54 protein-coding genes (2 of these 54 only partly in view) are annotated in these 55206 nt (G+C 68.9%); 22 read left to right on the top strand and 32 right to left on the bottom strand.

Annotated features, from left to right (window positions below; translation table 11 throughout):
- Together ACZ50Q_RS15385 and ACZ50Q_RS15380 are read left to right on the top strand one after the other, a co-directional pair.
- A protein-coding gene (locus tag ACZ50Q_RS15385; RefSeq protein WP_464078874.1) for a PQQ-dependent sugar dehydrogenase crosses the window boundary here: on the top strand, positions 1–520 show its final stretch. The gene continues 644 nt to the left of window position 1, outside the view; the window shows 520 of its 1164 coding nt (coding positions 645–1164); its start codon lies beyond the left edge, outside the window; its stop codon occupies positions 518–520.
- A gap of 5 nt (positions 521–525) precedes the next feature.
- Positions 526–1164 (top strand): glutathione S-transferase family protein, encoded by a 639-nt coding sequence (locus tag ACZ50Q_RS15380; protein ID WP_076522107.1) that lies wholly within the window; start codon positions 526–528, stop codon positions 1162–1164.
- A 22-nt stretch (positions 1165–1186) separates the two neighbouring features.
- Here ACZ50Q_RS15380 and ACZ50Q_RS15375 read toward each other — a convergent pair whose 3' ends face one another.
- Both ACZ50Q_RS15375 and ACZ50Q_RS15370 read right to left on the bottom strand, forming a co-directional pair.
- Entirely contained in the window at positions 1187–2095 is a 909-nt protein-coding gene (locus ACZ50Q_RS15375; protein WP_464078873.1) for a DMT family transporter, read from the bottom strand.
- A gap of 60 nt (positions 2096–2155) precedes the next feature.
- Positions 2156–2533 carry a DUF423 domain-containing protein gene (locus ACZ50Q_RS15370; RefSeq protein ID WP_076520970.1) on the bottom strand — a complete coding sequence of 126 codons (378 nt, stop codon included), beginning with the start codon at positions 2531–2533 and terminating at the stop codon, positions 2156–2158.
- Positions 2534–2801: 268 nt separating this feature from the next.
- Here ACZ50Q_RS15370 and parS point away from each other — a divergent pair, with 268 nt between their 5' ends.
- Together parS and ACZ50Q_RS15360 are read left to right on the top strand one after the other, a co-directional pair.
- On the top strand, positions 2802–3287 hold the full coding sequence (gene parS / locus ACZ50Q_RS15365; RefSeq protein WP_076520969.1) for a type II RES/Xre toxin-antitoxin system antitoxin: 486 nt from the start codon (positions 2802–2804) through the stop codon (positions 3285–3287).
- A complete protein-coding gene (locus ACZ50Q_RS15360) occupies positions 3284–3796 on the top strand; it encodes an RES family NAD+ phosphorylase (RefSeq protein WP_076520968.1) in 513 nt (170 codons plus the stop codon). Before parS ends, ACZ50Q_RS15360 begins: the two co-directional genes overlap by 4 nt.
- 54 nt (positions 3797–3850) lie before the next feature.
- Here the strand turns inward: ACZ50Q_RS15360 and ACZ50Q_RS15355 are convergent, their stop codons facing one another.
- Entirely contained in the window at positions 3851–4912 is a 1062-nt protein-coding gene (locus ACZ50Q_RS15355; RefSeq protein ID WP_464078872.1) for an alcohol dehydrogenase, read from the bottom strand.
- Positions 4913–4977: 65 nt separating this feature from the next.
- Entirely contained in the window at positions 4978–6186 is a 1209-nt protein-coding gene (locus ACZ50Q_RS15350) for an ABC transporter substrate-binding protein (protein ID WP_464078871.1), read from the bottom strand.
- A gap of 265 nt (positions 6187–6451) precedes the next feature.
- Here ACZ50Q_RS15350 and ACZ50Q_RS15345 point away from each other — a divergent pair, with 265 nt between their 5' ends.
- On the top strand, positions 6452–7192 hold the full coding sequence (locus ACZ50Q_RS15345; RefSeq protein ID WP_464078870.1) for an IclR family transcriptional regulator: 741 nt from the start codon (positions 6452–6454) through the stop codon (positions 7190–7192).
- A gap of 30 nt (positions 7193–7222) precedes the next feature.
- Here the strand turns inward: ACZ50Q_RS15345 and rocF are convergent, their stop codons facing one another.
- Complete coding sequence (rocF, locus tag ACZ50Q_RS15340) at positions 7223–8161, bottom strand: arginase (RefSeq protein ID WP_092575784.1); 939 nt, start codon at positions 8159–8161, stop codon at positions 7223–7225.
- A gap of 48 nt (positions 8162–8209) precedes the next feature.
- Positions 8210–9433: an ornithine--oxo-acid transaminase gene (gene rocD / locus ACZ50Q_RS15335; protein ID WP_464078869.1), complete on the bottom strand. Its 1224-nt coding sequence runs from the start codon at positions 9431–9433 to the stop codon at positions 8210–8212.
- Between the two features lie 277 nt (positions 9434–9710).
- On the opposite strand from rocD, the gene ACZ50Q_RS15330 reads away from it, so the two are divergent.
- Together ACZ50Q_RS15330 and ACZ50Q_RS15325 are read left to right on the top strand one after the other, a co-directional pair.
- Positions 9711–10466: a MetQ/NlpA family ABC transporter substrate-binding protein gene (locus tag ACZ50Q_RS15330; RefSeq protein WP_076522106.1), complete on the top strand. Its 756-nt coding sequence runs from the start codon at positions 9711–9713 to the stop codon at positions 10464–10466.
- A 131-nt stretch (positions 10467–10597) separates the two neighbouring features.
- Complete coding sequence (locus ACZ50Q_RS15325; protein ID WP_076520962.1) at positions 10598–11053, top strand: Lrp/AsnC family transcriptional regulator; 456 nt, start codon at positions 10598–10600, stop codon at positions 11051–11053.
- Between the two features lie 19 nt (positions 11054–11072).
- Here the strand turns inward: ACZ50Q_RS15325 and ACZ50Q_RS15320 are convergent, their stop codons facing one another.
- The 8 genes from ACZ50Q_RS15320 to ACZ50Q_RS15285 form a co-directional block, all read right to left on the bottom strand.
- Positions 11073–12242, bottom strand: a complete 1170-nt coding sequence (locus ACZ50Q_RS15320; RefSeq protein WP_464078868.1) for a metallophosphoesterase — start codon at positions 12240–12242, stop codon at positions 11073–11075.
- 114 nt (positions 12243–12356) lie between these two features.
- On the bottom strand, positions 12357–13574 hold the full coding sequence (locus ACZ50Q_RS15315) for an alpha-hydroxy acid oxidase (RefSeq protein ID WP_464078867.1): 1218 nt from the start codon (positions 13572–13574) through the stop codon (positions 12357–12359).
- A gap of 132 nt (positions 13575–13706) precedes the next feature.
- On the bottom strand, positions 13707–14576 hold the full coding sequence (asd, locus tag ACZ50Q_RS15310) for an archaetidylserine decarboxylase (RefSeq protein ID WP_464078866.1): 870 nt from the start codon (positions 14574–14576) through the stop codon (positions 13707–13709).
- A gap of 146 nt (positions 14577–14722) precedes the next feature.
- Complete coding sequence (locus tag ACZ50Q_RS15305; protein ID WP_076520958.1) at positions 14723–16354, bottom strand: ATP-binding cassette domain-containing protein; 1632 nt, start codon at positions 16352–16354, stop codon at positions 14723–14725.
- Positions 16355–16541: 187 nt separating this feature from the next.
- On the bottom strand, positions 16542–17411 hold the full coding sequence (locus ACZ50Q_RS15300; protein ID WP_464078865.1) for an HpcH/HpaI aldolase/citrate lyase family protein: 870 nt from the start codon (positions 17409–17411) through the stop codon (positions 16542–16544).
- Between the two features lie 10 nt (positions 17412–17421).
- A complete protein-coding gene (locus ACZ50Q_RS15295) occupies positions 17422–18144 on the bottom strand; it encodes a response regulator transcription factor (RefSeq protein WP_464078864.1) in 723 nt (240 codons plus the stop codon).
- Between the two features lie 333 nt (positions 18145–18477).
- Complete coding sequence (locus ACZ50Q_RS15290; RefSeq protein ID WP_092576269.1) at positions 18478–18972, bottom strand: hypothetical protein; 495 nt, start codon at positions 18970–18972, stop codon at positions 18478–18480.
- Between the two features lie 297 nt (positions 18973–19269).
- Positions 19270–20403: a 3-deoxy-7-phosphoheptulonate synthase gene (locus ACZ50Q_RS15285; protein ID WP_464078863.1), complete on the bottom strand. Its 1134-nt coding sequence runs from the start codon at positions 20401–20403 to the stop codon at positions 19270–19272.
- Positions 20404–20717: 314 nt separating this feature from the next.
- Between ACZ50Q_RS15285 and ACZ50Q_RS15280 the strand changes: the two genes are divergently transcribed.
- Together ACZ50Q_RS15280 and ACZ50Q_RS15275 are read left to right on the top strand one after the other, a co-directional pair.
- Positions 20718–21944: an EAL domain-containing response regulator gene (locus tag ACZ50Q_RS15280; protein WP_092575808.1), complete on the top strand. Its 1227-nt coding sequence runs from the start codon at positions 20718–20720 to the stop codon at positions 21942–21944.
- A gap of 155 nt (positions 21945–22099) precedes the next feature.
- On the top strand, positions 22100–23416 hold the full coding sequence (locus ACZ50Q_RS15275; protein WP_464078862.1) for a ferredoxin reductase family protein: 1317 nt from the start codon (positions 22100–22102) through the stop codon (positions 23414–23416).
- A 5-nt stretch (positions 23417–23421) separates the two neighbouring features.
- Here the strand turns inward: ACZ50Q_RS15275 and ACZ50Q_RS15270 are convergent, their stop codons facing one another.
- Positions 23422–25077, bottom strand: coding sequence for a mucoidy inhibitor MuiA family protein (locus ACZ50Q_RS15270; RefSeq protein ID WP_464078861.1), 1656 nt, complete (start codon positions 25075–25077; stop codon positions 23422–23424).
- Between the two features lie 154 nt (positions 25078–25231).
- The gene (locus ACZ50Q_RS15265; protein ID WP_076520951.1) at positions 25232–26131 is read right to left on the bottom strand and encodes a LysR family transcriptional regulator; all 900 of its coding nucleotides are present in this window, start codon (positions 26129–26131) and stop codon (positions 25232–25234) included.
- A 121-nt stretch (positions 26132–26252) separates the two neighbouring features.
- Here ACZ50Q_RS15265 and ACZ50Q_RS15260 point away from each other — a divergent pair, with 121 nt between their 5' ends.
- From ACZ50Q_RS15260 to ACZ50Q_RS15250, 3 genes are all read left to right on the top strand, one after another.
- A complete protein-coding gene (locus tag ACZ50Q_RS15260; RefSeq protein ID WP_464078860.1) occupies positions 26253–27533 on the top strand; it encodes an MFS transporter in 1281 nt (426 codons plus the stop codon).
- Positions 27534–27597: 64 nt separating this feature from the next.
- A complete protein-coding gene (locus ACZ50Q_RS15255) occupies positions 27598–30594 on the top strand; it encodes a PAS domain S-box protein (protein WP_464078859.1) in 2997 nt (998 codons plus the stop codon).
- 128 nt (positions 30595–30722) lie between these two features.
- Positions 30723–31085 (top strand): hypothetical protein, encoded by a 363-nt coding sequence (locus ACZ50Q_RS15250; RefSeq protein WP_464078858.1) that lies wholly within the window; start codon positions 30723–30725, stop codon positions 31083–31085.
- A 107-nt stretch (positions 31086–31192) separates the two neighbouring features.
- Here ACZ50Q_RS15250 and ACZ50Q_RS15245 read toward each other — a convergent pair whose 3' ends face one another.
- Together ACZ50Q_RS15245 and ACZ50Q_RS15240 are read right to left on the bottom strand one after the other, a co-directional pair.
- Positions 31193–32638, bottom strand: a complete 1446-nt coding sequence (locus ACZ50Q_RS15245) for an RNA polymerase factor sigma-54 (protein ID WP_464078857.1) — start codon at positions 32636–32638, stop codon at positions 31193–31195.
- Positions 32639–32794: 156 nt separating this feature from the next.
- Positions 32795–33712 carry a sigma-54-dependent transcriptional regulator gene (locus ACZ50Q_RS15240; RefSeq protein ID WP_175493074.1) on the bottom strand — a complete coding sequence of 306 codons (918 nt, stop codon included), beginning with the start codon at positions 33710–33712 and terminating at the stop codon, positions 32795–32797.
- A 258-nt stretch (positions 33713–33970) separates the two neighbouring features.
- Here ACZ50Q_RS15240 and ACZ50Q_RS15235 point away from each other — a divergent pair, with 258 nt between their 5' ends.
- Positions 33971–35356, top strand: a complete 1386-nt coding sequence (locus ACZ50Q_RS15235; protein WP_464078856.1) for a sigma-54-dependent transcriptional regulator — start codon at positions 33971–33973, stop codon at positions 35354–35356.
- Positions 35357–35405: 49 nt separating this feature from the next.
- Here the strand turns inward: ACZ50Q_RS15235 and ACZ50Q_RS15230 are convergent, their stop codons facing one another.
- Positions 35406–35780, bottom strand: a complete 375-nt coding sequence (locus tag ACZ50Q_RS15230; RefSeq protein ID WP_076520945.1) for a hypothetical protein — start codon at positions 35778–35780, stop codon at positions 35406–35408.
- A 237-nt stretch (positions 35781–36017) separates the two neighbouring features.
- Here ACZ50Q_RS15230 and ACZ50Q_RS15225 point away from each other — a divergent pair, with 237 nt between their 5' ends.
- On the top strand, positions 36018–36233 hold the full coding sequence (locus ACZ50Q_RS15225) for a hypothetical protein (RefSeq protein ID WP_092575828.1): 216 nt from the start codon (positions 36018–36020) through the stop codon (positions 36231–36233).
- 115 nt (positions 36234–36348) lie between these two features.
- Here ACZ50Q_RS15225 and ACZ50Q_RS15220 read toward each other — a convergent pair whose 3' ends face one another.
- Together ACZ50Q_RS15220 and ACZ50Q_RS15215 are read right to left on the bottom strand one after the other, a co-directional pair.
- Positions 36349–36651, bottom strand: coding sequence for a DUF378 domain-containing protein (locus ACZ50Q_RS15220; protein WP_464078855.1), 303 nt, complete (start codon positions 36649–36651; stop codon positions 36349–36351).
- 9 nt (positions 36652–36660) lie between these two features.
- The gene (locus tag ACZ50Q_RS15215) at positions 36661–36957 is read right to left on the bottom strand and encodes a hypothetical protein (RefSeq protein WP_092575832.1); all 297 of its coding nucleotides are present in this window, start codon (positions 36955–36957) and stop codon (positions 36661–36663) included.
- A 150-nt stretch (positions 36958–37107) separates the two neighbouring features.
- Here ACZ50Q_RS15215 and ACZ50Q_RS15210 point away from each other — a divergent pair, with 150 nt between their 5' ends.
- Both ACZ50Q_RS15210 and ACZ50Q_RS15205 read left to right on the top strand, forming a co-directional pair.
- Entirely contained in the window at positions 37108–37698 is a 591-nt protein-coding gene (locus tag ACZ50Q_RS15210; RefSeq protein WP_464078854.1) for a hypothetical protein, read from the top strand.
- Positions 37699–37731: 33 nt separating this feature from the next.
- On the top strand, positions 37732–38355 hold the full coding sequence (locus tag ACZ50Q_RS15205; RefSeq protein WP_464078853.1) for a DUF4142 domain-containing protein: 624 nt from the start codon (positions 37732–37734) through the stop codon (positions 38353–38355).
- A gap of 53 nt (positions 38356–38408) precedes the next feature.
- On the opposite strand, the gene ACZ50Q_RS15200 is transcribed toward ACZ50Q_RS15205, so the two are convergent.
- From ACZ50Q_RS15200 to ACZ50Q_RS15190, 3 genes are all read right to left on the bottom strand, one after another.
- A complete protein-coding gene (locus ACZ50Q_RS15200; protein WP_464078852.1) occupies positions 38409–39299 on the bottom strand; it encodes an SDR family oxidoreductase in 891 nt (296 codons plus the stop codon).
- An 82-nt stretch (positions 39300–39381) separates the two neighbouring features.
- Positions 39382–39723, bottom strand: coding sequence for an ElaB/YgaM/YqjD family protein (locus ACZ50Q_RS15195; RefSeq protein WP_464078851.1), 342 nt, complete (start codon positions 39721–39723; stop codon positions 39382–39384).
- A gap of 75 nt (positions 39724–39798) precedes the next feature.
- A complete protein-coding gene (locus tag ACZ50Q_RS15190) occupies positions 39799–40128 on the bottom strand; it encodes a four-helix bundle copper-binding protein (protein ID WP_076520937.1) in 330 nt (109 codons plus the stop codon).
- 148 nt (positions 40129–40276) lie between these two features.
- Between ACZ50Q_RS15190 and ACZ50Q_RS15185 the strand changes: the two genes are divergently transcribed.
- Positions 40277–40528 (top strand): hypothetical protein, encoded by a 252-nt coding sequence (locus ACZ50Q_RS15185; protein ID WP_464078850.1) that lies wholly within the window; start codon positions 40277–40279, stop codon positions 40526–40528.
- On the opposite strand, the gene ACZ50Q_RS15180 is transcribed toward ACZ50Q_RS15185, so the two are convergent.
- A complete protein-coding gene (locus ACZ50Q_RS15180; protein ID WP_464078849.1) occupies positions 40529–41581 on the bottom strand; it encodes a DNA topoisomerase IB in 1053 nt (350 codons plus the stop codon). It lies immediately after the preceding gene.
- Positions 41582–41763: 182 nt separating this feature from the next.
- Here ACZ50Q_RS15180 and ACZ50Q_RS15175 point away from each other — a divergent pair, with 182 nt between their 5' ends.
- The 3 genes from ACZ50Q_RS15175 (at position 41764) to ACZ50Q_RS15165 (ending at position 43273) form a co-directional block, all read left to right on the top strand.
- The gene (locus tag ACZ50Q_RS15175; protein ID WP_172805887.1) at positions 41764–41928 is read left to right on the top strand and encodes a hypothetical protein; all 165 of its coding nucleotides are present in this window, start codon (positions 41764–41766) and stop codon (positions 41926–41928) included.
- 50 nt (positions 41929–41978) lie between these two features.
- The gene (locus ACZ50Q_RS15170) at positions 41979–42131 is read left to right on the top strand and encodes a DUF3309 family protein (RefSeq protein ID WP_076520934.1); all 153 of its coding nucleotides are present in this window, start codon (positions 41979–41981) and stop codon (positions 42129–42131) included.
- Between the two features lie 185 nt (positions 42132–42316).
- Entirely contained in the window at positions 42317–43273 is a 957-nt protein-coding gene (locus ACZ50Q_RS15165) for a 2-hydroxyacid dehydrogenase (RefSeq protein ID WP_464078848.1), read from the top strand.
- A 33-nt stretch (positions 43274–43306) separates the two neighbouring features.
- Here ACZ50Q_RS15165 and ACZ50Q_RS15160 read toward each other — a convergent pair whose 3' ends face one another.
- The 3 genes from ACZ50Q_RS15160 to ACZ50Q_RS15150 all read right to left on the bottom strand — a co-directional run bounded on the left by ACZ50Q_RS15160 (position 43307) and on the right by ACZ50Q_RS15150 (position 46424).
- On the bottom strand, positions 43307–44143 hold the full coding sequence (locus ACZ50Q_RS15160) for a universal stress protein (RefSeq protein ID WP_092575852.1): 837 nt from the start codon (positions 44141–44143) through the stop codon (positions 43307–43309).
- Between the two features lie 158 nt (positions 44144–44301).
- Positions 44302–45231: an FUSC family protein gene (locus ACZ50Q_RS15155; RefSeq protein ID WP_464078847.1), complete on the bottom strand. Its 930-nt coding sequence runs from the start codon at positions 45229–45231 to the stop codon at positions 44302–44304.
- A complete protein-coding gene (locus ACZ50Q_RS15150; RefSeq protein ID WP_464078846.1) occupies positions 45162–46424 on the bottom strand; it encodes an FUSC family membrane protein in 1263 nt (420 codons plus the stop codon). Before ACZ50Q_RS15150 ends, ACZ50Q_RS15155 begins: the two co-directional genes overlap by 70 nt.
- A gap of 265 nt (positions 46425–46689) precedes the next feature.
- Here ACZ50Q_RS15150 and ACZ50Q_RS15145 point away from each other — a divergent pair, with 265 nt between their 5' ends.
- Together ACZ50Q_RS15145 and ACZ50Q_RS15140 are read left to right on the top strand one after the other, a co-directional pair.
- A complete protein-coding gene (locus ACZ50Q_RS15145; protein ID WP_464078845.1) occupies positions 46690–47601 on the top strand; it encodes an EAL domain-containing protein in 912 nt (303 codons plus the stop codon).
- Positions 47602–47857: 256 nt separating this feature from the next.
- The gene (locus tag ACZ50Q_RS15140) at positions 47858–48037 is read left to right on the top strand and encodes a hypothetical protein (RefSeq protein ID WP_076520929.1); all 180 of its coding nucleotides are present in this window, start codon (positions 47858–47860) and stop codon (positions 48035–48037) included.
- 171 nt (positions 48038–48208) lie between these two features.
- Here the strand turns inward: ACZ50Q_RS15140 and treY are convergent, their stop codons facing one another.
- The 4 genes in view from treY to glgX are tightly spaced (each overlapping or abutting the next) and all read right to left on the bottom strand, a layout consistent with a single transcriptional unit that may run on beyond the window.
- Positions 48209–50836, bottom strand: a complete 2628-nt coding sequence (gene treY, locus ACZ50Q_RS15135) for a malto-oligosyltrehalose synthase (protein ID WP_464078844.1) — start codon at positions 50834–50836, stop codon at positions 48209–48211.
- Complete coding sequence (malQ, locus tag ACZ50Q_RS15130; protein WP_464078843.1) at positions 50833–52965, bottom strand: 4-alpha-glucanotransferase; 2133 nt, start codon at positions 52963–52965, stop codon at positions 50833–50835. The genes treY and malQ overlap by 4 nt, the downstream gene beginning before the upstream one ends.
- A complete protein-coding gene (gene treZ / locus ACZ50Q_RS15125) occupies positions 52962–54752 on the bottom strand; it encodes a malto-oligosyltrehalose trehalohydrolase (RefSeq protein WP_464078842.1) in 1791 nt (596 codons plus the stop codon). The genes malQ and treZ overlap by 4 nt, the downstream gene beginning before the upstream one ends.
- A protein-coding gene (gene glgX / locus ACZ50Q_RS15120; RefSeq protein WP_464078841.1) for a glycogen debranching protein GlgX crosses the window boundary here: on the bottom strand, positions 54749–55206 show its final stretch. The gene runs 1654 nt beyond the window's last position; the window shows 458 of its 2112 coding nt (coding positions 1655–2112); its start codon lies off the right edge, out of view; its stop codon occupies positions 54749–54751. The genes treZ and glgX overlap by 4 nt, the downstream gene beginning before the upstream one ends.

Below are 55206 nucleotides of genomic sequence, written 5' to 3'. Positions count from 1 at the left end.
GGGCGCGCGGCCGGAAATCTGGTCGTACGGGCATCGCAATCCGCAGGGCATGGCGCTCAATCCGTGGACGGGCGACCTCTGGGAAAACGAGCACGGGCCCCGCGGCGGCGACGAGATCAACGTGGTGCAGCCGGGCAAGAACTATGGCTGGCCGCTGGCGACCCACGGCATCAACTATTCGGGTCTGGCCATTCCCGAGGCCAAGGGCGAGACCTTGCCGGGCATGGAGCCGCCGGTCTTCTGGTGGCCGAAGTCGCCCGCCATCAGCGGCATGGCCTTCTATGACGCGGACCGGTTTCCGGCGTGGCGCAATTCGGTGTTCATCGGCGCGCTGGGCAACCAGAACCTGATCCGCCTGACCGTCGACGGCAACCGCGTGATCGAAAAGGAAACGCTGCTCGACGACCGCAAGCGCCGCATACGCGACGTGCGGCAGGGGCCCGACGGCTATGTGTATGTGCTGACGGATGCTTCGCCGGGTGAATTGCTGCGGTTGGCGCCCGCCGAAACGGGAGGGTGACCGTCATGAAAACCTACGAACTCATCGGGTCCGCGGGCTGCGGCTCCGCCATCATCGAAATGGCGCTGGTGCTGGCCAACGTGCCCCACACGCTGACGAGCGTGCCCTACCTGAAGCCCGGTCCCGAGCGCAACCGCCTGTTGCGGCTCAATCCGCTGGGCCAGGTGCCCACGCTGGTCCTGCCCGACGGCGAGGTGTTGACGGAAAGCGCGGCGATGATCCTGCACCTGAACGACGTGGCGCCCGAGGCGGGTCTTGCGCCCGCGCCGGGGCAGCCGGAACGGGCGCGCTTCCTGAATTTGTTGATGCGCATCGTGGCGGCGATCTATCCCACTTTCACGTACGGCGACGATCCTTCGCAGTGGACGACGCCGGGCCCGGCGGTGGATCTGCTGCGCGAGCGCGTGCACACGCGACGCGCCGTGCTGTGGCAGGAACTGGAACGGCAGGCCGGCACGCCGCACATGCTGGGCCGGCGGTTTTCGGCGCTGGACCTGTATGTGACCGTCATGACGCACTGGCGCCCGGGGCCGTCCTGGTTCAGCGCCATGTGCCCGGCCCTGACGGCGGTGGCGCGCGAAGCGGCGCTGGAACCGAACGTGGCCAGCGTGTTGCAGCGGCACTTTCCCCCGCCCAGCGAATAGCGCGGGCGGGCGGCCCGCGGCGTCAGCTTGCGGCCCGCCGGCGCGACTTGCCCCGCGCCTCGCGCACGGCGATGTACACGCCGCTGCCCGCAATGAAGAGGGCGCCCAGGTAGGCATAGGCGTCGGGCGCCTCCCGCCAGAAGATCCATCCCAGGATCGTGGCCCAGACCAGGCCCGTGTAGTCGAAGGGCGCCACGACCGACGCGGGGCCGATGCGGAATCCCTGCGTGATCAGCGCCAGTCCCAGCGTGCTGAACAGCGCGACCGCGCCGAAATACGGCAGGTCTTCGACGGCCGGCGCGCGCCAGACCCACGGCAGCCCGACCGCGCTGCACACCAACTGACCCAGCACGATGTAGAAGGTGGTGGTCAGCATGCCTTCGGCGCGGTTGATGCCGCGCGCCGTGATCATCATGACCGCGTAGAGCAGGGCGGTGGTCAGGGGCAGCAGCGTCGCCGCCTGGAACGCCTGCGTGCCCGGCCGTACCACGATGAGTACGCCGGCAAAGCCGGCCAGCACGGCCAGCCATCGTTTTCCATCCACGCGTTCTTTCAGGATCAGCACCGACAAGGCCGTGACGAACAGCGGCGCGGCGAACGCGATGGCCGTGGCCTCGGCAAGCGGCAGCGCCTGCAGGCCCAGGTAGAAGCAACAGGCCGACACCACATTGATGGCGCCGCGCGTCAGGTGCAGGCCGGGCTGCGTCGTGCGCAGCACGCGGCGTCCGCCCAGCCAGAGCGCCAGCGCGGTCACGAACGGCAATGCGATCAGCGCCCGCAGGAACAGGATCTGCAGCGGGTTGTAGTGGGCGCCCAGCCACTTGGCGTTGGCGTCGCTGAGCGTCAGAAAGAAGATGCCGCCCGCAACGCAGGCGATGCCAGCGGCGGCGGAGTGTTCACGGACGGCGGGTAATGCGGTGGAGGGGGACATCTGAAGCCTGCAAAGTCGGCGGTTCCTGCCGCCGGGGGGAGGGAAAGCGGGAAAGCGGCCTTAGCCCTGGGCGCGATAGGCGGCCAGCGCGACCATGGCCCAGGCGGCCAGGAAGGCGGTCCCGCCGAATGGCGTCACGGCGCCCAGCCAGCGGACGCCGGTCAGCGACAGCACGTACAGGCTGCCGGAAAACAGCACGATGCCCACGAACATCACGAGCCCCGCGGCCGACAGCAGCGGCGAGCCGAAACGCGTGCCCAGCAGCGCGATGATGAACAGGCCGAGGGCGTGGACCAGGTGGTACATCACGCCGGTCTGCCAGACGGCCAGGAGGTCCGGCGTCAGCAGCCGCTTGAGCCCGTGCGCGCCGAACGCGCCGGCGCCCACCGCCACCATGAGATTCAACGCCGCGAGTATCGTGAGCTGCCGGTCCGTCATTGCCAGTCCTTGTATGAGATGCGAGGGGGAAATTTGCCGCCGCCTATGATAGGCCGAAACCTCGGGCCGGACAGGCGCATGGCGGGGGCGGCGGCGGGTCTTGAATGGGCATTGGGTGGACCCTTGATGCGCCCCTTGGCCAGCGCAACCCGGCCTTGCCCAGGTATTTCCAAATGGGATATTATAAATTCAATATGGAAACCCAGCCGCTGGTGGACCGTCCGCCTGCCCGGGCCGGCAGTCCCCTTCGCGGCGTCAGGAGCCCCCCATGACCATCGCCCTTGCCGACAAGTCCCCCGCCAAGCGCGGCGCCAGCGCCAAGCGTCCGCCGCGCCATCCCACGGCCCGCGCCAAGCAGCTTTTTCGCGGCCTGATCGACAGCCCGCTCATCGACATGGCGCGCGACGTGCGGCGCGGCCTGCCTGCGCAGATGGTGGACGACGCGGCCGACTACCTGCAGGTTCCCAAATCCGAAATCATGGCCATCACCGAGGTCAAGGCGGCATCGCTGTCGCGCTGGACGCGTGAAGGGCAGGCGCTGCCGCTGGGCGAATCCGACCGCCTGGCCCGTGTCGCCCGCGTCGTGCGCGTCGCCCGCCAGGTGCTGGGCAGCGACGAAGAAGCCGTGCTCTGGCTGAACACGCCCGTGCCCGCCCTGGGCAACGTCAAGCCGCTGTCCCTGCTGACCTCCGACGCCAGCAGCCGCATCGTCGAAGACACGCTGGCCCGCGCCGCCGCCGGCGTCTACGCATGACGGACTTCGTCTCGTTGTGGCGCATCGGCACGACGGCGGGCAAGTACCGGGCGGATGACCTGAGCGGCGCGGGCGCCGCCGCCGTGGGCGGGCGTTACAACAGCCCGGGAACGCCGGTGGTGTATGCGTCCGCGAGCGTGGCGCTGGCGGTGCTGGAGACCGTGGTCCACTTTGCGGCGCGCGCGTCCGAACACGCCAACCGCTACCTGATCGAACTGGCGGTGCCCCACGCGCTGTTCGAGGCGCGCCAGGCGCTGTCCCTGACCCAGTTGCAGGAAGACTATCCGTTCTGGGATGCGGTGCCGTTCGCCGAGGCCTCGCAGGCGGTCGGCGACAACTGGGTGGCATCCGGCGTGTCGGCCCTGCTTGAACTGCCCAGCGCCATCGTGCCGTACCGGGGCGTTCCGGACTGCAATTTCCTGATCAATCCCGCGCATCCCGATGCGGAGCAGATCGTGGTGGTGCGGCGGGAACGCTTCATCTACGACCCGCGGCTGCGGCCGGCCTGAGCGCCGGGGCGCGCCCGTCGTCGAGCGCGCCACCGCGTGATCCGCGCCGCGGCGTCAATCCACCGTCAGCACGGCCCGGCCCACGACCTTGCCGGCGCGCAACGAGGCCAGCACGCTGTCCGCTTCGGCCAGCGCATGGCGATGGACCGGCATCGGCGGCACCTTACCGGCCCGCACCAGTTCCATCAGCTCCTTCAGCTCGGCCAGGTTGCCCACGTAGCTGCCGATGATGGACAGGGCCTTCATCGGGATCAGCGCGATGGGCCAGGTGGATCCGCCGCCGAAAAGGCCCACGATGATGAGCTTGCCGCCCTTGGTCAGGAAATCGAAGGCCAGCGACGTGGTGGCGGGCGCGCCCACCAGGTCGATCGCGGCCTGCACGGGCTTGCCGCCGGCCGCCTGGATGATCTGTTGCGCCGCGTCGGGCGCGGCGCCGTCGATGGCGGCCAGCGCGCCCGCGTCCAGCGCCGCCTGGCGCTTGGCGGGGTCGATGTCGACCACGATGGCGCCCGCGCCGCCCAGCGCCTTGATGAGGGTCAGGCACATGAGGCCGAGTCCGCCCGCGCCGAAGATCACGACGGGATGTTCGCGGTAGACGTCGGCGCCGATCTTTTTCAGCGCGGAGTAGGTGGTCAGGCCCGAGCAGGCATAGGGCGCGATCTGCGCCGGTTCGAGGTCGCCGATGTCGATGAGATAGCGGGGGTGCGGCACCAGGATGTGGTCGGCGTAGCCGCCCGCGCGGTGCACGCCCAGGCAGGCCGGCGCGGTGCAGTGGTTTTCCATGCCGGCCATGCACGACGGGCACTTGCCGCAGCCGATCCACGGATACACGAGATAGTTGCGGTCGGGGGCGAGTCCCTGCGCGTCGGGCCCGGCCGCCACGACGGCGCCCACGGTTTCGTGGCCCATGGTCAGGGGCAGGGACACGCCGCGGTCCTTGAGCGACAAGGTGCGGCCCTGGCCGAGGTCATAGCCGCCTTCCCACAAGTGGATGTCGCTGTGGCATACGCCGGCCGCGCGCACCTTCAGCAGCACTTGCGACCCTTGCGGGGTGGGCGTGGGCTGGTCCATTTCCTGCAGGGGTTCGCGGAAATTGACGACGCAATAGCACTTCATGGATGTCTCCTTTGTATGTTCGCTGCGCCTTGCGGCCGGACGCGAGCCCGGCGCGCCGGCGGGATCTATTTCTTGACCAGGGGGCACTCGCTGTCGGTGAGCGACACGAAGACCTTTTCGCCCGGCACCGTGGACAGGATGCGGTAGTAATCGTTCGGATGCTTGGCGTCGGCGGGCTTTTTCACTTCAACCAGATACAGGTCCATGATGACGCGGCCATCTTCGGGGCGCACCCGGGCATTCTTGATCAGCTTGGTCGTGATGGGCAACTCGCGCATCTTCTGGTTGACCGCCGCCCCGTCGAAGGTGCCCGCGGCCTGCGCGGCCTGCAGGTAATGGGTGGTGGCGACGTAGCTCAGGGCCTGGACGATCGACGGCGCGCGCGTGACGCCCATCTTCTTTTGCCAGCGCTGGGTCCAGGCGCGCGTGTCCTCGTCGGCGTCCCAGTAAAAGCCCGTGGGAAAGGCCAGGCCCTGGGCGACGGGCAGCCCCATGGCGTGCACGTCGTTGATGAAGGTGAGAAACGTCAGCATGCGCTGCTTGCCGCCGCCCAGGCCGAACTCCTGCGCCTGCTTGATGAGATTGACCAGGTCGCCGCCGGCGCTGGCCAGCCCGACCACGTCGGACTTGGAGGACTGTGCCTGGATCAGGAACGAGGCGAAGTCCAGGGCGCCCAGGGGATGGCGCGTGCTGCCCACGACCTTGCCGCCCGCGCCCTCGACAAAGCGCGACGCGTTGCTCTCCAGCGATTTGCCGAACACGTAATCGGTGGTGATGAAATACCAGCTCTTGCCGCCGCTTTCGACGACGCTCTTGACCACGGCGTTGGCCAGCGCATAGGTGTCGGGCGCCCACTGGGTGCTGAGGTTGCTGCACTGCTTGCCGCTGAAGTCGCCGGCAAAGCCGCCGCTGATGAGGGCGGTGCCGCCTTTTTCGCGCGCCACGCCCTGGGCGGCAAGCCCGGCCGAGCTGGCGCCGCCGTCGACGACCGCCACCACGCCCTGCGTATCGAACCACCGGCGCACCAGCGCGGACGCGACGTCGGCCTTGTTCTGGTTGTCCGCGCCGACGACCTCCACGGTCTTGCCGGCCACTTTGCCGCCGAAGTCTTCCACGGCCATGCGCACGGCCATTTCGGAGCCCAGGCCGCCCAGGTCGGAATAGATGCCGGAGCGGTCGTTGGATACCCCCAGCCGCACGACGTCGGACTGGGCTTGGGCCGCGCAGGCGGCCAGGGCGGCGGCAAGGGCCGCCAACACGGGTTTGATACGCATCTGTCTGTCTCCCAGCCCGTGGACGGGCCGTTTTTATTGAATGTGATGGATGACGCGGCAACACGGGAAGGCGGCGCCGGTCTCCAGCCGGCTGAAATTTATTTCTTATTGGTGAATGTAAATTCCTGTGCAAGAATTTATGTACCTGACCATGAAAAGTCAACACGGTGGAACACCTTAGTTCCTTAGTTCCCTAGCCCCCGTAGTCCCGTAGTCCCTTGGTCCGGACGCGGGAAATCGGACGCCACGAAGGAGGGCCGACGCAGTGGAAGTCAAGCTAGTCGCGCGGACGCTGGAATTGATCGAGCTGTTTGCGCACACGCGCCGTCCGATGCCGCTGACGGAGCTGGCCCAGGGCCTGGGTGCGCCGATGTCCAGTTGTCTGGCGCTGGTGCGCACGCTGGTCGCGCGCGGCTACCTGTACGAAGTGCGGCGCCGCGCGGGCTACTACCCGACCGCCAAGCTGCACGCGCTGGCCGGGCAGATCCTGGCGGGCGATCCCTGGCTGGAGCGGGTGCGCCCGCGCCTGCTCGTCCTGCGCGACGCCGTCGACGAAACCGTGATGCTGGGAAAGATCCAGGACGGCGCGGTGGTCTTTCTGGACGTGGTGGAATCCACGCAGCCCGTGCATTACGCGGCCCGGCCGGGCGAGCGGCGGCCGCTGCACACCAGTTCCGTCGCCAAGGCCATCCTGGCCCGCCTGCCGGCCGCCGAGCGCGAGCACGTGCTGGCGGCGGCGCAATACACGCGCTACACGGACAGCACGTTGACGACGCGTGACGCGCTGCTGGCCGACGTGGCGCGCGCGGCCGAACGGGGGTGGGCGTCGAACGTGGGGGAGAGCGTGGTGGACCTGACCGGCCTGGCCGTGGCGCTCGACCTGGGCGGGGAATGGTATGCGCTATGCCTGGCCGGGCCCACGCCGCGGGTGTGGGGCCAGCATGAGGCAAAACTGGTTCACATGCAGGCGGCGGCCGAGGCCATCCGGCGCGACCGCGAAGGCTGAGCGGGCGGCACCGCGCAACATGGCCGCGCGCTAGGCGCCGCGGCGCACCAGCGTCGACTTGCCGAACAGGCTTTCGATCAGGTCCACGGCCAGTTCGGCAGTGCGGTTGCGCACATCCAGCGCGGGGTTGAGTTCGACCACGTCGAGCGAGCGCATGAGGCCGGTGTCGGCGATCATCTCCATGCAGAGCTGGGCCTCGCGGTACGTGGGGCCGCCCATGACCGTGGTGCCCACGCCCGGCGCGATTTCGGGGTCCAGGAAATCCACGTCGAAGCTCACATGCAGGTGGGTCTGGGCGTCCAGGCCGGCCAGCGCGGCCTGCATGGTGGCGCGCATGCCCATTTCGTCCAGGTAACGCATGTCGAAGACCTCCATGCCGGCGTCGTGCAGCAGCCGCTTTTCGCCCGGGTCGACGCTGCGGATGCCGATCTGGCGCATGCAGGCCGGGTCGATGTCCGGGCAGACGCCCGACATGCCGGTCAGGGGCGCGGGTCCGTTGCCGCACAGGCAGGCCACCGGCATGCCGTGCAGGTTGCCGGTGGGCGTGAGCGTGTTGGTGTTGAAGTCGGCGTGGGCGTCCAGCCACAGGATGCGCAGCTTCTTGCCCGTGGCGCGGCAATGGCGCGCCACGGCGCTGATCGAGCCGATGCCTAGGCTATGGTCGCCCCCCAGCAGCACGGGCAGGCGGCCGTGGGCCAGCTCCTCGTGGACGGCGTCGTGCACGGCCTGGTTCCAGGCGGCCACTTCCGCAAGGTGGCGGTAGCCATCCACGGGCGGCAGCCAGGGGTTGGCCGGGCCGTACAGGTTGCCGCGGTCGCGGACCTGGTAGCCCAGGGCCTCGATGACCGGGCCCAGGTTCGCGACGCGCAGGGCTTCCGGGCCCATCGAGGCGCCGCGCGCGCCGGCGCCGATGTCGGTGGGCGCGCCGATCAGGGTGACGTCGGCGGGCAAGGCGGGGGTGTTGGTCAAGTCGTGGGCTCCGGTGTTGCGGTTCAAGGGGTGTCGTAATGGGGGGAATCAGGCGGCGGACAGCACCGCCGCCAGTTGGTCGCAGGCCCAGTCGACTTCGTCGCGGGTGACGACCAGGGGCGGGGATAGCCGCAGCGTGTGGCCGTGCGTGTCCTTGACCAGCAAGCCCCGCGCCTGCAGGCGTTCGCACCACAGGCGGGCGCCGCCCGCGTCCGGCTCCAGTTCGACGGCCAGCATCAGGCCGCGTCCGCGCACTTCGCGCACGGGGCCGGGCAGGTCGCGCAGCCGCGCCAGGAAATGGGCGCCGACCGTCGCCGCGTTGTCGATCATGCCTTCCTCGGTCAGCACGCGCAGCGCGGCGCGCGCGATGGCGCAGGCCAGCGGATTGCCGCCGAAGGTGCTGCCGTGCTGGCCGGGCTGGAACACGCCCAGCACGTCGGCGTTGGACAGGACGGCGGACACGGGATAAAAGCCGCCCGACAATGCCTTGCCGATGAGCGTGACGTCGGCCTCGATGCCCTCGTGTTCCTCGGCCAGCAGCTTGCCCGTGCGGCCCAGGCCGGTCTGGATTTCATCGAGGATCAGGGTGATGCCTTTTTCCGTGCAGCGCTGCCGCACACGGGCGAAGTAGCCGGGCGGCGGCAGCACGACGCCGGCTTCGCCCTGGATCGGCTCGACCAGGAAGGCCACCGTGCGGTCGGTGATGGCGGCGTCGAAGGCGTCGAAATCGCCAAAGGGCACGATCTTGAAGCCTGGCGCGAAGGGGCCGTAGTGACCATAGGCGTCGGGGTCGGTCGAAAACCCGACGATGCCCAGCGTGCGCCCGTGGAAGTTGTTGGCGCAGACGATTATTTCGGCCTGGCCCTCGGGCACCCCGCGCACCTCGTAGCCCCATTTGCGCACGGCCTTGATGGCGGTTTCCACGGCCTCCGCGCCGCTGTTCATGGGCAGGATCTTGTGGGCGCCGGTCAGGCGCGCCAGGTCCTCGTAGAAGCCCGCCATCTGGTCATGGCGGAACGCGCGGGAGGTCAGCGTGAGCTTGCCCGCCTGTTCCACCATCGCGGCCAGGATGCGCGGATGGCAGTGGCCCTGGTTGACCGCGGAATAGGCGGCCAGGCAGTCCAGGTACTTGCGGCCGTCGACGTCATAAACCCACACGCCGCTTGCCCGCGAAAGTACGACGTCCAGCGGGTGGTAGTTGTGCGCGCCCAGCTGGTCTTCGATATGGTCCCGGCGGCTGGCGGCGGACTGCGCGCCGGTCTGAGGGGGCATTACCGCACTCATGAGCGTCTCCCGAAGGCGTTCGGCGGCCAAGTCTGGCCATGGATGGCGGCCCGGTCTTTGCAGCCATCTTAGCGCCACCGGCGTGGCTTGGCATTGCCATTGCATGACCAAGGCTTTTCCGGAGGCGGCGGGCGGGGTGCTGCACAATAGCGCCTGTGCCGGACCGTCGTCCGGCGTTCCGAATCTGTGGATGGCCGACATGCTTTTGCACCAATTGCTTGAGAAACTGACGCGCGGGGCCATCGTGGCCGCCCTGGGATTGGCCATGGTCGCGCCTGCGGCGGCGCAGGAACAGCCGCTGCGCATCGGCGTCATCGCCAGCGTCGCCAATGAAGCCACCGAACTGGCCATCGCGCAGGCAAAAAAGGAAGGGCTGGACGTCAAGCTGGTGGAGTTCAACGACTGGGTGCTGCCCAACATTGCCGTGGCCGACGGCTCGGTGGATGCCAATTTCTTCCAGCACGCGCCATTTCTCGAACTCTTCAATCAGCGGCGCGGCGCCAACCTGCAGCCCATCGCGTATGGCTATTCGACCACCATCGGACTGTTTTCCAAGAAATTGAAGAAGGGCGATCCGGTGCCCGAGGGCGCGACGATCGCGGTGCCCAACGACCCGGTCAACACCGGCCGCGCCTTGCTGCTGCTCCAAACGATGGGGCTCATCACGCTCAAGCCGGGCGTGGCGCACCAGGCCACCCTGCAGGACGTGGTGGCCAACCCGAAGCGGCTCAAGTTCGTGCAGATCGAAGGGTCGCAATCGGCCCGCACCTTCGATGACGTGACGGCCTCGGTGACCTACACGACGTTTGCCAAGCAGGCGGGCCTGAACGAAAAGGACGGCCTGGCCTTCGACAATACCGATCCGGACAGCATCCGCCGATACGCCATCCGCTGGGTCGCCAAGCCGGAAAAGGCGCAGGATCCGCGCCTGCTGAAGTTCATCGCCATCTATCAGAACTCGCCCGAGGTGAAGGCCACGCTCAAGCGGCTCTACGGGGATCTGATTTCCTTTCCTTGGTGAGCGGACAAGCGGAATAAGCGGAATAAGCGGTATACGGAATGATTGGGCAAACGGAATAAAATCCGGGTTTGCACCGATTAACCCTTATTCCATCAAAGGGCGGCCTGCGTCGCAGGCCGAACCTGATTCCCATGTCTGACCTCGATGACCGCGACCGGAAACTCTTGACGCTGCTGGCCCACGACGCCACGCCCAGCTATGCGGAACTGGGCAAGCAGCTCAACCTGTCGGCGCCCGCGGTGCACGAGCGGGTCAAGCGGCTCAAGCGCGACGGCCTGATCAAGGGCATTACCGCCAAGCTGGACGGCGCGAAGATGGGCCGGCCCTTGCTGGCGTTCGTGCACGTGGACACCATCAACTGGACCATCACGCAGCAGGTGCTGGGCCTGGCCGAGCTGAACGAGGTCGAGGAAATCCACACCATCACCGGCAAGAGCGCCATGCTGCTCAAGGTGCGCGTGCGCGACACGCAGGCCCTGGAGCTGCTGTTGGCGCGCATCCATCAGATCGAAGGCATCTCCAACACCACCAGCGATATCGCCCTGACCAGCTACCTGGAACGCGGTCCGCTGCCCGAGGCGGCCTGAAGGCGGCCCGCGCGACACATCACCGGGCAGGGGCCGCGCGCAGGCGCAGCCGCGTGATTTCCGACGGCGCCCACAGGCGCTTGGGCGGCCCCCAGTAGCCGGTGCCGCGGCTGGTATAGACCCACATCCGCCCCAGCCGGTGCAGCCCGGCCGTGAAAGGCTGCTGGAACCGCACGAAGAATCCCCATGGAAAGAACTGGCCGCCATGCGTATGGCCGGACAACTGGAGGGTGTAGCCCACCGGCTCAGCCGCGGCGGCGCTGCGCGGTTGGTGCGCGAGCAGGATCCGCGGAAACGCGTCGGCCGGGGCGCCCGCCAGCGCCGCCGTGGGATTGCTGCGCTGGTGCGGGTCATAGGCGCCGGCGCTGTAGTCCGTGATGCCGGCCACCACCACAGGCAGGCCCGACGGATGGATCACGGCATGTTCATTGAGCAGCACGCGCAGGCCCAGTCGGCGGAACTCGGCGATCCAGGGGCCGGCGCCGGAATAGTATTCATGGTTGCCGGTGACCAGGTAGACGCCGTGCGGCGCGCGCAGATCACCCAGGGGACGCGCCTGGGCGGCGAGCTGCTCGACGCTGCCGTCGACCACGTCGCCCGTGATGGCGATCATGTCCGGCAACTGCGCGTTGACCGCATCCACGATGGCCTGGACGTAGCGGCGCTTGATGGTCGGACCGACATGGATGTCGCTGATCTGCACGATGGTGAAGCCGTCCAGGTCTTGCGGCAGTCCCGCGATCGGCACGTCGACGTCGACAACGCGCGCGCGGCGGCGGGCGTTGTAAAAGCCCGCGAGCGTTCCCGCCAGCGCCAGGCCGATGACCGCCCACGCGCTGGCGCCGCGCAGGGCCGTCCAGGGCACGGCCGCGCCGGCCGCCAGGTTGCCCAGCCACAGCAGCAGCATCGCGCCGTCGCGCAGGACGGTCAGTACGAAGAGCGACGAGAACAGCCCCATGGCCAGCAGGCCCACCCAGGCAATGCGGTCGCCCCAGGGCGGATGGACCGACGAGCGCGCCAGCATGCCCATCGGGATGAGCACGCACGACAGCACGAGCGCCAGGATGGCGGCGGCGGCGCCTTGGCCGCCAAGCTGCAGGTCCGGAATCAGGCGGGCGCCCACATACACATGGGCCAGGGCGCCCAGGGTCAGAAAGCGCAGGAAAAATGAGGATTGGCGCAGGGACACGGAAGGAGGCGGTCGCGCCGGAGCGGGCGCGCGGGTAACGGAGGAACCGCCATTCTATGCCCCGCGGGCCGCCGGGCACACCGGGGCGCCGCGCCTGCGCCCGCCGCCGCGCCTTCAGGCGGGAAGCTCGCCTTCCCGGCAGATGAGGCTGGCGTCCATTTCGCTCAGGCGGTTGATGCCCAGCATGGCCATGTTGCGGTCGACCTCGGCGCGCAACAGACCGATGGCGTGCGCCACGCCTTGCTGGCCGCCCACCGCCGCCGCGTAGTTGAACGGGCGTCCCACGAACACGCAGCGCGCGCCCAGGGCCAGCGCCTTGAGCACATCGCCGCCGCGCCGGACCCCGCTGTCCATCATGACCGTCATCGCGCCGGCCTGCGCAACCACCCCGGGCAGCACGCGCAGCGGCGAGATCGCGCCGTCGAGCTGGCGCGCGCCGTGGTTGGACACGATGATCCCGTCCGCGCCATGCTGGCGCGCCAGCGCCGCGTCGCGCGGATGCAGGATGCCCTTGATGACCAGGGCGCCGGGCCAGGCGCGGCGGATGCGCGCCACGTGCTCCCAGTTCAGGTGGTCGCGCGCGGTGAAGTCGCGCAGCACCGACGCGGACACGATGGGCGCGCCGCGCGTGGCGAAAGAGTTCTCGAAGTGCGGCATGCCATGCGCCAGCAGCGTGCGCAGAAAGGTGCCCGCGAGCCAGCGCGGCCGCGCCAGGCCGTCCAGCGCAAGGCGCAGGCTGGGCTTGAGCGGCGTGGAAAAGCCGGTGCGCACGTTGTTTTCGCGGTTGGCCGACACGGGGATGTCCACGGTCAGCACCAGGGTCTCGTAGCTGGCGCGGCGGGCGCGGTCGATCAGCGCGTCGATCTTGGCGGGATCGCCCGGCAGGTACGCCTGGAACCAGGTGCCCGGGGCCTCATCGATGACGGCTTCAAGGGGGATCAGCGACGTGCCGCTCAGGATGGCGGGCACGTTCTCTTCACGGGCCGTGCGCGCCAGCACGATGTCGCCGCGATAGGCCGACAGCGCACTGATGCCCATGGGCGCAATGCCGAAGGGCGATGCGTACGTGCGGCCGAACAGTTCGGTCTGCTGCGTGCGGCGCGACACATCGACCAGGACGCGCGGCGTGAACGCGATCTGCGCGAACGCCGCGCGGTTGCCGGCGAGGGATTGGTTGTCTTCCGCCGCCCCGGCGATGTAGCCGAAGATCGGGCGCGGCAGGCGCCGTCTGGCGGCGGCCTCGAAGTCGTCCAGGGACAGGATGCGGCCGAGCGCGCGGGGCAGAGGGCGGGCCGCGGCGCGGGCGGGGGCGGGCAGGGCGGTGGTAGACATGGCGGGCCGGTAAAAGTCCGTAATCTAGCAACCCGGATTCATCGCATAAAGCGAATAAATATCGAATTGCATGTTCGCTCCAGGCGAAGGAGCGTGCGTCGTGGCGGCCAAGCGCGGCCGCCAGCGCGCCGGTCAGCCCTGGACGGGCAGCGCCAGCAGTTCACCCATGCGCACGGGGCCCCGCACCGACGGCGTGTCGGCCCAGCGGACCTTGTCGGGTCCGAACAGCACGATGGCCGTGGAGCCGAGCTTGAAGCGGCCCATTTCGGCGCCTTTTTCAAGATGGATGGGCGCGCGCGCCGCGGGGTCGTAGCGGACGGACCGGATGCGGCGCTTGTGCGGCGTCACCAGGCCGGCCCACACGGTTTCGATCGAGGCCACGATCATCGCGCCCACCAGCACCACCGCCATCGGACCGTGTTCCGTGTCGAAGATGCAGACCACGCGTTCATTGCGCGCGAACAACCGCGGCACGTTGCGCGCCGTCAGCGGGTTGACCGAGAACAGGCGGCCGGGCACGTGGATCATCTCGCGCAGCGTGCCGGCGGCGGGCATGTGGACGCGGTGATAGTCCTTGGGCGAAAGATAGATGGTGGCGAACTGGCCGCCCTGGAACGGCGCGGCGCGTTCGGCATCGCCGCCCAGCAGGTCCACGAGGCCATAGTTGTGGCCCTTGGCCTGGAAGATGCGGCCCTGTTCGATCGCGCCCATCTGGCTGATGGCGCCATCGGCGGGACAGACCACCGAGCCGGGCTCGTCGTCCAGCGGACGCGCGCCGTCTTTCAGCGCGCGCGTGAAGAAATCATTGAAGCAGTCATAGGCCAATGGGTCTTCTTGCAGGGCCTCGCTCATGTTCACGCCGTACTTGCGGACAAAGCGCGAGATCATCCAGTTCTTCACCGCGGGTTCGCGGCAGTCCGACGCGTATCCGAAAAAGCGCGACACCAGGTGGTGCGGAGCGAGATACTGGCTGGCAAGAAATAGTTGGTCTTTGATAGGCATCGATGGCGCTAAAAAACGCGTCCCGCATACAGCGGGACGTGGTTGAAGGTGCCGCGCGGGCCCAGGTTGAGGCTGGATGCAGGCAATTCGGCGCGATTGTAACGCGTCCGGGCGCGCGGCGGCGTGCTTGGTGCCGCGTGGAGCGCTCAGGCCGCCTTGGCTGCCAGCTTGGTCTTGTAGAGCCAGTCCTTGTAGTCGTCCAGGTCGCCGTCGAACGGACTGACCTTGCCGTCGGCCACGATGATGAACTGGTCGGTGGTGGCCCGCAGCAGGTGGCGGTCGTGCGACACCAGCACCAGCGTGCCCTCGAACTGCGCCAGCGCCGTGGTCAGGGCCTCGCGCGTTTCCAGGTCCAGGTGATTGGTGGGCTCGTCCAGCAGCAGCAGGTTGGGGCGCTGCCACACGATGAGGGCCAGCGCCAGGCGCGCCTTTTCACCACCGGAGAACGGCGCGATCGAACTGGTCGCCATGTTGCCGTTGAAGTTGAAGCTGCCCAGGAAGTTGCGCAGCTCCTGTTCGCGCACGGTGGGCGCGGCCTTCGTCATGTGCCACAGGGGCGATTCGTCATGGCGCAGCATCTCGACCTGATGCTGGGCGAAGTAGCCGATGGACAGGCCCTTGTTGAATTGCGTTTCGCCGGCCAGCGAATCGAGTTCGCCGGCGATGGTCTTGATGAAGGTCGACTTGCCCGCGCCGTTGATCCCCAGCAGGCCGATCCGCTGGCCCGCCTGCAGCGAAAAATTGATGCCCGACACGATGATCTTGTCGGATACGTCTTGGGTGGCCTCGTCCTCGATGCGATAGCCGGCGCTGACCTTGTCCATCGTCAGCAGGGGATTGGGCGCGCGCAGCGGCTCGCGGAATTCGAACGAGAACTCGGCGGCCGCGCGTAGCGGCGCCACTTCTTCCATGCGGGCCAGGGCCTTGATGCGGCTCTGCGCCTGGCGGGCCTTGCTGGCCTGCGCCTTGAAGCGGTCGATGAAGGATTGCAGGTGCGAGCGCTGGCGCATCTGCTTTTCGATCATGCCCTGCGCCAATTCCAGTTGGGCCGCGCGCTGACGTTCAAAGGACGAATAGTTGCCCGAGTAGCGCTTGAGCTTGCGTTCGTCGATATGCACGATCACGTTGACGACGCCGTCCAGGAAGTCGCGGTCATGCGAGATGACGATGAGCGTGCCCGGGTAGCGCTTGAGCCAGTCCTCCAGCCAGATGATCGCGTCCAGATCCAGGTGGTTGGTGGGCTCGTCGAGCAGCAGCAGGTCGGACGGGCACATCAGCGCCTGCGCCAGGTTCAGGCGCATGCGCCAGCCCCCGGAAAAGCTGGTAAGCGGCAGGTGCATCTGTGCTTGCGAGAAGCCCAGGCCGGTCAGCAGCTGTTCGGCGCGGGAGTGGACCGTGTAGGCGTCCGCGTCGGCCAGGGCGGCGTAGATGTCGCCCATGCGCAGGCCGTTCTCGGCGCTTTCGGGTTCGGCTTCGAGCGCCGCGAGTTCGGCCTCCAGCTTGCGCAGCGTGACGTCGCCGTCGATGGCGTATTCGATGGCGGGCCGGTCCAGCGCGGGCGTTTCCTGCGCCACGTGAGCCACGCGCCAGCTCGCGGGATAGTCCAGGTCGCCCTGGTCCGCGTGCAGCGTGCCGCGCAGCAGGCCGAAGAGGCTCGATTTGCCGGCGCCGTTGGCGCCGATCAGGCCGATCTTGTCGCCGGGGTTCAGAAGCAGGTCGACCTTGTCGAGCAAGGGCTTGACGCCGCGCATGAGTGAAACTTGTTGGAAGCGGATCATGGGTGTTGGGCTGGATGGCGCGGCAGGCGCGCGGCAAGGCTCCCGCCACAAGGCGCGGCCAAAAAGAGGGAACCGGGGCGGGTTCGCGCATGCGCAAAAGCGGGCGCGGGGCGCGAAAGGCGGAAGCGGACGGGAACGAGCCTTATCCGATTGCGGACGACATTGTAGCGGGCCGGCGCGGACCGGGTTATTTCGTCTCGATCGCCGCAGCCAGCGCCAGCAGGCGCTCGGCCTCCCGCGCATGCAGGTTCTCGACCAGGGCGCCGTCCACGACCGCCACGCCCTTGCCCGCAGCCTGGGCCGCTTTCCAGGCGTCCAGGCGCTTGCGCGCACCGTCGAGTTCCTCGCGTGTCGGCGCAAAGGCGGCGTTGGCCGCCGCGATCTGGCGCGGATGGATCAGGGTCTTGCCGTCAAAGCCCTGGTCGCGTCCCTGCCGGCAGGCATCCTGCAGGCCCGCGTCATCGTTCAGGTCCAGGTGCACGCCGTCCAGGACCGCGAGGCCGTGCGCGCGCGCCGCCATCACCGCCAGCGAGCGCGCCAGCAGCGTCTCGTGGCGCGCGGGCGTGTGGCGGGCGTGCAGGTCCTTCACCAGGTCCGAGGTGCCGACGACGATGGCGGCCAGGCGCGCATGGCCGCCGGCGATGGCGTCCAGGCGCAGAAAACCCATCGGGGTCTCGGCCATGGCCCACAGCGGCAGGTCCGCCGGCGCACCCGCGGCATCCAGCGCCTCGCCCAGCGCGGCAAGCTGCGCCGCCGATTCGACCTTGGGCAGCAGCACGGCATCGGCGCCGGCTTGCGCGATGGCGCGCACGTCGTCCGGCCCCCACGGGGTGTCCAGGGCATTGACGCGCACGATGCACTCGCGCCGTCCGAAACCGCCCTCGCGCAAGGCCGACGCCACCTGCGCGCGTGCCAGTTCCTTGGCGTCGGGCGCCACGGCGTCCTCCAGGTCCAGGATCAGCGCGTCCGCATCGAGCGTGCGCGCCTTGTCGAGCGCCCGCGCATTGGCGCCGGGCATGTAGAGAACGGAACGGCGGGGGCGGAGGGTGGCGTTCATGGTTGCGGTCTCAGCGGTTGGGGAGGCTGCCGACGATGGTGACGGGCGAGGTGCAGACGTAGCCCACGCCATACACGGTGCGGATGCCGATGTCCTCGCCGGTGTGTGCGCGCAGCTTGCGGCGCAGCCGGTGCATGTGGGCGTCCAGCCGGTGCGTGTCGTAGGCCTGCGCGCTGGCGCCCAGGGCTTCGACGAGGCGTGCGCGGGTCAGCGGCAGGGGCGCCGCCTGGATCAGCGCGCCGATCAGGCGGCTTTCGGCGTCGGTGATGTCGACGCTGACCTGGCCGGGCGATGTCAGGGTGCGGCGCGCCGGGTCGAAGCGCCACGCGCCGGACTGCGTATCGTCGAGGTTGGCGGCGGGCACCACGCGCAGGCGGCGCGACAGCGCGACCAGCGTGGCGCCCAGTTCGGCCAGGTTGACGGGCTTGGTCAGGTAATGGTCGGCGCCCAGGCTCAGCCCGGACACCTTGTCTTCGCTCAGGAGCCGTCCCGTCAGCATGACGATGCCCATGGACGGGTAGGTGGTGCGCAGGTGGGAGACGCGCGCAAGCCCGTCGCCATCCGGCAGCATGGCGTCCAGCACGAGGATGGCGGGCGTGACGGTGAGCAGGAGGTCGTCCAGCTCGGCCAGCGAGCCGGCCGTGAGGATGGCCTTGTCCAGGCCCAGGTCCTGGATGTATTCGGCGATGGAGTCGCGCCAGTCCCCGTGGTCGTCGACGACGATGATCGTCACGGCGCGGCGCGCTCTCGCGCTCCTTGTGCGAACAGGTGTGTTCTGGTCATGCTGCGGTTTCTTAGAGGGGGCGGGCTCGCGCGGCGCGCGGACCCCGGGAGCAATACGGCGTTCGGTCTGATGTACCTGCGTTCTTGCGCGGAGAATATCATCCCGGCCGTTGCGGCGGCGCGGCATCGAACGGGGACGCCATCCGGATGGTGTAAAAAAAGGGGCTGGTCAATATTTGAGCAGGCCGTTTCGTGTCGCCCGAAAGGCCATCAGCCGTGCGTTTGGGTTTTTCTTATCCACAAATTCTGTGGATAAGAAAAAACCGCCCGGATACCGTCCGATCTACGCGGGAAGTAGTTCGACCGGCACGCCCTCAGGCACTTTGCGCATCCGTTCGCGTTCAATCCGGGGCGGCGCAAAGCGCGTCTTGCGCGCCGCAGCATTCTGCAGCAGGACCGACAGCACCGAGCCCTTGTCCTGGATCCAGTGGGTCTTGCCGCGCAGCAGCTTCATGGCGTTCTCGGGCGTGCCCAACCGATACGACATGGCGTTGATCTCGGTCGAGGACTTGCCGTTGAACACGGACGGGTCCAGCTCGGTGATGGCCGCCGCATCGAGATTGCTGCTTTCGTGATCGATGCGGTAGACATACTTGAAGCCGTGATGCGGGTCCTGCACGACGATGAGTTTCTCCGAGCCGGAGATATCGGACAGCATGCCGAGCACCAGCGACTCGACCATCTGGTTGCCGCGCTGTTCTTCGGTGTAGATGAAAATGCTGTGGCGCACGCGGGCGGATTGAGCCGGCGCGGCCGGCACGAGGCGAGAACGTTCCATACCTGACGGGAAAATTGCGGGAAGGGCGCGGGGCCCTGGAGGATGCGGAACGAACGTGTCGCTCGGTTCCGACTTGAACACCACGCGCATGATACCAATTGTTTCAAGAGCGTGCTGTAACAGCAGCAATGCCGCCGCGGGGCTGACGCCGGTCAGCGCTGATGATCTGGCCCGACCTTTGCAGGACGATGACAAGCGGCGAGCCAGGACCTGCCGCCGGCGCGCCGCCCGCGCCAGGCGGCGTGGCGGTGCACCGGCGTATCGGCGGACCGGCGTATCGACGTATCGGCGTACCCGTCAGGCGACCGCGGTGAGCTTCTGCCGGCGCTGGCGCACGGCCTGCGCCAGCGCGGCGAGCACCGGTTCGGTCTGGGCCCAGCCCAGGCAGGCGTCGGTGATGGACACCCCATGGCGCAGCGGCTGGCCGGGCTTGAGGTCCTGGCGGCCTTCTTCCAGATGGCTTTCGATCATGACGCCCGTGATGCGGCTGTCGCCCTGGGAGATCTGGGCCGCGATGTCGTTGGCCACGTCGATCTGGCGCAGGTGCGACTTGTTGGAGTTGGCGTGCGAGCAGTCGATCATGACCTGCTCGCGCTGGCCCGCGGCGCGCAGCGCGGTGCAACAGGCGTCGACGCTGGCCGCGTCGTAGTTCGGCCCTTGCTTGCCGCCGCGCAGGATCACGTGGGTGTCCTGGTTGCCGCGGGTCTCGAAGATGGCGGCCATGCCCATCTTGGTCATGCCCATGAACGCGTGCTTGGCGCTGGCCGCGACCATGGCGTCGGCCGCGATCTGGACGCCGCCATCGGTGCCGTTCTTGAAGCCCAGGGGGCAGCTCAGGCCCGAGCTGAGCTGGCGATGGCTGGGGCTTTCGGTGGTGCGTGCGCCGATGGCGCCCCAGGCGATCAGGTCGGCGATGTATTGCGGGCTGAGCAGATCCAGGAATTCGGTGGCGATGGGCAGGCCCAGGCCGCTGATGTCCAGCAGCAGCTCGCGCGCGCGGCGCAGCCCTTCGTTGATGCGGAAGCTGCCGTCCAGACGCGGATCGTTGATATAACCCTTCCAGCCGACGGTGGTGCGGGGCTTTTCGAAGTACACGCGCATGACGATCAGCAGGTCGTCCTTGTGCGCGTCGGCGGCGGCGCGCAAGTGGCGCGCATATTCCATGGCCTGCGCATGGTCGTGGATGGAGCAGGGGCCCACCACCAGCACCAGGCGGTCGTCGCGGCCGTGCAGCACGTCGGCGATGGCGGCGCGGCTTTGCTCGACGAGCGTCTGGATCTCGGTCGAGACGGGCAGTTCGTCTTGCAGCAGGGCCGGTGAAATCAACGGACGCACCGCGCTGATGCGGGTGTCGTCGGTGCGCGTGTTGTCCTGGGTGGCGTCGGCCGCGCCGACCTCGCGGTCGTGCAGGGGGTCGTCAATGCGGGTCAAGGGAAGCTCCGTGCCGTAGATGCGGGAAAGTCCGCCATTATCGCACCCGCGGACGGTGGAGGCGGATGGGCTGGGGCGGATGCGGGGTTGGCGGGGACAGGCACCAAGGAACGTGACCGGACGGCGGATGCGCGGGCGCCTACGACTATCGGCGACGGGCTGAATTAACCCGTTATCGATAAAGACACGCTTTGCGCGGATGCCTTAGCATTGACCCGTGCTCCCAAGGGGCCGGGCTCACCGGCTTGCGGCAGGCGCAGGCTGGGGCCGATCGAGGCTTCTTTCCGTGTGTAAAGGTTCCAGGACGGTCAGCAATGCCCAAACCCGATGCCGGAGCGTCCCGACGGTTTCTTCTCGTGGAAGACCACCCCGTCGAACGCGCCTATCTGCAGAACATGCTGCTGGCGTTGGGCTACCGCCGCGTGGCGGGCTTGGGAAGCAGCATCGAAGCCGTGGGCGCGATGACGCGCCAATACTATGACGTCCTGATCAGCGACATCGTGATGGGCGAGGGCGATGGCACGCGCCTGCCCAATGACCTGCGCCGGCTGGTGGACGCGGGACGACTGAAGAGCATGCCGCCGATCATCTGGATCAGCAGCCTCAGCGACGAACTCCTGCAATCCCATGTGCGGCTGGCCCTGCAGGCGGGCTGCCCGTCGGCGCAGGCGCTGGCCAAGCCCGTGTCGCGCGCGGCCATGCAGCAGGCCATCAAGAACGCCCTGCACAGCATCGACGACGAATCGGCGTCCCCGCACAAACCCAAGTCGGTGCGGCGCGAGGTGATGGAAGCCGCGCTGAGCCAGGCGCTGGCGACCGGCAAAGGCATGCACGTGGTGCTGCAGCCGCAGATCAGCCTGTCCACCGGGCGCGTGGTCGCGGCCGAGGCGCTGTCGCGCTGGGTCCACCCCAAGCTGGGCGCCATCCCCGCGGCCGATTTCGTGCCGGCCGCGCACCGGCTGGGCATGGACCGGATGCTGTTCAGCCGCGTGGCGGACCGGGTGATCGAGGTGCTGCGGCGGATGCAGGACGAGGACATCGCGGTGCCGATCGCCATCAATGCCTCCGCGTCCACGCTGTGCTCGCGCGAGCTGCCCGGCCTGCTGGAGCAGAAAGTCGGGCAGGCCGGCCTGCCGGCCCGGCTGATCAAGGTCGAGCTTACGGAAGACGAGCCCGTGACCGATTGGCTGGCGCTCTCGTCCACGCTGAATCTGTTGCGCGTGCGCGGCTTTGAACTGGCGATGGATGACTTCGGCGCCGGCATTGCCTCGATGCGGCTGTTTTCGGCCATGCCATTCAATGAGCTGAAGATCGACCGGGACTTCATCGTCCACATGCACCGCGAGGCCGCGTCGCGCGCGGTCGTCGCGGCCGCGATCGAAATGGGGCGGGTGCTTGGGCGTCGCGTGGTGGCCGAAGGCGTCGAGCAGGAGCGCGACGTGCAACTGCTGCGCGAACTGGGGTGCGACGTCGCGCAGGGCTACGGGATTTCGGTGCCGCTGGAACCCGACGAGTTCATCGAATTCTGCCGGTCGCATTGAGCGGGCCGTGCGCGGGCATTTTTGCCTGGGCAGTTTGATTCACGTCAAAAATCGGGTGGGTTGGCAGGAAAGGCGTTCGTTGGCGAAACTACGATTGTTGGCCGGTAGCCTTGCCTGCTTGGCAGGGTTCGTGGCGTTCAATGGGGGCGATGCCGATGCCGATCCAAAGACTTCTCACCTTGGTCCTCGTGGTTTCCATGCTGGCCTGGACGACCGCCTTCTGGATGCAACCGCCCGCCACACTCAACGTGTGGGTGTGGCGGGACCAACTGATTCTGCTGACGGGCCTGACCGCTTATGCGGTCATGGCGCTGATCATGCTGCTCTCCGTGAGGCCGATGTGGCTCGAGCGCCGCTTGGGCGGGCTGGACAAGATGTACCGGCTGCATAAGTGGTGCGGCATTCTGGCGACCGGACTGGCGGCGGCGCACTACCTGATCAAGCTCGGCAAGCCGCTGTTGCTGGCGTTCGTGGACCCCGTGCCCAAGACGCCCCGCGCGGCCGCCATGCTCGACGTGTTCCGGGGCTCGGCCAAGGACGTGGGCGAATGGGCCATCTGGATCCTCGTGGCGATGGTGCTGCTGACGTTGTGGCGCAGGTTTCCGTACCACGTGTGGCGGCAGGTGCATCGCATCGCGGCGGTCATTTTCCTCGTGGCGGCGTTTCACGGCGTCGTCCTGACGCCCGCGGCTTGGTGGGGGCAGCCTGCGGGGTGGCTGGTGGGGATTGCGACCGGCGTGGGCATGGTGTGCGCGCTGATGGCGCTGACGGGCCGCGTCGGCCAGGCGCGCCGGCACCGGGCGACGGTGCTGGATGTGCAGCACCTGTCGGATGACATCCTGAGAGTGACCTGTCGGGTGGAGGGAGATTGGCACCATCGCGCGGGCCAGTTCGCCTTCCTGACCACGGATCGCCGGGAAGGCGCGCATCCGTTCACGGTGTCGGGCGCCGACGATGGCACCGGCAGGGTGCAGTTTTCCATCAAGGCGCTCGGCGATTACACGCGCCGCCTGCAAACCAGCCTGGCGGCGGGACAGCCCGTGACAGTCGAGGGTCCCTATGGCTGTTTCGATTACCGCCGGGGCGATGACCGGCCCCAGATCTGGGTCGGGGCGGGCATTGGCGTCACCCCGTTCATTTCCTGGCTCGAAGCCTTGCAGGCGGCGCCGGACAGCGCGCCGCAGACCACGCTCTACTACTGCGCCCGCAACGCCGCCGATGCGCCATTCGCGGACCGGCTGCGGGCGCTGTGCGCGCGGGTGCCCAAGGTGACGCTGAACGTGCGCTACAGCGACGAGCAGCGCCCCTTGCGCGCGGCGGAACTGGCGCGCGAGCGGCCGGACGGCGCACCCTGGCCCAGCGTCTGGTTCTGCGGTCCCACCGGTTTTGCCGACGCGCTGAAAGACGGCCTGCACCGGCGCGGCATGCCGGTGCGCCAGCTATTCCACCAGGAAGCGTTCCAGATGCGCTAGCCGGTTCACAGGCCGGACACGTCGATGTCGCCCGGGTAATCCACCGAGAACTTGAACACCGTCTCGCGCGACTTGCCCGGTTCGAGCGTCCAGTCCCAGGCCACCTTGCCGTCTTCTTCGCGCTTGATGTCGCGGTCGGCGGGCGATAGCAGCTTGACCACGATCTTCTCGTTGCGCGAGACCGGCAGGCGGTCCTTGAAGGACACCTGTTCCTGGGTGGTCTTGTTGTTCTTGACCGTGATCTTGTATTCGTAGGTGACGCGCTTGCCGCTGCCCGAGAAGCCGGTGCTTTCGGTGTAGCGGTTCACGAGCTGCCGCTTGATCGAAATGCCGTCGTCGGCGCCCAGCGCCAGTTCCAGTTTTTCGCCGGGCATCACGGCCTTCATGGCGCCCGAGGCGACGAAGGCATCGTCCAGGAAGGTATTGAGGGGACCCGCGAGGAACGGGAACGCCGTGGTGTTGCTGGCCTGCGCCGTCAGGTACGCGGCCTCGCGCAGGGCCGGCGTGGACTGGTACTGCAAGGTGGCGGGCAGCCTGGCGCTGGCGATGGCGACGCGCTGCGCCGTGTTGTCGGACGGCAGCGTGGCCGGATTCTTGATCTGGAAGGATGCGCTGGTCGCGGCGTTCTGGACCTGGGCGGTGGCGACGTCGATCGCCTCGGGCGCCGGTTCGGCCGCCATCTGCGCGTCCGCCATGGCGCGGGCGCGGGGCGCGCGCTTGGCCTGCATCTCCGGCTGCATCTCCGCCTGAACCGCGGCGGGAGCCGGCGCGGGAGCGGGCATGGGCGGCGGCGGGGCGGCCACGTCGATGATCCACGGCCGCAGCGTGGGCGCGCCACCGCCCAGCGACGGCCGCGCGGTGGACAGGGTCAGCGTCACGTTGTTCCAGTCCTCGCCCGTGTTCTGGCGGATGACGCCGAAGTAGCCCAGGTCCACGTGGCGATCGGCCGGGCGCAGCCGCGCATCGTAGGACGGCGTCCAGCGCGCGCCCGCGACCGCATAGGACAACGCAAGGTCCAGCTTGCCGCTTCGGGCCATGTCGACCCGCAGGACGACCGTCTTGCTGCGCCGGCCCGCCGCCCCGCGCACCTGGCCGAGCTGGGCTTGCAGGGCGGCCAGTTCACGTTCCAGCGCAGCCCGCTTTTCGGCCACGCCGCGCAGGCCCGCCAGCGTCGTGCCCAGCGTCTCGGCGCTGAGCGCCTGGATCGCCTTGAGTTCGTCCAGGGTGAGGCGGGCGCCATCCTTGGCCGGTTCGGTCGCCCCGCGCTGCATCATCAGGATGAGTTCGCGCTGGTTGTCCAGCACGGCCGCTTCGTCGTCCAGCGCCGCCTGCCGGGCCTCCAGTTTCTCGATCTGGGCTTCCAACTGACGGACGCGTTCGCTGGCGGCGTCCGCCTGGTAGGCGTCCCGGACCTTCACGTCCAGCAGCGTGGCCTGGCCGGTGCTGCGGGCCGATACCTGCAGGGAGTTGTCCTGCAGCGTCGCCGGCAGGTTTTCCAGCACGAGTTCATGTTCGCCCGCGGCGAGGTCGCTGCTGGCGGCGCGGGTGACGACCGCGCGGTCCTGATAGACGGTGACCGCGCCGATGGCGGAGGGCAGCGCGGCGGCGCCGCCGAGGCCGGGGAGGGTTGCGAAAGCCAGGGCCAGGAGGGTACGTCTCACGGGAGCACCTTGGAAAAGTGGGGGGCGGGAGCGTCCCCACGGGGACGCATTGCGGCAAGCGCGTGAGTCTATCGCCGGCCCCGTCCGGCCGGTTTACAGAAAATGACAAACGCGACAGGGCGATACCGCAACTTGCGGGGGGATGGGGCGCGGTTCAGGCGGATTCCGGATGCGCCAGACGCCGCAGCATTTGGACGGCGTTCTCCGCGGCGGCCGAGCGGTCGTGGCGGCGGTAGGCCATGTCGAGCAGCGCGTGCGGCGCGTCGCCCTTGATCGGGCGGTACTCGATGCCCTGCGCGCCCATGTGGCGCATGGCGGCGGGCACGATGGAGATGCCCACGCCCGCCGCCACCAGGCTCACGATCGACGCCATCTGCGGCGCCTCCTGGATGACGCGCGGCGCAAAGCCCGCACGCTGGCAGGCGGACTGGATGGCGTCATACAGCCCGGCGCCGATGGGACGGGGATACAGCACGAAGTCTTCCGCGGCCAGCGCCGCGATCGGGATGGCGCGCTTGCGGCTGAGCGCGTGGTCGGGGGGCAGGGCGATCAGCATGGGCTCGTCCAGGACGCGTTCGGACTCGAACTCGGCGTCCAGCACGTAGGGCGGCCGCACGAAGGCGACATCCACCTCGCCCGCGCGCAGGCCGCGCAGCAGCGTCAGGGTATTGCTTTCGGTGAGGGTGATGCGCACGTCGGGATAGCGGTCGCGGAAGGCGCGGATCGCGCGCGGCAGGTAAGGATGGAACACCGCCGACGCGGTAAAGCCCACGGTGATGGCGCCCCGTTCGCCGCGACCCAGCCGCCGCGCGAGGTCCACGGCGCGGTCGGCGCTGGCCAGGATGGCGCGCGCGTCTTCCAGGAACTGCGCCCCGGCCTCGGTCAGCGCGATGCCGCGCGGCAGGCGCAGGAACAGCGCCGTGCCGATCTCGCGTTCCAACTGCTGGATCTGCTGGCTCAGCGGGGGCTGGCCGATCCCCAGGCGGGCGGCGGCGCGCGTGAAGTGCAGTTCCTCTGCGACGGCGGTGAAGTATCTCAGGTGGCGCAGTTCCATCGTTTCAACAGTCCATCGTTTTTAAATATGCACAGGTGCAGTTTCATATATTGGACATATGCAGGGCAAGAGTCTACCTTGTCGTTACGGGCTTGCTGCCCGTTGTCATTCGAGAATCCTGATGTCTACCCCTTCCTCAAGTCCCGCAACCGAACGCGACGCCGCGCCGTCGACGTATCTGGCGCGCGGCACGCCCGGACTGCGCCGCGCCCAGTGGGCCTTGTTCGCCGCCGGCTTTTCCACCTTTTCCCTGCTGTATTGCGTGCAGCCGCTGATGCCGATCTACACCCGGGCGTTCAACGTCTCGGCGGCCCAAAGCAGCCTGGTGCTGTCGCTGTGCACGGGCCTGCTGGCCATCGCGATATTTTTTGTGGGCCTGTTTTCGGCAGCCCTGCCGCGCAAGCGCGTCATGGCGCTGTCGCTCTTCGCCTCGGCCATCCTGGGCACCATCGCCGCCGTCGCGCCCGACTGGCACAGCCTGCTTGCGTTGCGGGCGCTGCAGGGCGTGGCAATGGGCGGGGTGCCCGCCGTGGCCATGGCTTACCTGGCCGAAGAGGTCGAGCCCGGCACGCTGGGTTTCGCGATGGGCCTGTACATCAGCGGCAGCGCATTCGGCGGCCTGTCGGGCCGCGTCATCACCGGACTGGTGTCCGACCACTACGGCTGGCGCGCGGCCATGGGCACGCTCGGATTGCTGGGCATCGTCGCGGCCATGCTTTTTGTGTGGCTCCTGCCGGCATCGCGCCGTTTCACGCCGCGGCGCGGGCAGGGATGGGCGGGCGTGTGGGGCGACGTGCGGGCCGGCGCGGGCGCGCATTTGAAGAACGGGCCGTTGTGCGGACTGTTCGCCATGGGCGGGCTCCTGATGGGCGCCTTTGTGGCGGTCTATAACTACGTGGGCTTTCGTCTCCTGCTGCCGCCGTTCTCGCTCAGCCAGACCTTTATCGGCTTCATCTTTGTCGTCTATCTGGTCGGCATTTTCGCATCGACGTTTTTCGGCCGGCTGGCCGACCGCCACGGACGCGGCGCGATGCTGTCGGCGGCCACAGGCCTGGCCCTGGCGGGTCTGTTGCTGACGCTGTCGGATTACCTGCCGCTGCTGATCGCGGGCATCGTGGTGTTCACGTTCGGCTTTTTCGCCGCCCATGCGGTCGCGAGCGGCTGGGTCGGGCAGATGGCGCGCGGCTTCAAGGCGCTGGCGGCCTCGTTGTACCTGCTGGTCTATTACGTGGGGTCCAGCGTGCTGGGGGCGCTGGGCGGACATTTCTGGACCGCCGCCGGCTGGGATGGCGTGGCGGCGATGGCGGGCGGGTTGCTGGCGGTGGCGCTGTCCATCAGCGCCGGGCTGGCCTGGCGCACCGGCCGGCGGCACGCGGCCGCCGGCGTCGCCGGTCCGGCCTGACGTTACAGAGGTTTCGCCAAGTAGGTCCCTATCGCGTACAGTCTGATCTGCGATAGGGGGAACCATGTTGACCAAGCAAGACCGCGTGTCCCTCCCCTGGACCGACACGCTTGCTCGTCTGGAAGATGAACGCATCATGCTGGAGCGCATCGCCGCTGGCGTACCGCTGCGGCAGGTGCTTGAACACGTGCTGCACGCCGTCGAGGCGCAGTCCAGCGTGAAACTGCGCACGGCCATCGCGCTGGCGGACGACCCGGGGATGGTGCTGCGGCATGGCGCCGCGCCCAGCCTGCCCGACGCTTTCAATGCCGCGGTGGACGGGGTGCCGGTCGGCCCGCTGGCGGGATCGTGGGGGGCGGCCGCGCACGCCGGCAACCCGGTGTACGTCGATGACATCGCCACCGATCCGCGGTGGGCGACGTGGCGCGATCTTGCGCTGGCCCATGGCCTGCGCGCCTGCTGGTCCACGCCGATCAAGTCGCCGGACGGGCGGCTGCTTGGCGTCTTCTCGAACTACTACGAAGAATGCCGCCAGCCGTCCGCCCAGGACATCGACGCGATCGCGCTCGTCACGCGCAGCGCCGCGCTGGCGATCGAACGGCATCGGATGGATCTTGCGCTCCGGCACAGCGGCGAACGGTGGCGGGCGATGTTCGACGGCATGCAGGAAGCGTTTTTCCTGGCCGAGGCATTGCGCGACGACGCGGGCCGCGTCACCGACTTCCGCTTCCTGGAGGTCAATCCGGCCTTCGAACGCCAAAGCGGCATGCAGGAAGGCGACACGCTGGGCCATACGCTGCGCGAGATGATTCCCGGGGTTCCCAGCCAGATTCTGGACACCTTCGCGCAGGTGGTTGAAACGGGTGACCCCATCCAGTTCGAGTTTGCCGTGCCCGCGCCCAAGGATGCCTGGTACGAAGCGCGGGCCCGCAAGGTCGACGCCGACCGGATCATGGCGCTGTTCCTCGATGTGACCGCGCGCAAGGCCGCCGAGTCTGAGCTCTGGGAAGGGCAGCACCGCAAGAATTTCCTGCTGGCGTTGGGCGACCGGATGCGCGAGCTGCATCTGCAGGCGGCCATCGAGCAGACGGCGTGCGAGGCCTTGGGCCAGCACCTGTCGCTGGGCCTGGTCGCCGTGCTGGACTGGGCCGGCGAAGGCGCGGCGCCGGTGGTGTCCACGTGCTGGCGGTCCGACGCCGACCTGGCGCGGCAGGACGCGTTGGCGCCCGGGCAATTGGGCGACGAGTTCTACGAGGCGGTGCGCCAAGGGCGCACCACCTATCTGCAACCGCTGCTGGCCCAGGAAGGGGGCGAGATCCGTCCGTCGGCCATCGTGGTGCCGATGCGCCGCTGGGCGCGGCAAGGCGGCGCGCTGGTCGTGCGGCCTTTGTCCAGCAGCCGGCTCAAGCCGGGCGACCTGGCCTTCATCGAAGAAGTGGCCGAACGCATGTGCGACGCGGTCGAGCGCTCGCAGTATTCGCGCATGCTGGAACAACGGGTGGAGCATGCCATCGCCGAGCGCGACCGCATCTGGCGCCTGTCGCCGGAATTGCTGGCCGTCATCGACACGAAGGGGCGCTTTGTCAGCGTCAACCCGGCCGTGCTGCCCATCCTGGGCTGGAGCCCCGACCAGTTCCTGTCCATGGGACTGACCGAGCTGATCCATCCGGACGACCTGGACGCGACGCGCGCGGCCTGGTCGCTGGCCGACCGGCCCCCGGGCGCGCAGTCCGTGCGGCATCTGGAAAACCGCGTGCGCAAGCGCGCGGGCGGCTACAGCTGGATCACGTGGAGCATGTCGTGGTCGCAGGACAGCCTTTATCTGGCGGGCCGCGACGATTCGGACCTGAAGGCGCAGGCCGAGGCGCTGGCCGAGACCGAGAATGCGCTGCGCCAGGCGCAGAAAATGGAGGCGGTCGGCCGCCTGACGGGCGGGATCGCGCACGATTTCAACAACATGCTCCAGGGCATCACCGGCGCCCTGTACCTCATCCAGCGCAAGCTGGCCGCGGGGGTGCCGGAACAGGCGCAGCGTTTCATCACCGTGGCCATGGACTCGGCCAATCGCGCCGCCCATCTTACGCAGCGCCTGCTCACGTTTTCGCGGCGCCAGCCGATCGACCCCAAGCCGTTCAGCGTCGAGGCCGCGCTGCACTCCATGACGGATCTGTTCCATCGCTATACCGGCGAGCGCGTCAGCCTGGTCTTCGACCTGGAGCCGGGCCTTTGGCCGGTCAACTGCGACAAGAACCAGTTCGAGAACGCCATGCTCAACCTGGTCATCAATGCCTGCGATGCGATGCCCAATGGCGGCGTGCTGACCGTGGCCGCCGCCAACGCGCACCTGGATGACTCGTCATCGCGCCAGCGTACGGGGATCGGCCCCGGGGCGTTTGTCGAAGTGTCGGTCTCGGACGTGGGCTGCGGCATGTCGCCCGACGTGCTGGCGCATGCCTTCGACCCCTTCTACACGACCAAGCCGCTGGGCGAGGGCACGGGGCTGGGCCTGTCGATGACCTACGGGTTCGCGAAGCAGGCAGGCGGCAGCGCGCTCCTGGAAAGCGCGGAGGGCGTCGGAACGTCGGTTCGGCTGTACCTGCCTCGCCATCAGGGCGAGCCCGAACTGCCGGCCGAGGCGCCGTCCGCGACCGGCGCGCAGGCGGCTTCGCCCGGCCAGGCGTTCGTCATCGTCGTGGAGGACGACACGAACGTGCGCGAGATGGTTCGGGAGTCGCTGGTCGACATGGGCCTGCATGTGCTGACCGCGGCCGACGGCGAGGCGGGGCTGGAACTGGTCACGTCGACGCGCAACCTGAGCCTGCTGGTGACGGACGTGGGCTTGCCCAACCTGAACGGCCGTCAATTGGCCGACGCCGCCCGCGTGGCGCATCCAGGCCTGCGCGTGCTGCTCATGACGGGGTACGCGGAAAGCGCGGCCAGCACGCGCGGTTTCCTGGAAGAGGGCATGGAGCTCATCGTCAAGCCGTTCTCGCTGGATGCGCTGGGCGAGCGGGTTCAACGCATGCTGGAGGCGAGCGCCGGGCCGCAACGGGCGGCCTAGGGGTCAAGTGTTGCAAAGGCAGGTAAAAAATGCCCTGCCTCGCGAACTACTGCGCGGGGCGGGCGGCAGGCAAAGGCGGGCACGGGGCTTGCGACTAGGAGGATGCAATTCAACCTAGGAGGTCTGTTATGAAATACCGTGCCATGACTTGCGCGTTTGCATTGATTGCCGGCCTGGCGACCGCCGGCGGGGCGATGGCCCAATCGACGGGCGGGAGCGTCACCACCTCGCCGTCGAACACCCCGAACGATGGCACCGCGGTGCCGCCGAACACGAAGGTGCCTGCGGGCACGATTCCGCCGGCGCCGAATGCCGCGCCCAATACGGCCACGACGCCGCCCAAGCTGGACAAGAGCGGCCACATGAGTTCGGGCAAGCATCAATCGGAGATGCCGAATCGCAAGCGCGAAGCCAATGACAACGTGCCGGCGACGCCTGCCGCCGGCGCCACGCCCGCGCCGGGCTACCCGAACACGGGCGGCAGCAAGTAATCCAGCAAGTAATCCAGCAAGCGGGGCAACCCGCCAGCAAAAAGGCTTCCGCGAGGAAGCCTTTTTTTGATCCCGCGGCGGCGCGAAATGCGGGCGCCGCGCGCCGCTCAATGCTGCCTGCGCAGTTCGGCGGGCGGGACGCGCAGTTGCCCGCGGTACTTGGACACCGTCCGGCGCGCGAGCAGGATGCCGTTGGACGCGAGCTGCTGCGTCAGCGCCACATCCGACAGCGGCATGCAGGGGTCCTCGGCTTCGACCATCTCCTTGATCAGCGCGCGCACGGCCGCGGCCGAACACGAGCCGCCCGATTCGGTGGCCAGCTCGCGCGAGAAGAAGTGGCGGAATTCGAAGACGCCGCGCGGCGTCGTCATGTATTTGCTGACGGTGGCGCGGGACACCGTGGATTCGTGCATGTTCAGATCGTCCGCGACTTCCCGCAGCATCAGCGGACGCAGGGCCACCTCGCCGTATTCGAAGAACATCTGCTGGCGTTTGACGATCGCCTCGGCCACGCGCTGGATGGTCGTGTAGCGTTGCTCCACGTTGCGCACCAGCCAGCGCGCTTCCTGCAGTTCCTGCGCCATCGGGCTGCGGTCGTCCAGGCGGGCGCGGCGAAAGAGGTCCGCGTAGGCGCTGTGCAGTCGCGCGCGCGGCATCGCGCTGCGATTGGGCAGCACGCGCCAGCGCCCCTGCCATTTGTCCACGAATACATCCGGCACGACATAGATGGGGGTCTCGCCGCTATAGCGCGCGCCCGGCTTGGGATCCAGCCGGCGGATCAGCGCGCTGGCTTCGCGCAGGGCGTCGTCGGAGCATCCCAGCACCCGGCGCAGGCCCTGGTAATCGTTCTTGGCCAGGCGGTCCAGGTGTTCCTGCACGATGCGCTGGGCGAGGGCCCGCGTGTCGTCGTCGTCCTCGTCGGGCAGCGCGGCCAGTTGCAGGGTGAGGCATTCGCGCAGGTCGCGGGCGGCGATGCCGGGCGCGTCCAGTTGCTGCACCAGGCGCAGGGCGGCGGTCCACTCGCTTTCGTCCGGCGTCGGGTCGATGTCCGCATCGGCGGCGTGGCACAGGTTGGTCAGGGGCATGCGCAGATAGCCGTCATCGTCCAGCGCGTCGATGATGAATTCGGCCAGCATCCGGTCGCGCGGCTGCAGGTGATAGTTACCCAGCTCGTTGGACAGGCGTTCGCGCATGGAGACGCTGGCGCAGGCCCATTGGCCCAGGTCGCTTTCGCCGCCGTTGGGCGCATGGGTGGGATAGTCGCCGGAATAGGCGGGCGCATCGGGCGGGAGCTCATCGGCGTCGGTGCGTTCGGGCGGGCTGTCGGGCTCGGCGGCGGGCTGGCTTTCGAACGTGACGGTGTCGCCCTGGGCGCCGGGCGCGGCCGGGGCGGCCTCAGGCTCCGAATCGTCTGGATCTTCGAGAAACGGGTTGTTCGCCAGCGCATGCTGCACGGCCGTGGTGAACTCCAGCGCCGACATCTGAAGCAGCTTGACGGATTGCTGCAGACGCGGCGCAAGCGTCATTTGCTGGCGCAGGCGAAGTTCTTGCATTGGGTGGCCCAATCGAGTCTCCTGAAGGGGCAGCCGCCGGAAAGCGGCTCATCCCATCAATAGATGCAAAGATCGTGCCAGGTCTGCTCTCGGGGCAGCGGCGCGTCGGGAACGCGCCGTGCTGGGCCAGTATTACAAGGGGACGGTAAGAACTGCTCAAGCGGCCTCGGGCTCATCCTTTTCATAGATGTCCAGCCGGTTGTACAGGGTCTTCAGGCTGACGCCGAGGGTTTCCGCCGCCAGGCGCTTATCCCCCGCGTGATGGGCCAGGGTGGCCAGGATGAATTCGCGCTGCGCGCGGCCCAGCGGCATCCCCACGGGGAAGTTGAGCGACCCGTCGCGCAGCTGGGCCTGGTTGGGTCCGCGGTTGCGCGAGAGCAGGTCGGCATCGAGCTGGGTGTCGGCCATGATGAAGGCGCGCTGGATCACGTTGCGCAATTCACGGACGTTGCCCGGCCAGTCGTGCGCCTTGATCGCCTCGAGCATGTGCGGGGAAAAGGTTTTCTGCGTGCCGTGCTGCGCGTTCAAGGTATCCAGGAACTGGTTTGCCAGCAGCAGCACGTCGTCGCCGCGTTCGCGCAGCGGCGGCACGCGCAGCGGTATCACCAGCAGGCGATGCAGGAAGTCCTGCCGCAGCCTGCCGTCGGCGACCGACGCCGCCGGGTCCCGGTTGCTGGCGCAGATGACGCGCACGTTGGCGCGCAGCAGGTCCGTGCCGCCCACGCGCTGATAGGTGCCCACCTCCAGCACGCGCAGGAAGTGGACCTGCATGTCGGGCGGCATTTCCGTGACTTCGTCCAGGAACAGCGTGCCCCCGCTTGCGTACTCGAAATAGCCGGCGTTCTGGGACACCGCGCCGGTAAAGCTGCCTTTCTCATGGCCGAACAGTTCCGCATGGGCGAGCGAGCCGCTGATCGCCCCGCAATTGACCGCAACGAAAGGCTGGTCGCGGCGCTCGCTGGCTTCATGGATGGCGCGGGCGACGATTTCCTTTCCGGCGCCGCTTTCGCCGATAATGAACACGCTTGCGTCGGTGGCCGCGGCCAGCGCGATCTGGTTGCCCAGTTTGCGCATCTGCGGCGACATGCCGCTGGTGTCGGCAAAAGCAGAAAGTGCGGGCGGCGCGGTATTTCGTGTGGCGGTGTTACGAGTGGCCATGCTGATTCCTAGTCCCCAATCGGGCCTGTGACAGGCTCATCGTAGAGGGCGGACCCCGCTCAGATTGCGACGAGTTGCAAGTAATCGAAAACGTTGGTGGAAACGGGCAAATATTTGCGCCGGCCGCCCCCATAGTGACTATCCTCAGGGTTATGCAAGGGAAACGGAGATAGCATGCCTCACCTGCTTATCGTTGACGACGACGACGCGATACGCGAAACATTGGCCGAAATCGGCCGCGAGAGCGGGTTTACAGTGGCCTTGGCGGCCAGCGTCAAGGACGCCATGATCCAGCTCGAACGACAGGCGCCGGATCTGGTGCTCACTGACGTCCGCCTTCCGGGCGGCAGCGGGATGGACATCTTCAAGAACGTCGCCGTGCACAGCGCCGAGGTCGTGGTGATGACCGGCCACGGCACGGTGGACAACGCGGTCCAGGCCTTGCGCCTGGGCGCGACGGACTATCTGGTCAAGCCCATCTGCATGGAGCGCCTGGAGGAAATCCTCAAGCGCATCATGGCCAATTCGGGCGGCGAAATGCCCGGCACCCCGTTCGAAGAGCCTGGACGCTTCGGCAAGCTGTTCGGCAAATCCGAACGCATGCTGGAGCTGTACCGCCAGATCGGGCGCGTGGCGCCCACCAACGTCACCACCTTGCTGATCGGCGAAAGCGGCACCGGCAAGGAGCTGGCTGCGCATGCCATCCACGAGCTCAGTCCACGCCGCCAGCGGCCGTTCATCGCGGTCAACTGCGGGGCGATCTCGCCCAACCTGATCGAAAGCGAAATGTTCGGGCACGAGCGCGGCAGCTTTACCGGCGCCGACCGCCAGCACAAGGGCTATTTCGAGCGCGCCGACGGCGGGACGCTGTTCCTGGACGAAGTCACTGAAATGCCGCTGGACCTGCAGGTCAAGCTGCTGCGCGTCCTGGAGACCGGGCAGTTCATGCGCGTCGGCACCAATCGGGAAATTGCCTGCGACATCCGGGTCATTGCCGCCACCAACCGCAACCCGGAGCAGGCCGTCCAAGAGGGCAAGTTGCGCGAGGATCTGTACTACCGGCTGAGCGTCTTCCCCATTGAATTGCCCGCCTTGCGCGATCGCGGCAGCGACATCCTCTTTCTGGCGGAACGCTTCCTGCAGACGCTGAACGAGGAATCCGGCAAGAACAAGGCATTCTCGCCCGAGGCCGCCGCGGCCCTGGGGCAGTACGAATGGCCCGGCAATGTGCGCGAGCTGAAGAACTTCGTGCGGCGCGCCTTCATCATGGCCGATGGCGACGTGATGGATCTGGAAATGCTGGTGCCGCAGGTGTCGCCCACGGGCGAGACGGCGGGCAGTCAGGTCAGCGTGCCCGTCGGCGAGACCCTGGCCGAAGCGGACCGGCGCCTGATCCTGGCCACGCTGGAGCGATGCAATGGCGTGAAAAAGCAGGCGGCCGCCGTGTTGGGCATCAGTCCCAAGACGCTGTACAACCGCCTGGAAGAGTACGCCGCGGCGGGATACACGCTGCCGGGCGAAAATTCCCGGCCGGGCAACGCCGCCCGGGAATCTGCCTAAAAAAATCGCCTGAAAAAACGGCCTGCCTGCCTGGCAGGCCGCTGCCTGATTACTTGTTGTAGCGGGTCTTCAAGTCGGCCATACAGGCGTCCTTGGCATTACCGGACATGGCGTCGCATTTTTCCTTGCCGACCTTGTAGTCGGCATCGTTGCGCGCCTTGGCCGCGTCATGCGAGGCCTCAGCCTTTTCCTTGGCGGCCTTGGCGTCCGCCTTGGCCTTGTCGCGCGTCGCCTCGGCCTGCTGCTGGCACACGTCCTTCGCGTTGCCCTTCATCCCGTCGCATTGTTTCTTGTCCATCTTGTACTGATTGTCGATCTGGTCGTCGGTGCGCACACCGGCCGCGCCGGTTTGGGCGGTGGCCGAGAAGGCCAGGGCGGACAGACACAGGGCAAAAGCGGGGCAAATCGTTTTGGACAGCTTCATGACTGACTCCTTGGGTAGTTGGTCCGATTGCACGCGGACCCGATAGGGACAGAGCAAGCGGCGTGCCTGGGTTTGCCTGGATTTGCCTGGCTTGGCCGGGTTGACCGAGGTTTGCCGGGTTTTGGCTGTCCGCGCCGGTCAGCGCGGGTCAGCGCCAGGGAGCGTCAGGCACGCCGCTTGCGCATGCAGGTTCGCCGGGCCGCAGTGGCGGCCGGGCGCGTATCCAGGAGATGAATCATGAGCACGCACAGCGAACAACAGCCGGCAAAATCCAAGGCCAATACGCCCAAGGACGACACCGAGGCGGCCCGCCAGAGCGGCCAATTCGGCGCGGACAAGCCGTCGCCCGGAGAACAACCCTACAAGCGCGAGTCGGACAAGACGCCCAATCGCAAAGGGGCGGAATTCGAAGAGGGGGGCCAGTACCCGGGCAAGCGGCCGGACGGGAACTGAAGGTTGCAGGCCTGCGCTGCGGCGCAGGCTGCCGGGAGCTTGGGCGCCTGGCCCAAAGTCCGTAGAGCGGGGCGCCTAACCGCAAGCCCGTGTAGCAGGGAGCCTGGCGGGGCGCCTAGCCTGGCGCATCCCGCGCCTCGTCGGCCAGGCGGAACAGCAGCACGACGCAATGCAACGCCGCCAGCCCGACCACGCCGTACACGACCCGCGCAGCGGTTGGATTCGGCAGGAGCTTGGCGGCCACGTCCAGGTTGACGGCGGCGATGAGGCCGCAGTTCAGGCCGCCGGCCACCAACGCCATCAGCGCCGACCAATCCAGCACGGAAAGGCCGCGCCGCGACCCCTCGGCGCCGGATTGGGGCTCGGCATCCGGGACGTCGTCCTGGGCACTCGGATCCTCATTGCGGGAAATCTCCATCGTCCTGCCTCACCGGCCGGCGCCACGCGCATCGTCCGCCTGTCCGCCGTTGCGCACCGGGTCGGGGGCATCCCGCGAAATGCCGGCCTCATCCGCATCGGTGACGCGGTCCGGCGCGACGTCGGCGCCGTCTTCATCGGGCAGGTCCGGCTCCACGCTTTCGCGTTCGCCAGTGCCCTGCGCATCGCTGTCGGTGTGGGCGCGGTTGCGCGGCAGGTCGCTGGCGGAATCCGACGAATCGCTCGGGCCGAGATCCGGGCGGCCGCTGTCGTCGTCGGGCAAATCGGTGTTGGGAATACGGGGCATGCTGGTCTCCAGGTAGGGACGGCATCGGGCGTTCGCGGGATCCGCGCGCCATCGATTCGCCCCGGTTTTGCAGCAAGCGCCGTGCCGCGGGCGCGGCGGGCCGGGTATGGAAGTTGCTCCCTGAAGGACATTCACACGCGGGAGACTGCCATGTCCTTGATTGTCGCTGCACGGTTCCAGACCTTCGACGAGGCCACGCTGGCCGCCCGCAGGCTGTTCGCCGAGGGCTATACCGAAGATGACGTCCATACGTTCTACGTCAGCATCGCGGGCGAGCACGGCCGCTATCCGCTGGGCGGAGACCGGCTGGCGGATCCGGACGCCAAGGGCGGCCATTTCGGCGCGGTCGCGGGCGCCTCGCTGTTGGGTCTGGTATTCGCCTTGCTGGCCGGGTTGATCGCGGCGCGCCTGGCCGCGTCCATCTTCATCACGATTGCCGCCGCGGGCGTGGGCGCCTATATCGGCGCGCTGATGGGGGCCATGTGGGTGGTGGGCCGCAAGAAGCGGGTGCGGACCGCGCCGGGCGCACCGGCCGCCTCGCATCCCCCGGTGCGTCAGGCCGGCGTGATGCTGGCCCTGCATGTGGATGTGGGCCGCGAGGCGCAGGCGCGCCAGATCCTGCGCGCGGCGGGCGGCACGGACATCGAACGCGCCAACGGGCGCTGGCAGGACGGCAAATGGCAGGATTTCGATCCCCTGGACCCGCCACGGCCCGTCGAGGCGCCGACGACGGCCCCATGAGGCTCGCCGCCCGCCACGCCTGGAGACACCACGATGAAACGACTCAGAATATCTTCCATTGCCGCATGGGTTGTTGCCGCCGTCATGCTGGCCGGGGCGGGGCAGACCTCGCTGGCCGCGGAGCTGGCGGCGTCCGATGCGCGATTCCTGCAGGCGGCCGCGGGCTCGGGCCTGTTCGAAGTGCAGGCCGCGGCGCTGGCTGAAAAGCGCGCCAAGGATGTGCAGGTGCGCGCGTTTGCCGAAAAAATGCGGGCGCAGCATGCGGCCGTCAACCAGGAGCTCAAGGCCCTGGCTGCGGCAAAGAACGTGTCGCTTCCGGATGAGCCATCCGAACCGGACCGCGCCACGCTGGAGCGGCTGCGCGGGATGACGGGCGCCGCGTTCGACCAGCTGTACGTCGAAAAAGCGGCGCTGGACGCGCATGCGATCGCCAACCGGCTGTTCGACACGGCGGCCAAGGAAGCGGAGGATGCGCAGGTCCGGCAATTCGCGGCCCGTACATTGCCGATGCTGAGGGACCACTACGCCATGAGCCGGACCCTCATGGGGGAACCCGCGGGCCACGGGGACAAGATCCAGCCCGCGCCCAAGGGCGAGGCGCCCGCGATCTCGCCGGCTTCCCGCGAGGCGCCGGCCTCGGTCGTGCCGCAAAAATAGGCGGCACGGCGAGGTGGCACGGCGGAATCGGACCGCCGGGACGGGCAGGGCGTTCAGTCGCCCGCGCTTCCCGTGATGGGGAGCACGATGCCGGTGATGTAGCTGGCGCATTGCGGCGAGGCCAGAAACACATAGGCGGGCGCAATTTCTTCCGGTTGGGCGGGCCGGCCCAGGTCGGTCTTTGCGCCGAATGATTTGATGGCCTCGGCGCTGCGGTCCGCCGGATTGAGCGGCGTCCAGACAGGGCCTGGCGCCACGGCGTTCACCCGGATGCCCTGGCCGGCAAGATTGGCGGCCAGCGATCGCGTGAAGGCGTGGATGGCGCCCTTGGTCGCCGAATAGTCCAGCAGGGCGGCGCTGCCGTTCAGGCCCGTGACCGACCCCGTGTTGATGATCGCGTCACCGGCCTTCAGATGCGGCAGCGCCGCGCGCGCCATGTAGAAATAGGCCGTGATGTTGGTGCGCAGCGTCCTGTCCCATTTTTCGTCGGTGATCTCCGGCAACGTGTCGGTGTGCTGTTGATAGGCCGCGTTATTGACAAGGATGTCGAGCTTGCCGAAATGCTTGACGACCTGCGCGGCGGCTTCGTTGCAGAACGCCGGGTCCTGCACGTCGCCGGGAATCAGCAGGCATTGGCGGCCTTCCGCCTGGACGGCTTGGCTGGTCTCCCGGGCGTCTTCATGTTCGTCCAGGTAGGCGACGGCGACGTCCGCGCCCTCGCGCGCGAACAGCACCGCGACGGCCCGGCCGATGCCGGAATCGCCGCCGGTGATGATCGCGATCTTGTCCTGCAGCTTGCCGCTGCCCTGGTAGCCGGGCGCCTGGTACTGCGGTTTGAGCACCATGTCGGCTTCGACACCGGGCTGCTCGTCCAGGTGCTGGCCGGGCATGGGCGGGGTGGGGTGCGGGCGGTCGCCGGTCTGGGCGCTTTTGGGTGTACTCATGTGATCTCCCATTGGGCGGCGCGGGATGCGCCATGCATGGGAGCATCGAGCAAACGCCGTTCCCGGCGGCCCGCCCCGCGGCCTATTGGCGGCCGACGATCACGCCCAGCAGAAAGGCCGCGCCGGCAACCAGCCCGACCGCCTGCCAGGGGCGTGCGTGGATGTATTCCTCGGTGCAATCCAGCGTTTCACGCATCAGGTCATGGGCGTTGTCAGACGCGTCGCGCAGGCTTCTGCGCGTGGCCTGGAGCTGATCGCTCAAGCGCGCCTTCAAGGCCTCCAGGTCCGTCGCCGAACTATCGCTGAGCGTGGCTTCCAGCTCGTCGATCCAGCTTTCCGGATGCCGGGAGCGCCTGTAGGCGCCACGATTGTCGGGGCCGTTCTCGGGGAAGTCGGAAGGCATGGGGGTATTCGTCGTGGCCATCGAAAGCTCCTGATCATCGGGCGGAAAATGCGCCAGCGCGGACCGGCCCGGGGCGGCCGCTAGGCGGGACGAGGCTTACGCCTCGACCATATCTCGGCATGCCAGCGTGCAGGCGATGCAGGCGCCGGCGCAGATCTTGCAGTGTTCGGCGTCGTGCGCGGCGCATTGCCGGGCACAGGCATCGCAGACCTGCGCGCACGGCGTGCACAGCGCATGGGCAAACTCGCCATTGCGGCCCAGCATCGCCGCGCACAGGCGGCAAATCGCGGCGCAATCCGTGCACAGTCCGATGCACTGCTTCATGGCGGTCGCGTCCTCCTGCAGGCAGGCGGCGGCGCACGCATCGCACGCCACCGCGCACTCATAGCAGGCTTGCACACATTGCTCGAAGTTTGGGTCTCGCATTGCATCTCCTTGTGAGCGGCGGCGGCCGCCCGGACAGCCAGAGGCGGTGCGCCAGCCGGCACATCCGCTTGCAATTTGAAGGGCTTGACTGTTTTTCCCGTGGATCTGTCGCCGTAGGATGAAGGTTCGCAACTGGCTGGAGAGAACCATGAAACCTTCGCCCGAACTCAAGCCCGCCGCGTCGGCGCGCACCGGCAAGACCCCGCAGGACAACGCTAAGATACTGCCGCCGCGCGGTCCCGTCGATGTGCCAAAACAACCGGATAAACCCGATGCCAGCACGCCCGACGAAGCGGCGCGCGACAAGCGCGAGGTGGTCGACAACCGCACCGAATCCAATTGGGCCGACGGCTCCGCGCCGCAGCCTCGCGCCAAGAACGCCCGGTCGTCGATTCTCTGATCACGCATCGTCAGCCGCCTGGTCGTGCAGGAAGGCGAGCAGGCGGCGCTCGTCGGCGGCCAAGCCGCGCGGGCCGGGCGGCGCCGCCGTGGGGCGCGGCAACGTGCCGGTCAGATAGGCCTGCAGAATCGCGGGATGGACATAACAGGTGCGGCAGACGGCGGGGGTGTTTGCCAGCCGTTTGGACACCTGCTTGATGACGTCCACCGCTTCCTGTTTGGCCTGCCGCTCGTCGACGAACGGCCGCGCCTGCAGGGCGGCATAGGCCATGACCGAGCCCGCCCAGGTCCGATAGTGCTTGGCGGTGTATTCGCCGCCGCCCGCCTCGCGCAGGTAGGCATTGACGGCGCCCGAGTCGATGGGACGCCGGGCGCCGTCGGCGTCCAGATACTGGAAGAGCTGCTGGCCGGGAATGTCCCGGCACTGCTTGATGACGCGTGCCAGGCGGCGGTCCGTCACGGTCACGTCGTGCGCGACGCCGCTCTTGCCCTGGAACTGGAAGCGCAAGCGGCTGCCGGCCACGGTGGTGTGGCGGCGCTTGAGCGTCGTGAGGCCATACGACTTGTTGGCGCGGGCGTACTCGCGCCCGCCGATGCGGATCAGCGTGATCTCCAGCAGGCGCACCAGGACGGCGATCACCTTGTCCTGCGTCAGTCCCGGGATCTTCATGTCGCGTTCGACCTTGCGGCGGATGCGGGGCAGGGCATGGCCGAAGGACAGCAGGTTCTGGTATTTGGTGGCGTCGCGCACCGCCGTCCAGGCGGCGTGGTAGCGGTATTGCTTGCGCCCGCGCGCATCGCGCGCCGTGGCCTGCAGATGCCCGCGCGGCGATGGGCAGATCCACACGTCTTCGTAGGCCGGCGGAATCGCCAGCGCATTGATGCGCTGGATTTCGGCGTCATCGGCGATGCGCCTGCCTTGCGCGTCGACATAGTGGAAGGTGTGGCCGTTGACGCGCACGCGCGTGTAGCCCGCCTGCGTGTCGTCCACGTAGATCAGCGAGGCCGGCTCGATGGGCGGCGGTGCCTGTTCTGGGTGCGTGCGAGGGCTCATTCATTCTCCGTGTGCGCGGGCTGCGCCCGGGCCCAGCATGCGCCGTTCCCGATGCCTGGGCATGGCGCGAAGGCGCGGTTTGGGCACGGGGCTTGCTGATGCTGCTGTCGGCAATCGCGTCGCCTGATCCGCCCAGCGGGCCGGCCGCGCCGGCCTCGAGAGAATCTTCAGAGGAGAGTGCAATGCAAACCGTCCTGCAGTTACATGTGCCGCCCAAGCCGGACCCGATACCGCCCGGCTCGCCGCCGGGAGATCTTCCCGTCGATCCGGACACGGACGAACCGGACGTGGACCTGCCGCCCTTGTCGCCGCCGGTCAAGGAAATCGTGCCGCCGAAAGACATCTGATGGATGCCTGCCCCCTCAACAACTCAAATCAATAAAGACAAGGAGTCACCATGTCGACCATCCTCCTGATCATCCTGATCCTGCTGCTTATCGGCGCCGTGCCGGCTTGGCCGCACAGCCGCAGCTGGGGCTACTACCCCAGCGGCCTGCTGGGCATTGTCGTGATCGTGCTCATCGTGCTGCTGTTGATGGGACGGATATAGCGGCCTGACAGCCGTGTCGAATCCGCCTGGCGCCCACCGCGGCAGCCAGGCGGATTTTCATTTGGGCGCGGCCAGCCGTTGCCCATCCGCTGGTCATCCCTTGGCCAGCCGGATGGCGCGCACCCCGGGGCGGGCGTAAGATCGGCGGGTTTTTCCGCAGCAACCCACACACTCGCAGCCCCGCCATGCCCATTCCGCTACTGATCCTGATCGACAGCGTCCAGGACTATCTTCCCGCCATCGAAGCCCAGGGCTTTCGCCCGATTCTCGCTCCCTCCGACCAGACCCGTGCCCAGGCCATCGCGCGCCATGGCGCCGAGATCCGCGCCGTGCTGACGCGCGGTGCGACCGGCCTGCGCGCCGACGAGATGGCGGCCATGCCGCACCTGAGCCTGGTGTGTTCGCTGGGCGTGGGCTATGAAAACATCGACCTGGCGGCCGCGCAGGCGCGCGGCCTGGTGGTCACGCACGGACCGGGCGCCAACGCGGTGTCGGTCGCCGACCATGCGATGGCGCTGCTGCTCGGCGCCGCGCGCCGGCTGCCTCAGGCCGACGCCTGGGTCCGGCAGGGGCACTGGAGCGGCTTCATGGGGCCGCAGGTGACCGGCAAGCGCCTGGGCATCCTGGGCCTGGGCACCATCGGACTGGAGATCGCGCGCCGCGGCGCGAACGGCTTTGGCATGCGCGTGGGGTACTTCAACCGCCGCGCCCGCCCGGAATCGGGGTATGCGTACTTCGACAGCCCGCGCGCGCTGGCCGCCGAATCGGATTTCCTGGTGGTGGCCACGCCCGGCGGCGCAGGCACGCATCATCTGGTGGATGCGGCGGTGCTGGAGGCGCTGGGGCCCGAGGGCTATCTGATCAACATCGCGCGCGGCAGCGTGGTCGACACCCACGCGCTCATCGCCGCGCTGTCTGAACGGCGCATCGCGGGCGCCGGGCTGGACGTGGTGGATGGCGAACCGGCCGTTCCGGACGCGCTCAAGCGCCTGGACAACGTGGTGCTGACGCCGCACAGCGCGGGGCGTTCGCCCGAGGCCGTGGCGGCGACCGTGGCGCTTTTCCTGGGAAACGCCCGGGCGCATTTCGCGGGCAAGCCCGTGCTGACGCCCGTGCGCGACGCGCAGCCCGCCGCCGCTTGAACGGCAAAGGCGGCGCCGGCCGCCGGCGCCGCGTCAGTGCGAGAACATGATGGGCACCGTCATGCTTTTGAGGATGGACGCGGTGGCGCCGCCCATCGCCCATTCGCGGAACTTGCTGTGCCCGTACGCGCCCATGACGATCAGGTCGGCGCTGTAGTCCGCGGCGGCGTTCAGGATGGTGCTGCCCACGCCCACGCCCTTGATGTCGCGGCGCACGTGGTCGGGCGCGGGAATGCCGTGCGCGACGCAATAGGTGACCAGGTCTTCGAACGGGATGGAATCCACGTTGCGGGTGGCGGCGCCTTCATCCATGGTCAGGACGACCAGTTGCGTGGCCCCGCGCAGGAGCGGCGCGGCGTCGGCCAGCGCGCGGGCGGCTTCGCGGCTGCCATCCCAGCACAGCAGGACGCGGTCGCCCACGACCGCGAACTGGCCGCTGGAGGGCACGACCATGACGGGGCGGCCTGCCGATAGCAGGGTCTGTTCGACGAATTCGTTCTCGTGCGCGGCCTCGACGTCGTCGCGGTTCTGCTGGCTGACGATGATGAGGTCGGTGGCGCGGCCGTGCAGGGCGACGGTGGCGCTGGGCGAGGACTCTCCGGCGCGGACGATGGCCGGGATGTCAGCGTTGGCCGCCGCTTCCAGGAACGCGTTCTGCACCGCGGCGCGGTTCTGCGCCTGCAGATCCTTCATGACGTTGAGCGTGCGCGACATCATCACGGATTCGCCGTAGTAGTACTGCGGCGGTGCGGAGCTGGCGTAGACCCCCACCAGTTCGGCCTTGTGGCGCCTGGCCAGGCCCAGCGCCAGCGTGGTGCGGCGCGAGCAGTCGAAACCGTGGTCCAGGTGGACGGAAATGCGGCGGTACATGGTGGGCCTCCTTGGTTAAATGCGTGCCATGTCCCTATGGTTGCCGTTAACCTTCCAAGACCCATTGATGCGCATCAAGCCGCCCGGAGTTTCGCGCAGGCGGCTCAAGTCGCCCGCGATGCGCGGCGATACCCGACGCCCCCCGGCGATGCCCGGCGCTAGGATGCGGGCTGCTCGCGTTGCACCTGCTGGCGCAATTGCCGGATCTGCCGCGCCTGCTGCCCGATGCGGTCCAGGGGCGCGGCCAGCGACGGCTCGGCCGCGGCGATGGCGGTCGGCACGTTCAGGCCGCGGGCTTCCTTTGCAGGGGCCGGCCCGTTCGGATGCAGCACGTGCGCCAGCGTGGTCCCGTAGTCGCGCAGCGCGGCGGCGGCGGGCGAGTCGGCGGGCAGCCCCGGCTGGATTTCCAGCACCGTGCCCGCGGCGGTGATGCGGCGCATGGCGTTGAGCAGGTTCACGGCGGTATCCACGTTCCGGTCGCGGTGCACCGGGTTTTGCTGCAGCCGCTGCAAAGACGCCTCGGCGTTGTCGGCCGACAGGCAGGCCAGCCTGCGCAACCCGACGATGTCGCGCGCGGCCCCGGCGCCGCTCTTTTCGTGCGTGAGGGCAAGCGCGTAGTCGGCATGGCACTGCAGCGCGCGGGCCAGGGCGCCGGCGAGCTGGCGGGGCTCTTTTTCTGGCCACACCAGAAAGCCCACCAGCAGCGCCAGGATGCCGCCCAGCACGCTGTTGAACGCGCGCAGCGCGGCCAGCATGGGCTCGTAGATCTCGGGTTGCTGGATATGGCTGACCAGCACGAACTGCGAGGTCAGGAAAAAGGTGAAGAGCGCGTAATGGATGGTGCGGGCGGCGAAGGTGCCCAGCGCGATGGGCAGCACCGCCAGGGCCACGGACAGCGGCGTGCTGAGCAACAGGCCGAGCAGCGAGGCGCCGATGGCGCCCGCCACGCTGCCGGCGACGCGCTCGAGGGTGCGCTGCCAGGTCGTCGCGAAATACGGCTGCAGGATGAACACCAGCGTCAGCGACATCCAGTAGCCATGGTTGACGGCGAAGGTCTTGGACAGCGCCACGGCGATGGTCGCGCCCACGCCCACGCGCAGCGCGTGGCGGAAGGCGTCGGACTCGAAGCGCAGGTTCTGGCGCAGCGTGCGCCAGGCCTGCCGCGCGCCGCTGGCGTCGCTGCCGGTCTGGGCGGGCGCGGCGGGCGCGGGCCCTGGTCGAACAGCGCGTGCATGACGGCCTGGGCGGTGTGCAGCAGGCGGTCCAGGACGGGCACCACGGTGGCCAGATCCGGCGCATAGGCCATGGCGCCGCCGCGCAGGTCGCGCAGGCCGGCGTTGTAATGGGCCAGGCGCTCGCGCAGGCATTCCGCCTGTTTGGGGTCATTGACGTCGGAGGTGCTGGCGATGGCGTTGCAGACGCTGGCGTAGCGGTGCAGCGCGTGCGACAGGTGCGCGCCCGCGCTGCGGCCCAGCCAGCGCGGCGCATTGGACTCCAGCAGGTCGGCGGCGGCGACCAGCGCGATGAAGCTGTCCTCGGCGCTGTCCAGCAGGTACAGCAATTGATGGGCGCGGGCGCGGCGCGACGGGCGGGCGTCCAGCACTTCGCGGATGCGGACCCGGGCCGCTTCCAGGGCGGCGCGCTGCGCACTGCGCTGGGGCCGGACGACGGCGCTCCAGGCCTGCGGGCCGCCAGCGGGCGCCAGGCCGGAATACATGCGCGCGAGCGCGTCGGCAAAATCGGCCAGGCCGCGATAACTGTGCGCGACCGCGTGGGTGGCGTCCTTCCAGGGGCGGCGGCGCCACACCAGCGCGGTCATGAGAATCGCCCACACCGCGCCGGCCAGGAAGAACAGGGTGTACCAAAGGCTTTCCAGCAGCGTGGGGGCGGGCAGCTCCGCGGCCACCACGAAACCGGCCGACAGCAGGGTGCCGACGATGGCGGCCGCCGGGCCCAGCACGCGCAGCAGCCCGCCGAAGGTGCAGCAGACAAAAGTGAGCGGCAGCAGCAGCCACAGATGCGCGGCGCTGGCGCTGGCCAGCAGGCAGAACAGGGCGCCGATCAGGCCCAGCGCCAGCATGGATCCGGCCCGCTTGCGCAAGGGGCCGCCGGGGTCGCCGAAGCATGCCCAGAACGCCGCGATGGCGGTCCAGCCCAGGCGCGGTTCGTGCACCAGCACGGCGAGGATGACGGGGGCCGCGCTGATGGCGGCGGCTTGCAGGGCGTCGAGCCACAGCACATTGCGCACGGCGGCGCGCCAACGGGTAAGCAGACTAGTCACGCGGGAATGAAAGCAGCAAAGTAAGGGCCGGACGGGGCCGGACGGGCCGGATGCCGCCAACCCTACCATGTCGACAAGACGCCCGCAGGCGCGTCCCGCAGGCTTGCCGCCCGGGGGGCGGAAACATGAATCCGCGCACCTTAACACGTGTTGTTACATGTGTGTGACTTTATGGCGGCAAGGGCGCAGAATGCCCGAAATCACTGCGCCTCGACCTGCGCCCGGAACGCGCAGGCCCGCAGCCGGGGCGCGCCGGGAGCAAGCCATGATGAATCCAGAGTCTTGCCAAAACCCCGTGGTGGGCGATGCGGAAATTGCCGCGATGATCACGGGCAGGGATGGACTGCGCGTCCTGTTGCAGCCGCAGGTGGACCTGCTGACGGGCCGCATCGTGTCGGCCGAGGCCCTGGTGCGATGGCAACACCCCCGTCTGGGCACCGTGATGCCGGCCGAGTTCATCCCCGCGGTGAACCGGCTTGGCCTGGACCGGGTGCTGTTCGAGCGGGTCTGCGTGCGGGTCATCGACGCGCTGCTCACGCTGCGCCGCGCCGGCCTGGCGGTCCCGCTGGCGATCAATGCGCCGGCCACCACGCTTTCCGAGATGCGCTCGGTCGAGTTCCTCCTGGACCGGATCCGTGCCGCGGAACTGCCGCCGTCGCTCGTGCGCGTGGAGCTGACCGAAGACCAGCCCATCCGGGACCTGGATGTATTGCGCGCCTCGCTGCTTCGCCTGGAAGAGGCGGGCTGCGAGGTCAGCCTGGATGATTTCGGGACCGGCCATGCCTCCCTGAAACTGTTGTCCGCGATTCCGCTGTCCGAAGTGAAAATCGACCAGTATTTCGTCACGCGCATGCGGCGCAGCGCCGTGGCCTTCGAGGTGCTGCGCGCCGCCGCGGAACTGGCCACGCGGCTGGGCTGGCGCGTGGTGGCGGAAGGCGTCGAGAACGTCGCCGACATTCCCGCCCTGCGCGCGGCCGGCTGCCGGTACGGGCAGGGCTTTTCGCTTGGCCGTCCCATGCCGCTGGACGAACTGATCCTGCGGCTGCGCACGCAGCGCGATGGCGGCGAACCGCTGGCGGCGCCCGCCGCCTATGCGTCGGCCTGGCTGAACGCCTTCGACAGCCCCGGGACGGACGCGGAACCGGATCGGTCCACCCATCACACCGCGACGCTGTAGGAAGGGTCGGGAATCCGGTTCAGTGCCCTGGATCCGGACCCATTAGGACCCTCTTTTAGGGCCCTGGAACTTTCAGAACTCCCACGACACCTGGGACGACCCCCGAGCGCACTTTTTACCGATCATTGGACGCCGGGAAACTCGCCGCTTTCGTCCCCCGATACCGCACTGCCCAGGCCCCCGGGCGGACGCCGTTTGGGCACGCCGGTTGCTCATCTATCCAGGCGGAATCTCTCCGCATCTTAGGAGACGAGTAATGGCCAATCAGAACCAGCCCGACCAGCAAAAGCAGCCCCAAAAGCAACAGTCCCAGGAGAACCCGCGGGACCGCAACCAGTCGCCGGGCCAGCAACCCGGTCAATCTGGCCAGCAGATGGAAAAAGACAGCAATCAACAGGGCCAGAGCCCGGGTCAGCAGAACAAGACCCAGCGCTGAGCGCGCGGGCTGCGCGCGCCACGTAACCAGCCCGTGTGACGCCGCGTAGCTTTTTACGGCCCCGTTCGCGCCTCCTCCGTGGCGCGGACGGGGCCGTTTTGCTGTTTCCGGAACTCCGGAACTCCGGAATTCCGGAAATCCGGAACCAGGACGATTGAATCCTCGTCCCGCCTACGCCGACAGGCACAGCGCGGCAGGCCCGTCGCGCAGCACGTCCGCCAGCGGCAGCACGTCCCCCGCCGCCGCCCGGATACGGCGTCCGGTCAGGGCGTCGTGCAACGACAGGCGCGGCCCGCCCTCGGGCAGGCGCAGCGCCGTGTCGCCCCAGAATGCCCGCGCCTGCTCGGCCTCGCCCCGGGCATAGCCCTGGACCCGCAGGGCGCACAGCCGGGATCCCACGATCAACGCCGTCTGGCCTTCGTGCTGGCGCAGGAAGCCCAGCACGTGCCCGGCCTGGCTGCCTTCGGCCCGCAGGTGCAGGAACACCCCGCCATTGAATGGGGCGGGCGTCCGTTGGCGGGCCAGCAGCAGCCGGTGGATCAGTGCCTGCTTGACCGCGCCCGACTGCCAGGCCGGGGCCGCCAGGTCCATCACCGCTTCCCGCGAAACCTCGGCCAGCAGCGCGGCGCGCAGGGCGTAGTCGACCGGCCGCCGGTTGTCCGGATCGACCAGGCTGAAATCCCACAGGTCCGTTCCCTGGTACAGGTCCGGCACGCCGGGCAGGGTATTGCGCAGCAGGGTCTGGGTGAAGCTATTCACCATGCCGGCCGGGGCCAGTTCCAGGGCGAAGTCGGCGATGCCGGCGAGCACCCGGCGCCCCTCGGCATCCTGGCCCAGCCAGGTCAGGCATTCCTTGGCCGCGGCCTCGTAGGCCGGATCCTGATCGGTCCAACTGGTGTGCAGCTTGGCTTCGCGCAGGGCCTTTTCCTGCCACTGCGCGATGCGGTCCAGCCAGGCTTGCAAGGCATCGGGCGCCCAGCCGGACGGGTCCGCGCCCCAGGCGGGCGGCCAGGCCCCGATCAGGGTCTGGATCAGCATGTAGCGGTCGGCCCGCGTGATGCCGCCCGGCAGCGCGTCGATCCAGCCGCCGGCCAGCTCCAGCCAGCGGTCGGGCATCTCCGACAGCACGGCAAGCCGGGCGCGCGTGTCCTCGCCCCGCTTGTGGTCGTGCGTGGCGGTGGCCAGCATGGCGCGCGGATGGGTGCGCGCGCGGGTGGCGCAGGCGTCGTAGAAGTCTTCGGCCGACAGCCCGAAGCGGTCCGGCGATGCGCCCACTTCGTTGCGCGACAGCAGCGGGCCGTAGCGGTAGAACAGCGTGTCCTCCAGCGCCTTGGCGGCCAGGGGCGGTGTCAGTTGCTGGAAGCGGCGCAGCACCGTGGGGTCGGACGCGTCGCCGTCCAGCCACTGGGCAAGCTGAGCCAGCAGCGCCGCGTCGGCAGACCCCTCGCGCGCGGCCAGCGCCGTCGCGGCGCCGCGGACCGCGACGGCGCGCCAGTGGGCGTCCGCGGGCGAGCGGCCCGCTTCCTCGGCGTAGGTGCGGTAAACGGGAAAGGCGGCCAGCAGCGCGCTGAGCGCGCGGTCGATGGCGGTGGCGGTGAGGTCGCGCGTGCGCAGGTCCCGCGCGGCAAGCTGCTCCAGGCAACGCACCAGCGCCTGCCGCTCCGCCGGGAAATGGCGCGCCAGCATGCGCACGCGCGCCGCGCGTAGCTGTTCGCCGGGCTCGCGCCCGTCGTCGGTCAGGGCGCGCCAGAAGGCGCGCAGCGGCTCGGCGGCCTGCGGCGCGTGCAGCAAGGCGCCCACCTGGTCCATGAAGTCGTAGCCCGTGGTGCCATCCGTGAGCCAGCGCGGATCCAGCACTTCGCCAGGCCCCAGGATCTTTTCCACCACCAGGTACGGCTGGTCTTGGCGCAGCGCCGCCGGCCGGCTGGCGCCGGCTTCGGCAAGGCGCGCCGACAGGCGGCGCAGGTAGCCGCCCGGCGAGGCCAGCCCGTCGATGTGGTCGATCCGCAGGCCGTCCAGCACGCCATGCGCAACCAGGCGCAGCACCAGCGCGTGCACGGCGTCGAAGACCGCCTCGTCCTCGACGCGCACGCCGACCAGTTCGCTGATTTCAAAAAAACGCCGCCAGTTGATCTGGTCCGGCGCCGTGCGCCACCAGGCCAGGCGATAGTGCTGGCGTTCCAGCAGTGCGTGCAGGTGCTGGCGCCCGGCCGGTTGCGCGGGGTCGTGTTCGCGCAGCCAGGCCTGCCGCTCGGCGCCGCGCGGCACGGAGGACGGCGTCAGGGGATAGCGCTGTCCATGCACCTCCAGTTCGGGCGCGGGCGCGTCGTCGTCCCATTGCGGCGTGATGGCGCCGTGTTCCAGCGACACGCCGTACGGGTCGCCGAGCACGGGCAGCAGGACCTTGTTGCGCAGCGCCGGCGCGGGCGGATGCCAGTCGATATCGAAATACGCCGACCAGGCGCTGGCGGGGCCCTGGGCCAGCACATCGCGCCACCATGCGTTGGCGGGGTTCGCCGCCATGTGGTTGGGCACGATGTCGGCCACCAGGCCCAGCCCCCGCGCCCGCGCGGCGCTGGCCAGGCGAAGCAGGGCGGGCTCGCCGCCCAGTTCCGGACTGACGACGGCGTGGTCGATGACGTCATAGCCGTGGGTGGAGCCTTCTCGCGCGCGGGTGATGGGCGACAGGTACAGATGGCTGACCCCCAGGTCCGCGTAGTAGTCCACCTGGGCGCACGCGTCGTCGAGCGTGAAGCCGGCATGCAGTTGCAGCCGGGCGGTGGCTTGCGGTGTGCTCACGGTTTTCTCCTTCCGTCGCGCGCGGCATCCAGGCGGGCCTGCGTGGCGGGGTCGGCAAAGATGGCGCGGATGCTCAGGGGCAAGCGCTGGCGCCAATTGGGATGGGTGTCGATGGTGCCGGGCAGGTTGGGCTGGTCCAGCATGCCCACGATGTCCTCCATCGGCACCAGCAGCAGCGGGCACGGGCTGGAAGACACGAAGCGAAGCAGCGCGGGAATCGGCGCCTGCCTGGGCAGGCTGCCGGCGTCCGGGTCCGCGGTGCGGGCGAGCAGTTCACGGTCGGCCGCGCGGCCGGCGCGCAGTTGCTGCTCGTCGTCGTCGGCGCCCAGCAGGTCCAGCTTGACGCGCCAGTCGATGTCGCGCTCTTCCCACCAGCCGCGCAGGGTCGGCAGGTCGTGCGTCGTGGTCATGGCGACGGCGTGCGCGGGCCAGTCGGCGGGGGCGGTGAAGCCGTCCGGGGCATCCGGACCGGGTTGGGCGTCGGGGGCCTGACGCATGAACCACAGGACGTTCATGCCGAGCACGCCGTTGTCTTCCAGCCGCTGGTCAAAGCCCTCGGGCACGGTGCCCAGGTTCTCGCCGATGGCGCAGGCCCGGTGGCGCCAGGCCTCCAGCGCGGTCAGCGCAAGCAGCTCCTGCAGCGGATAGCGCAGGTAGGCGCCGTCGGCGGGCGAGGCGCCTTCGGGCACCAGCCACAGGCGGGCCATGCCCAGGATGTGGTCGATGCGCACGCCGCCGGTGTGCGCCAGCACGGCGCGCAGCATGTCGATGAAGGCGGCATACCCCTGGGTGTGCAGCGCGCGCGGGGAGAACGCGGTGAGCCCCCAGTTCTGTCCCAGCGGGTTGTAGATGTCGGGCGGCGCGCCCACCGACATGCGGCCCATCAGGTCGGCCTGCCGGCTCCATGCGTGGCTGCCGTCGGGGCTGGCGCCCACCGCCAGATCGGCGAGCAGGCCCAGCCGCATCCCGGCCTCGCGGGCCGCGTCGTGCGCCGCGGCCAGGCTTTCCGCCGCGAGCCACTGGGCGAACTGGTGGAAGTCCACCTCCAGCGTATGGTCCTGTGCAAAGCGCGCGACCTGGGGCGAGGCCGGGTCGCGCAGGGCCGCGGGCCAGGCTTGCCAGGGCGGGATCGTGCCGTCCGGCTTGCGCTGGGCGGCGTGCAGCGCCTCGAATACCGCATGGTCGCGCAAGGTCTGGCCGCGTTCGGCGCAGAACCGCGCGTAGCGTGTGCGCAGGCTGGCCTCGCCGTGGCTGGCGAAGTCCGCATGCAGGGCGCGCAGCGCCCGCAACCGCACGGCGGCCGCGGCCGGCCAGTCGATGAGATCCAGGCCGTCCAGCGCGCTCAGTTCGGCCGGTGCGGTGCCGCCCAGCGCGCGCGCCATGGCGTCCGGGCCCAGCACCGACGCGGGCGCGGCGTACAGCACGTTCAGGAACAGGCGGTTGGACGGCGAATACGGGCTGGACCGCTCCGGCTGCGCCGTAAACATGGCGTGGACGGGGCTGATGGCCAGCATGTCCGCCCCTTGACGGGCCGCAGCCACCGCCAGTTCGCGCAGCGCGCCGAAATCGCCGAACCCATGCGTGCGCGGCAGGGACGCGTCCGCCTCCTGGCGCAGGCTGTACACCTGGGCGGCCAGTCCCCAGCAGCGCGGACGGCTCTCGCCGGTCAGGTCCGCCAGGCTGGGGGCCTGCAACGGCGCGACCGCCAGTGTGGCCTGCGCGGAGAGCAGGACAAGGCGGTGGTAGCCGGGCTCGTCGGGCGCGACGAGGCAGGGCGCGCCATCGCGGCCCTTTTCGATCATGCCCTCGATGACGCGGCCCGATTCGCACAGGATGCGGTAAGGACCGCGTGCGGCCCCGGGCAGCGCCGTTTCGGTACCGCAGCGCGTGACGATCATGGGGGGCAGGGCGTCGCCGGACTGCGCCGCCAGGCGCTGGCGGCTCTCCTGGATGTCGCGCGCCGTGGCGGCCGGCAGGTCCATCGCCGCCAGCAGGGCGCGCAGCGTGTCGGGCGCCACGCGCTGGGGACGCTGGCGGGCGTCCGACCAGTGTTCCGCGATGCCCGCCTCGGCGGCCAGCGCGGACAGGCCATCGGAGTCGGTGCTGGCGTTGGCGGCGCCGCGCTTCATGCCCGCTCCTCCAGCAGCCATACGGTGCAGTCCGGGCACAGCTCACCCTGTTCGAGCCGCGCGCGCCCGCCGGGAAGCGATTCGAACAGCAGCGTGGATTGCACGTCCGGGCCGGGCATCAGCGCGGGCGCCACCGCCTGCGGGTGGGGCCCGAGATTGGTGTAGACCGTGAGACAGGCGCCGTCGGCCAGTTCCCATCGCGCATAGGCGCTGCGGTCGCCGACGGCGGCGGCGCCCAGGCTGACCGCGCCTGCCAGCCGGGGCGTGATCAGCCGAGCGCGCAACTGCAGCAGCGCGGTGTAGTCGCGCAGCCAGTCCTGGGCGTCCGGCTCGTCCGCCTGCCACGGGTCGCTGGCGCGGTAGGTGTCCACGGCGTTCGGGTCCGGCACCTGCGCGGCGGGCGTATCGCCCGCGAACTCGGGAAACGCGGAGAACTCGCGCTGCCTGCCTTCGCGCACCGCCTGCGCCAGGGCCGGATCGGTATGGCTGGTGAAGTACAGGAAGGGGGTGCGCGAGCCGCGTTCTTCGCCCATGAAGATCAAGGGAATCTGCGGGGCCAGCAACTGCAGCGCCACCGCCGCGCGCAGGCGGTCGGGATGGTCGACCAGGGCGGTCAGCCGTTCGCCGCGCGCGCGGTTGCCGGTCTGGTCGTGGTTCTGCAGGAACAGCACGAAGGCGGTCGGCGGCAGGTCCGCGCTGGGCTCGCCCCGCAACTGGCCCCCGCGATAGGTCGAGGGCTGTCCCTGGTACAGCCAGCCCTCGGCCAGGCAGCGGGCCAGCGCCTGGGCGGGCGCCTCGGCGTAGTCGGCGTAATAGCCCCGCGATTCGCCGGTCAGCAAATGGTGCAGGACGTGGTGGGCATCGTCGTTCCACTGCGCCTCGAAGTCGCCCCGCAGCAGGCTGGCGCGGTTGTCGTCGTTCTCGACCACCAGGTGCACGTGGCGTTCGGCCGAGACCCCGTCGCGCACGAATCGGGCCAGCTCGTGCAGCCATTCGTGCCCCGCGATCGCATGCACGGCGTCCAGGCGCAGGCCGTCGAAGCGGTATTCCGTCAGCCAGTACAGCGCGTTTTCCTTGAAGAAGGCGCTGACCGCTTCCTGGCGGAAGTCGATGGCGGCGCCCCAGGGCGTGTCGATGTCGGTCCGAAAGAACGGCGCGGCGTAGGCCGACAGGTAATTGCCATCCGGGCCGAAGTGGTTGTAGACCACGTCCAGCATCACGCCCATGCCCAGGCCATGGGCCTGGTCGATCAGCTGCTTCAATTCGTCGGGCGTGCCGTAGGCCGTGTCGGGCGCATAGGGCAGCACGCCGTCATAGCCCCAGTTGCGCTCGCCCGGAAAATCGGCGATGGGCATGAGTTCCAGCATGGTGACGCCCATGGCGGCCAGCGCCGGCAGCCGGGCGGCCAGGCCCGCATAGCCGCCCGCCAGGCCCGCATGCACCTCGTAGATGACGGTTTCTTCCCAGGGCCGGCCGGTCCATTCCGGATGGCGCCACCGGTACGCGCCGGGCGCCACGACGATGCTGTCGCCATGCACGTCGCCGTCCTGCAGGCGCGAGGCGGGGTCCGGGACCACCGTGTCCGCGTCCAGCCGGTAGCGGTAGCGCGCGCCCGGCGGACAATCCACGTCCGCCTGCGCGTAGCCGTCCGGGCCCGGACGCATCGGGATGGGCGGATGCCCCTGGACTTCGAGGGCCAGGCCGGCCGGGGCGCTGGGCGCCCACAGCCGAAAGCGCGTCACGCCGCTGTCCAGCGGCACCGCGCCGAAGGAATAGGCGTGCGTCATGTCGCGTCTCCCGATTCCTCGCGCTGGGACAGCAGGACCAGGCTGTGCGGCGCGACCGTCACGGTCGCATCGTCCCACGGCCGGGGCGGCGCCGGCTGGTCCGAGTCCAGTTCCAGCGACCACGGCAGAGCAGGCTCCGGCAGGGTGAAGTCCACCGGTTCGTGCGTGGGATTCATCAGCAGCAGGGTCACGTCGACCCCGCCCTCGGGCCGCTGCGCGGCGCGGCGCAGGCCCATCACGCGCTCCTGTTCCGATTCCCAGGCGGGCGCGTCCAGTTGCGCGCCGGCGGCGTCGAACCACGAGATGGCCGGTATGCCCGGCAGGATCTCCTGTCCGGCGTCGCCGTAGCGGGCGATGCGCACGCTGGGATGCGCGCGGCGCAGGGCGGTCAGGCGTCCCACGTAGCGGCTGAGCGCGCGCCCGGCGTCGCTCTGCGCCTGCGTCCAGTCCAGCC

The organism is Achromobacter sp. T5-5, from assembly GCF_055397965.1.
This window is presented reverse-complemented; position numbering and strand designations above follow the sequence as displayed.

Coding starts and splice junctions, on each gene's coding strand:
- ACZ50Q_RS15240 (WP_175493074.1), bottom strand. CDS start 33,712: ATGCGCAAACTGGGCAACCAGATCGCGCTGGCCGCGGCCACCGACGCA.
- ACZ50Q_RS15185 (WP_464078850.1), top strand. CDS start 40,277: ATGAAACCTTCGCCCGAACTCAAGCCCGCCGCGTCGGCGCGCACCGGC.
- ACZ50Q_RS15355 (WP_464078872.1), bottom strand. CDS start 4,912: ATGAAGTGCTATTGCGTCGTCAATTTCCGCGAACCCCTGCAGGAAATG.
- ACZ50Q_RS15250 (WP_464078858.1), top strand. CDS start 30,723: ATGAAATACCGTGCCATGACTTGCGCGTTTGCATTGATTGCCGGCCTG.
- ACZ50Q_RS15225 (WP_092575828.1), top strand. CDS start 36,018: ATGAGCACGCACAGCGAACAACAGCCGGCAAAATCCAAGGCCAATACG.
- ACZ50Q_RS15160 (WP_092575852.1), bottom strand. CDS start 44,143: ATGTACCGCCGCATTTCCGTCCACCTGGACCACGGTTTCGACTGCTCG.
- ACZ50Q_RS15360 (WP_076520968.1), top strand. CDS start 3,284: ATGACGGACTTCGTCTCGTTGTGGCGCATCGGCACGACGGCGGGCAAG.
- ACZ50Q_RS15205 (WP_464078853.1), top strand. CDS start 37,732: ATGAAACGACTCAGAATATCTTCCATTGCCGCATGGGTTGTTGCCGCC.
- ACZ50Q_RS15275 (WP_464078862.1), top strand. CDS start 22,100: ATGCCGATCCAAAGACTTCTCACCTTGGTCCTCGTGGTTTCCATGCTG.
- ACZ50Q_RS15180 (WP_464078849.1), bottom strand. CDS start 41,581: ATGAGCCCTCGCACGCACCCAGAACAGGCACCGCCGCCCATCGAGCCG.
- ACZ50Q_RS15215 (WP_092575832.1), bottom strand. CDS start 36,957: ATGCCCCGTATTCCCAACACCGATTTGCCCGACGACGACAGCGGCCGC.
- ACZ50Q_RS15330 (WP_076522106.1), top strand. CDS start 9,711: ATGGTCGCGCCTGCGGCGGCGCAGGAACAGCCGCTGCGCATCGGCGTC.
- ACZ50Q_RS15370 (WP_076520970.1), bottom strand. CDS start 2,533: ATGACGGACCGGCAGCTCACGATACTCGCGGCGTTGAATCTCATGGTG.
- ACZ50Q_RS15220 (WP_464078855.1), bottom strand. CDS start 36,651: ATGGAGATTTCCCGCAATGAGGATCCGAGTGCCCAGGACGACGTCCCG.
- ACZ50Q_RS15200 (WP_464078852.1), bottom strand. CDS start 39,299: ATGAGTACACCCAAAAGCGCCCAGACCGGCGACCGCCCGCACCCCACC.
- ACZ50Q_RS15235 (WP_464078856.1), top strand. CDS start 33,971: ATGCCTCACCTGCTTATCGTTGACGACGACGACGCGATACGCGAAACA.
- ACZ50Q_RS15290 (WP_092576269.1), bottom strand. CDS start 18,972: ATGGAACGTTCTCGCCTCGTGCCGGCCGCGCCGGCTCAATCCGCCCGC.
- ACZ50Q_RS15245 (WP_464078857.1), bottom strand. CDS start 32,638: ATGCAAGAACTTCGCCTGCGCCAGCAAATGACGCTTGCGCCGCGTCTG.
- malQ (WP_464078843.1), bottom strand. CDS start 52,965: ATGAAGCGCGGCGCCGCCAACGCCAGCACCGACTCCGATGGCCTGTCC.
- ACZ50Q_RS15260 (WP_464078860.1), top strand. CDS start 26,253: ATGTCTACCCCTTCCTCAAGTCCCGCAACCGAACGCGACGCCGCGCCG.
- asd (WP_464078866.1), bottom strand. CDS start 14,576: ATGCCTATCAAAGACCAACTATTTCTTGCCAGCCAGTATCTCGCTCCG.
- ACZ50Q_RS15175 (WP_172805887.1), top strand. CDS start 41,764: ATGCAAACCGTCCTGCAGTTACATGTGCCGCCCAAGCCGGACCCGATA.
- ACZ50Q_RS15170 (WP_076520934.1), top strand. CDS start 41,979: ATGTCGACCATCCTCCTGATCATCCTGATCCTGCTGCTTATCGGCGCC.
- ACZ50Q_RS15280 (WP_092575808.1), top strand. CDS start 20,718: ATGCCCAAACCCGATGCCGGAGCGTCCCGACGGTTTCTTCTCGTGGAA.
- ACZ50Q_RS15145 (WP_464078845.1), top strand. CDS start 46,690: ATGATGAATCCAGAGTCTTGCCAAAACCCCGTGGTGGGCGATGCGGAA.
- ACZ50Q_RS15305 (WP_076520958.1), bottom strand. CDS start 16,354: ATGATCCGCTTCCAACAAGTTTCACTCATGCGCGGCGTCAAGCCCTTG.
- ACZ50Q_RS15210 (WP_464078854.1), top strand. CDS start 37,108: ATGTCCTTGATTGTCGCTGCACGGTTCCAGACCTTCGACGAGGCCACG.
- ACZ50Q_RS15325 (WP_076520962.1), top strand. CDS start 10,598: ATGTCTGACCTCGATGACCGCGACCGGAAACTCTTGACGCTGCTGGCC.
- ACZ50Q_RS15230 (WP_076520945.1), bottom strand. CDS start 35,780: ATGAAGCTGTCCAAAACGATTTGCCCCGCTTTTGCCCTGTGTCTGTCC.
- parS (WP_076520969.1), top strand. CDS start 2,802: ATGACCATCGCCCTTGCCGACAAGTCCCCCGCCAAGCGCGGCGCCAGC.
- ACZ50Q_RS15195 (WP_464078851.1), bottom strand. CDS start 39,723: ATGGCCACGACGAATACCCCCATGCCTTCCGACTTCCCCGAGAACGGC.
- ACZ50Q_RS15190 (WP_076520937.1), bottom strand. CDS start 40,128: ATGCGAGACCCAAACTTCGAGCAATGTGTGCAAGCCTGCTATGAGTGC.
- ACZ50Q_RS15140 (WP_076520929.1), top strand. CDS start 47,858: ATGGCCAATCAGAACCAGCCCGACCAGCAAAAGCAGCCCCAAAAGCAA.
- ACZ50Q_RS15255 (WP_464078859.1), top strand. CDS start 27,598: ATGTTGACCAAGCAAGACCGCGTGTCCCTCCCCTGGACCGACACGCTT.
- treZ (WP_464078842.1), bottom strand. CDS start 54,752: ATGACGCACGCCTATTCCTTCGGCGCGGTGCCGCTGGACAGCGGCGTG.
- ACZ50Q_RS15165 (WP_464078848.1), top strand. CDS start 42,317: ATGCCCATTCCGCTACTGATCCTGATCGACAGCGTCCAGGACTATCTT.
- ACZ50Q_RS15380 (WP_076522107.1), top strand. CDS start 526: ATGAAAACCTACGAACTCATCGGGTCCGCGGGCTGCGGCTCCGCCATC.
- ACZ50Q_RS15300 (WP_464078865.1), bottom strand. CDS start 17,411: ATGAACGCCACCCTCCGCCCCCGCCGTTCCGTTCTCTACATGCCCGGC.
- ACZ50Q_RS15375 (WP_464078873.1), bottom strand. CDS start 2,095: ATGTCCCCCTCCACCGCATTACCCGCCGTCCGTGAACACTCCGCCGCC.
- ACZ50Q_RS15265 (WP_076520951.1), bottom strand. CDS start 26,131: ATGGAACTGCGCCACCTGAGATACTTCACCGCCGTCGCAGAGGAACTG.
- ACZ50Q_RS15315 (WP_464078867.1), bottom strand. CDS start 13,574: ATGTCTACCACCGCCCTGCCCGCCCCCGCCCGCGCCGCGGCCCGCCCT.
- rocD (WP_464078869.1), bottom strand. CDS start 9,433: ATGCCCCCTCAGACCGGCGCGCAGTCCGCCGCCAGCCGCCGGGACCAT.
- ACZ50Q_RS15350 (WP_464078871.1), bottom strand. CDS start 6,186: ATGCGTATCAAACCCGTGTTGGCGGCCCTTGCCGCCGCCCTGGCCGCC.